The following is a 57,671-nucleotide window of genomic DNA, read 5'->3' on the forward strand; positions in this document are numbered from 1 at the left end:
ACAAAATTCGGTGATTGAATATATACCGCAAAATTTTTGAGATAAATTCCAAAAAAAATTAACAATCAATCATCGCACATCAATTATCAATTATCATTAATACAAAAAAGCACCGGAAAAAACCGATGCTTTTGAATATTTTAAAGAAAACTTCTTATGAATTTTTCAAGGCTTCTGCACCTGAAACGATCTCGAGGATTTCGTTGGTGATGGCTGCCTGTCTTGCTTTGTTGTAGAAAATAACAAGGTCATTTTTCAGTTCCTGTGCGTTGTCGGTTGCCTTGTGCATTGCCGTCATTCTCGCACCGTGCTCTGATGCTACAGAATCTAAAACTGCTTTGAACATTTGAGTTTTAATTGATTTAGGAATCAGATTATCCAAAATCTCAGCTCTGTTCGGTTCAAAGATATAATCTGTTTCTGCAGGAGCTTCTTCGTTTTCCGGCATTGAGATCGGTAACAGTTTTTCTGTAGTTACTTCCTGAGTGGCAGCGTTTACAAATTTATTGTAGATCACATACACTTCGTCAAAAGTACCTTCTCTGAAGCTTTTCATTACACCTTCAGTTACGTTGGCAACAGAATCAAAATTCAGATTATCAAAAACAGCACTGTCGTTTGAATATACTTTACGGCTTCTTCTTACGGCATCGAAAGCTTTTTTACCAATAGTAAGCACCTCAATTTCGTGGTGAGCATTATTCTGAAACTGAATATTCAGTTCCTTTACAATAGATGAGTTGAAAGCACCTGCCAAACCTCTGTTTGAAGTAACAGCGATGTAAAGCACTTTTTTCACTTCTCTTTTCTGAGCGTAAACAGAAACCTGATCAGGATCAGAGCTTGCATTCACATTCTGAATAATCTCCTGAAGTTTTTCAGAATACGGTCTCAGCATTACAATTGCGTCCTGTGCTTTCTTCAGTTTCGCTGCCGAAACCATTTTCATTGCACGGGTAATCTGCATTGTAGATGAGATTGACGTAATTCTGCCTCGTATTTCTTTTAAGTTTGCCATTCTACGGATTCAAGATTTAATATTCCTGATTCAAAGTTTAAATTTGAATCAGGAATTTTGAATTGATTTTAGTTATATTTTGAAGCTAAATCATTAGCTGCCTGCTTAAGAACTCCTGTGATATCGTTGTCGATTTTCCCAGCTTTCAGAGCAGCCATTGTTTCAGGGTGCTTAGATCTTAGGAAAGCGATATATTCTACCTGGAATTCTTTAACTTTCTTAATAGGAACGTTTCTCATTAAGTTCTCAGTACCTGCGTAAATCATTGCAACCTGACTGTCTACAGGAAGCGGAGAGTTTACCGGCTGCTTCAACAATTCCACGTTTCTTTCTCCTTTAGAGATTACCGCTAATGTAGAAGCATCAAGGTCTGAACCGAATTTAGCAAACGCTTCAAGTTCTTTATACTGAGCCTGGTCTAATTTAAGAGTACCAGACACTTTTTTCATTGATTTGATCTGAGCATTACCTCCTACTCTAGATACAGAGATACCTACGTTGATCGCAGGACGAACCCCTGAGTTGAACAGGTCAGACTCTAAGAAGATCTGTCCGTCTGTAATTGAGATTACGTTGGTTGGGATATATGCAGAAACGTCACCCGCCTGAGTTTCGATAATCGGAAGTGCAGTTAATGAACCACCACCTTTTACGATTGGCTTCAATGACTCTGGTAAGTCATTCATCTGGCTTGCAATAGTATCGTCAGCGATTACTTTTGCAGCTCTTTCCAATAACCTTGAGTGAAGATAGAAAACGTCTCCAGGATAAGCTTCACGGCCCGGTGGTCTTCTCAAAAGTAGAGAAAGCTCACGGTATGCAACAGCCTGTTTAGATAAATCATCATAAATGATCAAAGCAGGTCTACCGGTGTCTCTGAAGAACTCACCAATAGAAGCACCAGCCATAGCAGAATAAACCTGCATTGGAACCGGATCTGAAGCGTTAGCTGCAACAATTACTGTATAAGCCAAAGCTCCTTTATCAGATAAAGTTTTTACAATCTGAGCTACTGTAGAAGCTTTCTGCCCGATGGCAACATATATACAATATACAGGATTTCCTGCATCAAAAAATTCTCTCTGGTTGATGATTGTATCAATAGCAACAGTAGTTTTACCTGTCTGTCTGTCACCAATGATTAATTCTCTCTGACCTCTTCCTACAGGGATCATCGAGTCAATTGCAACGATACCTGTCTGCAGAGGCTCAGTTACCGGCTGTCTGTAAATAACACCAGGAGCTTTTCTTTCCAAAGGCATTTCGTACAATTCACCTGTGATAGGACCTTTACCGTCGATCGGGTTACCAAGAGTATCAACTACTCTACCCAACATACCTTCTCCTACTTTGATAGAAGAGATTCTGTTTGTTCTTCTTACGGTGTCTCCTTCTTTTACCAATTTACTTTCACCTAAAAGGGCAACACCTACGTTGTCTTCTTCTAAGTTTAGTACAATACCTTCTACATCGCTAGCAAATTTTACCAACTCTCCGTATTGTACATTTTCTAACCCGTAAACACGGGCAATACCATCACCGATGGTAAGAACTGTACCTACTTCCTCAACGTTTGATTGAGTATCGAAGTTGGCCAATTGCTGTTTTAAGATCGCAGATACTTCTGCTGGATTTATTTCTGCCATTGTATGGTTGTTTTTTCTTTTTTAAAATATTTAGTATGAATGCCTTACTATGCTTTTTTCAAAATTTTGATTATATCTTTTAACATAATCTTTAATTCTGTCAGGATTGAATTTACAATTTTCAATTACACCCATTTCAATTAGTTGTAAGATAATAGCCTTTCTTGAATATTCATTTCTGGTTGTAGAAATTTCTTCAGAATCTGCAAAACTTACTTTTTCATAAGATCCGTCAACTCCTAATTTACTATCTACAATTATAACATCTATATAAAAAACTGGTTTACCATCAAGAGTGAAAAAACTATTTCTAACACTTACTTTTGACTTATAACTTAAGCATTCTTTATCGTCAACGTAAACCTTATCATCTTTAAGCTTAATCTTTTGTCCAAAAGCCAAACAAGAAACGATAAGCATGGAACTCAATAAAATTTTCTTCATCTTAATGTGTTTTAATTTAAATGAAAATCTTTCTTGATATTATTAAGTTTAGATTTCACAGAGGCATCTACCTGCTGATCTCCCACTCTCAAAATGTAACCTCCCAAAATTTCCGGCTTTACAATTACATTGATATCGAAATTTGAGTTTGGTTTTACCAGATTTGATGATTTCAAAATCTCATTCAGATTATCATTGGAAAGCTGAGTGGCCGTTGTAAGAGTAACTCTCTGTACACCGTTGATGTCTTCCACTTTATTGATAAATTCCTGAGCGATATGTTTCAAATGATTTTCACGACCGTGTTTGATCACCAAAGTAATTAAATTCTGGGAAACCGGTGACAAACCTTTAAAAATCTCTTTAGCAACCTCTACTTTCTTTTTTGCATCGATGTAAGGTGTTTTGAAAAATTTGTTTAAATCGTCAGATTCAGACATCAGTTTCTTCACATCTTTCATTTCAGAAAATACAGTAGCCGTCTGCCCCGATTCATTGGTGAACTCGAGCAATCCCTGTGCGTATCTTTTAGCTACTTTAGATGTAAGCATTCTTAGTTAAGGTTTGATTTGTTTAAATAATTTTGAACAAGTTCGTTTTGCGCTTCGCTGTTATCCAGTTTTTGCTTAAGGATAGATTCTGCAATGTTTACAGACAAAGTACCGATTTGAGATTTGATATCTGCCATAGCAGCATTTTTCTCAGAAGTAATAGTCTGTTTCGCAGCTTCGATCATTTTTTCACCTTCAGCTTTAGCGATATCTTTAGCTTCAGCAACGATTCTTTCTTTGATTTCTCTTGCTTCTTTTAAGATACCGTCTCTTTCGATTTTAGCCTCACGAAGAATTCTTTCGTTGTCAGCTTTAAGATCTTCCATTTCCTTTTTCGCAAGTTTAGCCTGATTCAATGCATCAACAATAGATGTTTCTCTGTCGTTTACTGCATTTACAATTGGTTTCCAAGCGAATTTCCCAAGGAGAAATAAAAGGATCACAAAAGTAAGCGTCATCCAAAACAAAAGGCCAATTCCAGGTTCTATAATTCCCATATCTGTAAGTTCTTTTTAAAATGTTATTTTATGGATCATTTTTTTAAAAATTCTCAGCAGCTGCCAACCGCATTACTGCTGAGAATATTTTTTTGAGGATAGATTACTTGATGAAAGCACCAAAGATAATCGCGATAAGACCAGCACCTTCGATAAGACCAGCAGCAATAAGCATTGCTCCCTGAATTTTACCTGCTTGCTCTGGCTGTCTTGCGATAGCATCCATAGCGTGACCACCGATTTTACCGATACCTAGACCTACGCCTAATACTGCTAAACCGATACCTACGTAAATTAATCCTGCTCCAGTTGATAAATCCATAATAAATAAATTATATTAGTTAAAATTATTTTAAATTCTTTTTAATTAGTGAGCGTGCTCTTCGTGGTGATCCTGAACTGCGATACCGATAAACAATGCCGATAATACAGTAAAGATGTAAGCCTGTAAAGCTGCTACCAATAATTCAAGTACCGATACAAACAATGCCAATGGTACAGATGCAAATCCTAATAAAGGAGATTTGAAAATGAAGATCAAAGAGATGATCGCCAAAATCATAATGTGACCAGCCGTTACGTTGGCAAAAAGTCGCATCATCAATGCAAAAGGCTTTGTAAAGATCCCGATGATTTCAATAGGAACCATGATCGGGTATAATAATAAAGGTACCGGCGGCATAAAGATGTGTTTCCAGTAATCTTTATTGGCACTGAACAATGTGATTAATAAAGTAATGATTGCCAATACTGCTGTAATTGCGATATTTCCTGTAAGGTTAGCTCCGAACGGAAAGAAAGGAATCAGTCCGAAAAGGTTATTGAACCAGATAAAGAAAAATGCAGTCAGTAAATAAGGCATATATCTCTTATACTTCACAGACCCGATGTTTGGAATAGCTACTTCATCTCTGATGAATACGATAACCGGCTCCAAAAGTCTCCCCGCTCCTTTCGGTAACTGAGATTTTTTATAGTTTCTTGCCATTCCGATGAAAATTACAGCCATAAAAATAACTGAAAGAAGCATCGCTGCAGTATTTTTAGTGATAGAAAGATCAAAGTAAGAATCAGCTGCAGATTGTTTTCCTGAGATCATTCCGAAAAGTCTTGCTTCCTGAATTCCTTTTGTAGAAACTACTTTACCGTGTTGTAAAGTATAACCATCGTGCTCATGACCGTGTGCAATGTCACTGGAAAGGAAAGTATGCCATCCTGCGTTGTCCTTAATAATAACAGGAAGAGGAACAGAAACGTGATGCTCTACACCGTTATCATCTTTAGTAGTCCATAAATGCCATTCGTTTGAATCACCGATGTGCTCCATGATCATTTCTGTAGCATTGAAGCCTTTTTCGCCCTCTTTGTGCTCTACTTTTTCAGCAGATTTTTCACCTTCAGATTCGTGCTGTGCAGAAGCAAAACTACCGACCAGTACAAATAAAAATGCGAAAAATAATGAAGAAATCTTTCTGTTCATATCTCTTTTTTAATCGTGTGCAAATATATCGAATTTATTACAGTCTGCAAATATTAAAAATTGATTTTTATCATCAAAAAAATCACGATTTGTTAATCAGTTTTATCACGCTCAAATATATAAGAAAAGACGATATTATAAAACATACCACAAGAAAGAGAAAATTCCCTTTTGATTTCTCCATCAATACTAAAGAAATCGCAAGCCAAACCACATCTTTACCTATATTTAACACCAAAAATTTCATCGCCGAATTCTCTTTTCCGTACATATATTTTTTAAAAATAATGTAGACAGCAGAATTAAAAATCAGTATTAAAAGAATTACAATAAAACAATCGAAAAAATACATTTTGCAAAAATAAAATTATAATTGAAAAACAGCGACATAAGGATGTTTTAAATTCTTAAAAAAAAGCTTATTTTTGCAAACCTTATATATTATTTTTTATGTTTAATAGTTTACAGGATAAATTAGATAAAGCACTGCACAATATTTCCGGAAGAGGAAAAATCACCGAGATTAACGTTGCAGAAACAGTAAAAGAAATCAGAAGAGCGTTGGTGGATGCCGACGTTAACTATAAAGTTGCTAAAGACCTTACCAAAAGAGTTCAGGACAAAGCTTTGGGACAAAACGTTTTGACATCGCTTACTCCGGGACAGCTGATGACCAAAATCGTTCACGACGAATTGGTAGATTTGATGGGAGGATCTCAGGAAGGCATCAACCTTTCAGGGAAACCGTCTGTAATTCTTATCGCCGGTCTTCAGGGTTCAGGTAAAACTACTTTCTCAGGAAAGCTTGCCAATTATTTAAAAACAAAAAGAAGCAAAAAACCTTTATTGGTTGCGTGTGACGTTTACCGTCCTGCTGCAATCGACCAGCTGAAAGTTCTGGGCGGACAGATCGGAGTTCCTGTTTTCACGGAAGAAGGTTCTGTTGATCCTGTTTTTATTGCCAACAATGCAATTGCATTTGCCAAAGCGAACGGACACGATATTGTAATCGTCGATACTGCCGGTCGTTTAGCAATTGACGAGCAGATGATGAACGAGATAAAATCTGTACATCAAAATATCAAGCCTAACGAAACGCTATTCGTGGTTGACTCGATGACAGGTCAGGATGCTGTTAATACTGCAAAAGCATTTAACGATACATTAAATTTTGACGGGGTTGTTTTAACGAAATTAGACGGTGATACGCGTGGTGGAGCTGCCTTGACGATCCGTTCGGTTGTTGAAAAGCCAATCAAATTTATATCTACCGGAGAAAAAATGGAAGCCTTGGATCTTTTCTACCCTGAAAGGATGGCCGACAGAATTTTAGGAATGGGAGACGTTGTTTCCCTTGTAGAAAGAGCTCAGGAGCAGTTTGACGAAGAGGAAGCGAAAAAACTTCACAAGAAAATTGCTAAAAATGAGTTTGGTTTTGATGATTTCTTAAAGCAGATTAACCAGATCAAAAAAATGGGTAACATGAAAGACTTAATGGGAATGATCCCGGGGGTTGGAAAAGCCATTAAAGATGTTGAGATCAGCGATGATGCATTTAAACATATCGAAGCGATTATTCATTCTATGACGCCGGATGAAAGAAGAAGACCTTCAATTATCAATACTCAGAGAAAAAACAGAATTGCCAAAGGTGCAGGAAGAAAAATCGAAGACATCAACGCTCTGATGAAACAGTTTGACCAGATGGGAAAAATGATGAAAATGATGCAGGGGCCACAGGGAAAACAAATGATGCAGATGATGAGCAAAATGCCGAATATGCCGGGAATGGGCGGAATGTTCGGGAAATAGGTTGGCTTATGGCTTATGGCTTATGGCTTATGGCTTAAAAATACAAACTCTCAGATTTTTTCTGAGAGTTTTTTTTGTTTAAATTTAAAAGACAAATCATCTTTATTATTGTTTATTTTTAATGAAGAAATTTTTCAAAATTTTAAAGAATGAAAGTCAGAGAAGAAAAGTTGGAAGCCATCATTGAATGGGCAAAAAAGAATGAAGATGTGCGTGCGCTGCTTCTCACAAGTTCGCTCGCAAATCCTTGGGCACCCGTTGATGACTTCAGCGATTTGGATATTGAACTTGTTTTCGATAATAATTCAAAATACATCTTAGAAAAAGATTGGGTTATGAACTTCGGAAATCCGATTGCAATAATTGAAGAAGATGAAACCTTTTTCGAAGGGATACATGCAATGAAGATGGTGTTGTTTGAAGATGGAGTAAAGATAGATTTTAAACTTTACAACAAATCAAATTTTCTGAGAGAAACTAAACACGAAAGATTACCGGAAGATTGGGATATTGGCTACAGAATTCTGATGGATAAAGATGGTATTATAAAGCAAATGCAACAGCCGACCTATCAGGTTTCTCTCATCAGAAGACCTTTTGAAAAAGATTTTCTAAAAATAATAAATGATTTCTGGTGGGACACGACTTATGTGGCAAAATGCCTTGCGAGAAACGAAATATTTTATGCAAAATACATGTCGGAAACTGTGATCCGCACAGAATATCTGGTTTCGCTGATAGAATGGTATATTGCAGCTGATCACGATTGGAATATCACCACAAACAAACACGGAAGACTTTTCAAAAAGTATCTGAATCAGGAAATTTGGAATAAAATAGAACTAACATTTTCTGGCAGTAATATTGAAGATAATTGGAACGCATTGTTTGCAATGGCTGATTTGGTTTCAGAAACCGGAAACAATTTGGCTGAAAAATCAGGATACATTTACCCAAAGAAACTGGAGGATGATATTTTAAAGTACCTGAACAGTTTAAGATTCAAATGAATAAAATTTTATCCTGTGCACCGAAAAATTTTAATACATGATTTGTGCGTGATTTATAATCTGTAATTTAGTTAAAAGTTTCGGCATTGACTTAAAGACGATCTCTGCAAACATAAAATCATCAATATGAAAAAACTGCTTTTACTTTTAATAATCCTGACATTCAATTTTTCAGCGCAAGCTGAATGTAGCTTTTCAGGTATTAATGTTTGGCCGACTCAACAAAACATTGCACCCAATTCAATTTTTATCATAGAAGGATATGCGGAGTCTCAAGAATTGATCTTACAGCTTAATAAGAAGAATAAAATTTATTTAAATGGAAATTCAGAAAGAGTTCCCATAAAGGTTTTGCGAATTTTAAAAGGTCAGTATGGGCTTACACAGGCAATTTTACAGCCGGAAAGAGAACTACAAACCGGAAAAACGTATGAGCTTCAAATTGACGGTCTTGGAGAGTTTGAGAAACAGGACTATACAGTTGCAAAATGGACAGTCAGTTCAAAAAAAGATCTCGACAAACCTGTTTGGGACTGTTTACCGTCTTACAAAAACAGAACTTTCAGAGCGTTGGGATGTGGCCCAGAAAGGTTCATAAACTTTTGTGGCATATTGAAAGACAACTCCCCCACTTTAATTTACGCCAAAGTTTTCAACAGAAAAAACAAAACACAGTCTGACTATTTTTTAACAGTTGAAGGTCAAAATATTTCAATTGGACATGATATGTGCAGCGGAGCATTCGCTTTTCATGAAGACACTGAGTACGAAGTTCAGTTTGGTTTGATGGATGCCAGTGGGAATGAAAATATGGAATTAACTGAACCAGTTAAATTTACAGGTCCGACAGAAAAAGATGAATCTGACAGTGAACCCGTCTGCAACTGCACTACAAAGTCAGCAGTAAGTGCAAAAGCAGACAGCAAATCAAACCTTTTAATTTACTCAATTTTGGGAGGAGTGATAGCTGCTATTGGTATAATAATATATCTGAAACAAAAAAGGGCTGTCAGCTAAAAAGGGTTTTCAGAGTCAGAGCTGACTTACTTATATTAATACAGAAATGAATTGCTCATGAAAACCAAATCACAAAACTTTAATTACAGCGATTTTGAAGCAGTAAAAAATATTGCGCTCACTTTCCCGGGAACTGAAGAAAGCACGTCGCACGAGGGCACGCCTTCAGTAAAAGTACGTGGTAAACTGATGTGCAGACTTCACGACAGCGGAGAATTTATTCCGATACGGCTTGATTTTGAATTCAGAGACAGGTATTTGGAAACCTATCCTGAAATTTTTCATGTACCTGATCATTTTAAAAATTACCCTTACATCTGTATGTGGATTAGTAATCACAATCAAAAATTAATCACTGAAGTTCTTGAACTGAGCTGGAGAGGTCTTGCCACTAAAAGACAAATAAAGGAATATGATGAAAATAAATTGGCAAATGGATCGTAAAGTGACCAAACATTATCCAAACTTATATTTACTAATTTTATCTCAATGCTTTTCAGTGAAAATCATTGTTAGTCAGAATTTTTAAAAAATCTGTCATTAAGTTCAGAACAAACAAATCCTGAGAAAAAAATCTCAGGATCAATTTAATAAAGATATTTAATGGCTATTTATCTGTTTTCTCAGCTTTTGATTTAATGAAATAAGAAAACCCTACATTGACGCCAAAGTTGTTTGTTGATGTTTTGTATTCAACATTTGAGTAGGTGTCTTTAGTGTAAAACTGATCAAATCCAAGACCTAAATTCAGCCCTAAAGATTGTGTTGCCATGTAAGTAACTCCACCTTTCACCTTCCAAGCCAGACCATCTGTAACTGTTTCAGTTTCAAATAAAAGTAAGGGATCAATTGATGAACTATCAAAATCATATTTTAATTTATTGGTCGAGTAACCAATACCGGCACCTAAAAAAGGGATAAACTTACTGCCTGTTTTGAAATAATAGGTTGCTGTAGGCATCACAGAAAATGAAGAGACGGTGGTTTTATTTGAATTCTCTTTTGTTGAAATACTGTTAAAACCCAAATCGATACCGACTGCCAAGCCATCAGTAACAAAATACCCAACCGACGGCGTTACTGAAAATGAACTTGTTTTAACTTCACCATATTTAACTCCCTGTACCTTTGTAAAAGAATTGGTATTGTTGAAACCCAAACCAGTATTTCCACTGATCACCCAGTCTCCTTTTGTCATTTGTGCATCAGCAAATCCTAGAATAAGCATTGCGCTTACTGTTAATAATTTTTTCATAGTTTATTGATTTAAAACAGCGAAAGTAAAAAAAAATCCTGAGAAAAAATCTCAGGATCTATAATTTATAAAAGGTTTGCTAATTAGTTAGCTTTACCGAATACATATTTAACACCGATTGTTACAGCAGTTAAATCTAAACCGAAGTTATAGTTGTTTGTAGCAACACCACCTTTTGGTTTGATATTGCTGTATCCAAACTCACCGATTGTAGCTTCGATAGTCCAGTTTTTGTTTAAGAAATAATCTAAGCCTGGCTTAATGTTTACACCGATACCTGTAGCTTTGCCTTCAGAAGAAGTAGAAACAGTAGTTACTGTGCTTGCAGTAGTAGTAACAGTAGTAGTTTCATCTTCAGCTTTTGCAAAAGCCATCGGTACAGCTAACTGACCGAAGAAATATAATTTGTCAGATAAAGTCCAGTATTTTCTTGCGAAAGGCTCGATAACGAAAGCAGGAGTTCTTACTTCGTTAGTTGTAACAATAGTTGCAGGACCAAAAGTTGCAGTAGAAATGTTAGTATCCTTAGTTGTAACAAAACCAGCACCTAAACCTACAGCAAAGTTATCAGCAACAAAGAAGCCAGCTGTTGGAAGCACGTTGAAAGACTCAAATTTATCGTTTCCGTTGTTTTCTTCTGTTTGAGAATAACCAACTGAACCTGATAAATATACCGTTCCTTTAGCGATTGGAGCAGGAGTTGTCTGAGCGTTTCCTAAACCGAAAAGTGCGATTGCACTAGCCATTAATAATTTTTTCATTTTGAATAATTTTATACTTTCTTGGTGCAAATGTATAGTGACAATTTTCAAAATTAAAATTTGTTAATATGATTGATATCACCCGTTAACATTGAGTTTTTATAACAAAAATTCGCACCGCGAGGAGATAAGTTTAATATCGGCAAGTATATCAAAAAAAAATTCCGATTTTGCAACCGGAAAAAAAATATTGTTGATTTTTTATCAATTTACTTTAGGAAGAAATTTACACCAAGATTAATGGCTCCGAAATTAGAGTCTATTCTTCTGTCTCTTCTCTCCCAGTCTCCCCTTTCGCTTCCAATATTCTGGTATCCCAAATACAGTTCTGCTTTAGGAAGCTGGAAACCTACTTTAGGATAAACATACAGACCGCTGTTGATACCATCTTTTGTTGAAATAGCACCACCCAGATCCAATCCCACAAAAAGCGGAAGTCCGTTGAATCTGTATTTTCCTGAGGCTGCCAACGGAATAAATCCGAAATCATCCCATCTGTCTTTCCCGAAAAAATGAGAATATCCTGAAGCAATACCTACATCCAGACCTTTCATAACGGTCCACATATAAGCCGCATCAACTCCCAGTGTAAAAGCTGCAACTTCAGAAGCGTCCCCTACCGGAGCACCGATGTGACCTCCAAGTTTAAAACCTGCCTGAGCGTTTGCAAAATTTCCAAATAAGGCAAAAGCACCTAATAGAATTAACTTTTTCATTTTTCTTTAGTTTAAATTATTTAATAATGCCTACCACACAGCAAATCCGATGCCGCACAAAAAAAGCAGAGCATAAAAAATGCTCTGCCATATTCTACAAATTTGTAGTTAATTACTTAAAATTTGATTGCGTAACCAATGTTAACTGAACTTAACTCTGTACCTTCTTTACTGATACCTTTGTAACTTGCGTAAACTGTATGTTTTTCTGCAAAAGTGTATCCTATTTTCGGCTGATAGTAAAAGCCTCCACCATCAGCATCTCCTGTAAGGAATGCATAGCCTAAATCTGCTCCAAGATTAAAACCTCCGTCAAAGTTGTACTGTGCCGTTGCAGCTACCGGAATAGATCCGATATTAAATTTATAAGACTGAGCAGGAATAGAAATTGGTCCCATAGAAATTCCTGGAACAGTAAATTCTTTACCAAAATAATAAGAATATCCGGTTGTTGCACCCAATTCAAAATTATCAGACAGTGCCCAGGTATAAGCTACATCTACTCCTGCATTGAATGAATATCCGTCATTGAAAGGTAAGCCCGCATGAACACCGACTTTAAATCCATTCTCTTGTGCATTGGCAGCTGTAGTTCCCAGGATCACAAATGATGCGATAAGTAATAGTTTTTTCATTTTTATAGTTTAATTAAGTCTGCTCAAATATATCACAATTTCAAGAACTGACAAATGATTTTTTGGGGGACTTCAGGTCTGACTTGTATCACTCTTTTTATACTTACGAATTCTTCTTTTAAAACAAAAAAGAATCGCCTTTTCAGACGATTCTTTTTGTGTAATTTTTGATAAATATTACTTACCTCCAAACTTAAATCCAACACCTATCTGGAAGAAGCTGTTTTTCAAAGTTTCGTTTCCTTCTGGATTTTTGATCATGTTTGAAACTCCGAGATTGTATCTTGCGTCGAAGAACAATCCGTTGTTCAGTGTATATTCTGCTCCGATGAAAGGTGCAAGGTTAAGAGAATTTACTTCATCCTTGATATCTTCAGTTCCGCTTTCTGAAGCAGACTGTCCCATTCCTGAAGCTGTTACAGAATATTCTGCTTCAGCCATTGTTACGATACCAACATTTAAACCTAATCCGAATGCAAGATTTTCTGTAGCGAAATATTTTGCACTTACAGGAATCTGTACCATTCCGAATTTAATTTCAGACTTTGCAGTGGCGTTTACAGTTACTCCCATTTCTGTTACAGTGAAAGATTCTTCCTGCTTACCTCCAAGCGGTGAATACAAAACTTCCCCCTGAATACCAAATTTGTCGTTGAACTTATATTCAACAAATGCACCTGCATAGAAAGTAGATTTTGCGTCAAATTTTTCAGACTGTCCCTCACCTTTTAATTTCAGTGTAGATAACGAGTAACCTGCTTTTGGCCCGAATTTCACCGACTGTGCGTTTGCAGCTGTAGTTCCCAAGATCGCAAATGATGCGATAAGTAATAGTTTTTTCATTTTTTATAGTTAAATAATTGCGGTTCAAATATATCACAATTTAAAGAACTGCCAAATGTTTTTTCAGTCATAAGATTCTGATTTTTATCACCTTTCATTTTATGATACCCGAGATTTCGTATAGAGCCCATTATCACAATGTTTATAGCCAAAAAAAGAACCGTCTTGCGGGACGGTTCTTTTAATATTGTATCAGGCGACTTTTAGTTTCCTCCAAATTTGAAACCTACACCAACCTGTAAAAAGCTGTTTGTAACTTTTCCTTCACTTTTAGAAAGATCTGAAACACCGTAATTGTATCTTGCATCAAAGAACAATCCGTTTTCAAGCATATATTCAACACCTAAGAAAGGAGCGATGTTTAATGTATTCACTTCATCCTTGATATCCACATCATCATCACCAGCTATTTCAAGACCTGGAATTCCAATACCTGCATCGATTACAGTTTTTTGCTTCGCTGATAAGATCAGGCCGAAACTAGCTCCCAAACCAACAGATAAATTTTCAGTGATGAAATACTTTGCTGAAACAGGGATGATTAAAGTACCAAAAGTAAGTTTAGATTTCTCTCTGAAATAAAGCTGACCTTCACTTACGTTGTAGTCTTCTTTACCCCCAAGCGGCGAGTACAGCAATTCTCCCTGGATACCAAAAGTATCACTGAATTTGTGTTCCACTAAACCTCCAACATAAAATGTATGCGAAGGATCTGTGCTTCTCGCTTCCAGATCATCCTGAGCTTCATCCACCTTAATGGTTGACAAAGAGTAACCGGCTTTCACACCAAATCTCGTTTCCTGTCCGTTTAACGCTGTAGTTCCCAGCAACCCAACGGCTGCAATCAGTAATAGTTTTTTCATCTTTTAATAAATTTTTAACAAATTTTAAGACTCCAAATATATCACATTTTCAGGAACTGCCAAATATTTTTAATTATTTTTCAAAATTATTGTTCACTCTGCTTTTTGTCTTCCTCGTTATAAGCTAAAATAATCTTTTTAACTACAGGATGCCTCACTACATCTTCCTCTGTAAGATGCACAAAACCAATCTCTTTCACGTCTTTTAGAATTCTCATAGCTTCACGCAGACCGGACTGTTGTTTTGGCGGCAAGTCAACCTGGCTGGGATCTCCGGTGATGATGAATTTAGCATTCATACCCATCCTCGTAAGGAACATTTTCATTTGGGAACGCGTTGTGTTCTGAGCTTCATCCAGAATAACAAAGGCATCATCCAGTGTTCTCCCTCTCATAAAGGCAAGCGGTGCAACTTCTATAACTCTCTTTTCCATGAAACCTTCCAGCTTCTCGTGTGGAATCATATCACGGAGTGCGTCATAAAGCGGCTGCATATAAGGATCGAGCTTTTCTTTCAGGTCACCAGGCAAAAATCCAAGGCTTTCGCCAGCTTCCACTGCGGGTCTCGTTAAAATAATTCTTTTAACCTCCTTATTTCTCAACGCTCTCGCCGCCAATGCAACACTGGTGTAAGTTTTACCGGTTCCTGCAGGCCCGATGGCAAAAACCATATCTTTTTTATCAGTTTCCTTTACCAGTTTTTTAAGGTTGGTGGTTTTAGCCTTAATGATTTTACCGTTAACACCTTTTACAATGATATCCTGATCGAAAACAAGTTGTTTTTCATTCTCATCTTTTAGATTAAGAATACTTTCAAGATCTTTCAGGCCGATAGAATTATTATTGGAAATAAATTTGACGATATCGTCCAGTTTTTGTTTAAATATATCTAAAGCTTCCTGATTTCCCATGGCAAAAACAGAATGGTCTCTGCCGGTAATTTTAAGAGTAGGAAAGCTTGATTTTATCAAATTGAAATATTGGTTATTCACCCCGTAGAAGATTTTCACATCGACATCTTCCAGATCATAGGTCAGTTCAAACATGCAAATAGTTTATTTTATAATTTTTAAAGTTAAATTATTTTTTCTAAAATTATCCAAATACTTTTCCACAATTTGGGCATCTGTTTTTTAATTTTTAAATATCTTTGCGTTTCGCATTTCTACGCTTTTCTCATGTCTATTATTACGCTTACCTCAGATTTCGGAACTTTAGATTACAGGGTTGCAGCCATCAAAGGCAGCATTCTTTCGCTGAACCGTGAAGTAAATATTACAGACATTACGCACGGCATACAGGCATTTAATCTGGTGCAGACTTCCCATATTGTAAGAAATGCCTACAAATTTTTCCCGAAAGGCAGCATTCATATTATAGCTACTGACAGCTTTTATCACAAATCCAGGAGAAATATCCTGTACAAAGCCGACGGATCATACTTTATTGCTGCTGACAATGGTGTTTTAAGCCTGATTTTTTTCGACATTAAACCGGAAGCAATCTACGAAATCACCCTCAACAACAGATTTGATGATGTTGTAAGCTTTACTTCCACTGATGTTTTCGTTCCTGTAGCTGTACATTTGGCGAACGGCGGACTCCCGGAAGTGATCGGCAGAAAAATAGATTCCGCAAAACAACTTTCATTTCCTAAGCCTGTTTATAATGAATCTGAAAAAATAATGGTCGGTGAAGTGACTTATATTGATAATTTCGGAAATATAATCTCAAATATCAACAGAGAGTTTTTTGAAACAATAGGTCGTGGTCAGGAGAATTTTACCATCAAATTCAGAAATCTGAGCCTGTCCAAAATATTTTCAACCCATACCGAACTGGTTTCCGACTGGGAGCGCGAAACAGAGTACCACGGGCAGTCTGCAGCTATTTTCAATGACAGTGATCTGTTGGAACTTACCATTTACAAAGGCAGTAAAAAGAACGGGGCAAAAAGTCTCTTCGGATTGAATGTGGGAGAAAAAATATTCATTCAGTTTTCATAAAATTATACATTTCGTAAAAAAACCGATTTTTTTTATATATTTGTCAAAATCTAAAATTTAAAAATGGCAGAATACAAATTATTGCTTCCTTCAATGGGTGAAGGCGTTATGGAAGCTACAGTGATCACTTGGTTATTCAATGAAGGTGATCAGGTAAAGGAGGATGATTCGGTAGTAGAAATTGCAACAGATAAGGTAGATTCAGACGTTCCGACACCGGTTTCGGGGAAAATTGTAAAAATCCTGAAGCAGAAAGACGAAGTTGCAAAAGTAGGTGAAGCCATCGCTATTTTAGAAATTGAAGGAGAAGGCGGAAGTACCGCTTCTGAAGAAGCAAAAACCGAAACTCCTACTCCGGATGCAGAAACCATCAAAGCAATTGAAGAACCTTTAAATCCTACAGCAACTTCTCATGTAGAGTTTTCGGGAGATCTTTATTTGTCTCCACTTGTAAAATCTATTGCTCAGGAAGAAAATATTTCTGAATCTGAACTGAAAACCATCAAAGGTAGCGGTCTGGAAGGAAGAATTAACAAAGAAGATATTTTAGCGCACGTTGCCAACAGAGGAAATCAGCCTGCTCAACGGGTGGTTCAGCAACAGGCTGCTCCGGTTCAGTCTACATCTACCCCACCGGCAGCAACTTCAGCTCCGGCTTCAACAATTTCTGTTGGTGCAGGTGATGAAATCATTCCTATGGACAGAATGAGAAAGATCATCGCTGAAAACATGGTAAAAGCAAAACAGATTGCTCCTCACGTAACTTCTTTCATCGAAACCGATGTAACCAACGTTGTAAAATGGAGAGCGAAGAACAAAGATATGTTCGAGAAACGTGAAGGTGAAAAACTGACGTTCATGCCGATCTTCGTAAAAGCTATTGTAAAAGCGATTCAGGATTTCCCAATGATCAATGTTTCGATCAATGGAGATAACATCATTAAGAAGAAAAATATCAATATCGGTATGGCAACTGCTTTACCAGACGGAAATCTTATTGTTCCTGTCATCAAAAATGCAGATCAGTTATCGCTTTCAGGTTTGGCAAAAGCCATCAACGATTTGGCCTACAGAGCAAGAAATAAAAAATTAAGACCAGAAGATACTCAGGGTGCAACATATACTATTTCTAACGTAGGAAGCTTTGGGAATTTAATGGGAACACCTATTATTCCTCAGCCTCAGGTGGCGATTATGGCGATTGGAGCAATCGTTAAAAAACCAGCAGTTCTTGAAACTAAGGATGGTGATGTAATCGCAATCCGTCAGTTGATGTTCATGTCTCACTCATATGATCACAGAGTGGTAGACGGTTCTTTGGGTGGAATGATGCTGAAGCACGTTCACGATTATCTTCAGAACTGGGATCTAAACACGGAAATATAAGTAATGAGTAATTGGTAATGAGTAATTGGCTCAGCACCGATTTCAGATACAAAACCTTCAGAAATTTTTCCGGAGGTTTTTTTTATTATTCTGATTTTATTTGTGAATTTAAGTCATACTTTATCTCCGTATTTAGTTTGAATCGTTTATTATCATCAATCAGATAAATACTTTTTAGACTATCATTTTTATCAATATCAATTACCATATCAAATTTATTTTTTTTGCTTGATTTTAAGATTTCATATAACTGATCCGGATCAAGATTGATTCTCATTTCTAAAATTCGATCATAAGCATAATCTACTGTTTCTTTTTTCGCTATATTCTTTTTGTGTAATGTAAGATTTAATTCATCCATCAGATTTGCTTCCAAAAGTTTACTTTTGTTTAAAAGATTTCCATTCACTAGTGAATCAGCATAATCATTTTTACGTCGGGAAAAATTATAGAAAGATACCGGTTCAGACGAAAGACCGGAAAATTCGGAATCACTTTTCAAATTTAAATAAGGAATTATTTTCTTATCACTACGGGCAAAAAACACCATTTTTTCTCTGGTGAAATAATTATTAAACCATGGTTTTAACACTTCTTTAGCTTTGAAATTTTGTATAATTTTTTCATTCATAATAAGCTGAAACATATTATGTTTTCCAAATTTTATTTCAATATTATTATCTTCACTTATGTTTTGTAGAAGAACCTCTGAAGGTAGATAACCATTAAATTCATAAAATTTATCATCTACATAATTAAACCATAGCAAATACAATTTTTCAGGAACAAATTCTTTTTTAATCGATTCATTATATTGTATATCTGAAATAGATACAGAATCTTCTTTAATATAAAATCGATTCTCAAGTTTTGCAATTATAATATTATCACTTTGATTTAAACTTAGATCATAATCGAATTTTGAAATACGATTATAAGAAATCTCATTATAAATCATTCCTATAATCAGTCCAAAAGTGAAAAATGTTAATATACTGTTCCAAATTTTATTAACCATTGTTAAAAGCTTTAGCCATTCCTTTCAGCCACAATACAAAGAAAGTTAAGACGATCAAAAATATTATAAGAAAAATTAAAAATATTACATAAATAATTCTGACAATTTTATTGTCGGTAATCAGAACAGTCGTAAAAACCAAAGAAATGTTTGCTATAAGAAGAAACTTATAATCCTGAAAAGAAAGATCATCAAATAGTATAGAACGCTGTAAGAAGAATAAATGCGAGAATATAAAAACCATGGGAACCAGTATAGTGGTTGCAGATGTTTTTTGCAAAATTCCAAAAATCTTCTTATTGATTTCAGACATTTAAATAAAATTTTAAAATAGAAAACAAACATAAATAAAAAGCTGGATTAAACTTCATAATGATTTAAATTTTACTAAAAATTTAAGAAGTAGATTTTCTTTTTCATAATTTTTGACATAAATTTGAAGTATGCGTAAAATTTTCATTTATCTCCGCAGAAGCCTCAAAAAATCCTTTGACAACATCCGAAACGAACAACTGAAAAATAATCTTCTTCAGGCAATTCCGTTTTGGATAGGCTCGGTGATTACAGGTTTTTTTGCCGTGATGTATGCGAAAATATTTGCGTGGGGTGAAAATCTGCTGCATTTTATTCTCAACTGGCACGACTGGATGATTTTCCTCATCGCTCCGGTTGGTTTTGTGCTTTCGTGGTGGCTGGTAAAAGAATTTGCTCCCAATGCCAAAGGAAGTGGAATTCCGCAGGTAATGGCAGCTGTAGAGCTGGCGAATCCGAAAGAGCATAAAAAAATACGAAGTCTTTTAAGTTTAAAAATTATTGTATTTAAAATTATCTCATCTGTCGTTTTGGTGATCGGTGGTGGTGCTGTAGGTCGTGAAGGTCCGACAATTCAGATTTCAGGGTCTGTCTTCAGGAAAGTAAACGAATATCTTCCGGAATGGTGGCCGAAAATTTCCAAGAAAAATATGATTATGACCGGAGCTGCAGCAGGACTGGCAGCGGCATTTAATACTCCTCTCGGCGGAATTGTTTTTGCAGTTGAGGAACTTTCAAAAACACATATTAATTACTTTAAAACTGCTCTTTTTACGGCTGTAATTATTGCAGGATTAACGGCTCAGACTTTAGCGGGTTCTTATTTATATTTAGGGTATCCAAAAACCGGTGATGTTTCATTGATGGTGATGTTTCCGATCATTTTAGTGGCTGGAACTGCAGGAATTCTGGCAAGTCAGCTTTCTGTCATCATGCTGAAAATGAGTGACTGGAAAAAAAGAAAACTCAAAACCGACAGAGCCAATGTGTTATTTCTTGTTGGCTGTGCTTTACTGATTGCCTGCATCTCATTTTTCATCAGCCGTGAAATTTTAGGCTCAGGTAAAGAAATCATGGAACGCGTACTTTTCACAAAAGATAAACACGAAGACTGGTACGTTCCCATCCTGAGAATGCTGGGTCCTGCCCTTTCTTTCACTTCGGGTGGCGCGGGTGGAATTTTTGCTCCGGCTTTAACGGCTGGTGCAAGTATCGGATCTGTGATTTCGGGAGTAATCCATTTAACTCCAAATGAAACCAACGTTGTCATTCTTGCCGGAATGGTTGCTTTCTTAACAGGAATTACGAGAGCTCCGTTTACCTCTGCGATTATTGTTCTGGAAATGACCGACAGACATTCATTAATTTTCCACCTGATGCTTGCAGGAATGGTTTCTTCCCTGTTTTCTATTTTGGTAAGCCGACATTCTTTATATGATGTTTTGAAAATGAATTTTCTGGAAGAAATTCGGAAATAATTCTTGATGATTTGATTTTTTTTAGTATTTTTAGTTAACTAAAAATAATTATTATGAAAAAAATTCTATTTTCGGGCTTTCTAGCTCTTTCATTAGGTTTATCTGCACAGACTTATTGTGGCCCTTTAACTTTTGGATATATCGATCCAGATGACCCTTTCTGGAATGAGAATGGTGATGAACCAATTACATTAGTCAACTTTGCTGGTATCAATAACACGACAGATGACGAGGAATATGTGGGAACATTTCATCAAATGTTTCTGTCGCAGACAGCAAATGTAGCCCGGGAAGGCTCATACAACATCACCCTAAAAGGAAATACCGCTGGAAATTACACCAATCTTTTTGTTGTTTTTATAGACTGGAATCAAAATGGAGTTCTTAATGATGCAGGAGAAGTTTATGAAATAGCACAAACTATCACCAACTCGACAGGTCTGGACTCTGAACAGGCAGTACATTCCATTACAGTTCCCGCAACAGCCGCTTTGGGAAATACACGGATGAGAGTAAAAAAATTATATGATGACGATGATGCTATTGACGATCTCCTGAACCCATGTATCGGAGGAATGTTTGGGCAGGCGGAAGATTATACAGTCTCAGTGTCGGCTGCGGCACTTTCTGTGACTGATATTGCAAAGAGTAAGTCAGATTTTAAGTTATATCCTAATCCGGTATCTCAATATCTAAATTATGAATTTAGCGTAAAAATAAAATCTATAACTGTTAGTGATCAAAATGGTAGAATTGTTTTGAGACAACTGCCAGACGGACAAAAAGGAAGTATTGATCTATCAACACTTACAGCAGGCGTCTATATTGTTCAGGCACAAACTGAAAATGGTATTGTAACGGAGAAAATTATCAAAAAATAGATAAAATTCAATTAGCTATTGAAAGACCTTTTTTATCAAGGTCTTTTTTTGTTGGATTATGCATGACATCTTGTGTATTAGAAAAATAATGTATATTTTTGCACCTCGAAATAATTAACAAATTCATTTAACATTATGAACAATTACGAAACTGTTTTCATTTTAACTCCCGTTCTATCTGAGTCTCAGGTGGAGGAAGCAGTGAACAAGTATGTAGATCTTTTGAAAGAAAAGAACTGTGAAATTGTCACTAGAGAAAATTGGGGATTAAAAAAATTAGCTTATCCGATTCAATTGAAGAAGAACGGATTCTACACTTTAATCGAATTTAAAGGAGAAGGTTCTGTAGTAGCTGATCTTGAATTGGCATTTAAGCGTGACGAGAGAGTAATCCGTTACCTTACTACAAAATTAGACAAGCACGCTGTAGAGTACGCTGTTACAAGAAGAGCAAAAGTAAAAGCAGCTAAAGCTTAATCATTAACCAATTATTTAAAAAAGACAAGACATGGCAATAGACGATATGGCTAAACAAGCCTCAGCTGGTGGAGAATCTGAAGTAAAATTCCTTACACCACTTGATATCAATACTAAAACTGATAAAAAGTACTGTAGATTCAAAAAATTTGGAATTAAGCACGTTGATTACAAAGATGCTGATTTCTTATTACAGTTCGTAAACGAGCAAGGTAAAATCTTACCAAGAAGATACACTGGTACTTCTTTGAAATACCAGAGAAAAGTTTCTTCTGCTATCAAAAGAGCAAGACACTTATCTTTACTACCTTACGTAGCTGATTTATTGAAATAAAAAATTTGCAATTAGCCATTAGCTCTTTCGCTTTTGGCTTTTTGTTGCTGAATTAATATTAAATTCTAACGATGTGACGAGAAAATCCGAATTAAACCGGAACTCTGAACACTTAAACGGACAACAACAATGGATATTATCTTAAAAAAAGACGTAGAAAATTTAGGTCTTGAATTCGACACAGTAAGCGTAAAGCCAGGATATGCAAGAAACTTCCTGTTACCTCAGGGTTTCGCTCTTTTGGCTACTCCTAAAAACAAAGCTGCTTTAGAAGCTACTTTGGAATCTAGAAAAGAAGAAGAGGCAAAATTAGTTGCTACTGCAACTGCTATCGTTGACCAATTGAAGAAAACTTCTGTTACAATCCCTGCAAAAGTAGGTTCTGGTGACAAATTATTCGGATCTATCAACAATGCAGATCTTGCTGCCGCTCTTGCTAAAGCAGGTGTACAGGTAGACAAGAAATACATCAAGATTCCTGGTAACACAATCAAGAGAACTGGTAAAGTAACTGCTAACATCAGACTACACAGAAACGTTGAATACAACTTCGAATTCGATATTGTTTCTGATGCTCCGGTAGAAGCTCCTAAACCAGCTGCTCCTAAAGCTAAAGTTGAAGAAACTCCTTCTTCAGAAGAAGCATAAGCTCAAAGAGATTTTCTCAAATATACAAACCACTTCGCAAGAGGTGGTTTTTTTGTGGATAACGGTTATTTAGATCATTCAGTTTAATGGAATGGTGGAGATAAAACATTAAGTTGAGTACAAATAAAAAACCGGAAAAATATTCCGGTTTTTTATTTATGATTTTGGTTTCCAGCTATTAAAAAAAGTTTTTACTTTTTCTAAACCGTAACCTTTTCCATCTTCCAAAACAGCACTGTCCTGCGTATGAATCTGTTTTCCGTTTTTATCTAAAACAATAAATACAGGATAGCCCAACTTGTCTCCAGGATTGCCATATTTAGCGAAAATCTTTTCATTTTTATTATCCGGCGACCAATTCAAATGATAGTAAACATAATTATCATCTACCAGTTTCTTCAATTCTGGTGTAGTCTGAACGTACTGATTAAATCTAAGGCACCAAATACACCAGTTCCCACCAGCCTGAATCATTATGTTCTTATTTTCTTTTTTAGCCTTCGCAATCAATGCCTGAATATCTTTTTCAGCATTTGCTTTAGCATCATAAGGTTTGGGAAGTTTGGCTTTCTCCTCAGCCGCAACTTTCTTCTTCGCTTCGGCATCCAATTCTTTATGATCTGTCTTTACCAGTAACGATTTATCATTTTCAGGTTTTTCCACCTTGGTTTCCGTCTGAGCAAAAACCAGGTTTCCTGCAAGCAAAAAACCGAGTGCTCCAATTATTTTTATATTTCGTTTCATTTATATTAAATTAAAAAACAGTAGCTAAGTTAAATAATTATGTTAATATTTCAGCGATTTCAATCCAAAAACCTTAGAATTTTAAAGTTATAAAACAGCCGTTTTAATATAATAAGATTAATCTCCAGATATAAACAGTTTCCAAAACTAAGAAATCTGCATTTTTCAGGTTTACTTTTATCAAACATAACGCCGTCATTTTTTTAATCATTATATTTGTGTACTCTATGAATATTCTCATTAAAATACTTTATCTCATTTCCAGGCTACCTCTGAAAGTACTATATGTTTTTTCAGATTTGTTTTTCTACATGAATTATTATTTTATTGGTTACAGAAAAAAAGTAATTACAGAAAATCTGGTAAAATCGTTCCCACAAAAAAGTGTGCAGGAAATTGCCGCAATCAGAAAGAAATTTTACCGTAATTTCTTCGATTATCTTGCCGAGACAGTGAAATCTTTCACGATGTCTGAAACTGAAGCAAGAGTGAGAATGCAGCATATCAATCAACATCATTTTCACGATACCAAAGCCGAAGGTAAGAATGTAATTCTGATGGCAGGACACGTTTTCAACTGGGAATGGATGAACGCTCTGGCAAGTTTAACACCCCAAAGTCATACCCATCCCGTATACAGAAAAGTAAACAGCAACTTCTGGGAAAATGAGATGAAAAAAGTGAGAAACAATTTCGGAAACGAAGCCATTGAAGCCAAAGAAGTGATCATGAAAATCTTCAGAACACCAAACGATGGCGATTCTGTATTTCTCTTTGTTGCAGATCAGACGCCGCATGTTGCTCATGTGAATTATGGATTGGAATTTCTGAACCAAAGAACGCCTGCATTCATAGGTTACGACAAGCTGGCTACACGTCTGGATATGGCAGTGATCTATTGCGAAATGAAGAAAGTAAAACGCGGATATTATCAGGTAAATTACTATAGAATTTATCCAGACGGAGAAAAATTTGTAGAAAATGAAGTGGTTAGAAAATTTCACAAACATCTTGAAAACACGATCAATAAATATCCCGACAATTATCTGTGGTCTCACAGAAAATGGAAATATCAGTCTGCAATTAAAAATTTTGATGCTGTAAAAACCAATGTATGAAGTCGAAAATTGCAGTAGTTATTCTCAACTGGAACGGAAAAAGCTGGCTTGAAAAATTTTTGCCGTCAGTTCTTAAATATTCAGATGATGCTGAAATCTACGTCATCGACAATGCTTCAACTGACGAATCTGTAGAGATTTTAAGAAAGTATTTCCCATCAGTAAAGATTATTATTAACGATAAAAATTATGGCTTCGCCGGTGGTTATAATGAAGGATTGAAGCACGTTGACGCTGAAATATACTGTATTCTAAACTCTGATGTGGAAGTTACCGACAACTGGATTCTTCCGGTTTTAAATTTATTTGAAACCAATTCTTCAATTGCCGCGATTCAGCCAAAAATTCTGTCTTACAACAATCGTGAGTACTTCGAATTTGCCGGTGCTGCAGGTGGTTTAATCGACAATCTGGGCTATCCTTACTGCAGAGGCAGAATCTTCGATGATGTTGAAAAAGATCTGGGTCAGTACAACGACGAAACTGAGATTTTCTGGGCTTCAGGATGCTGTCTTTTTATCCGTTCTGAAGATTTTTGGGAACAGAAGGGTTTTGATGAAAGATTTTTTGCCCATCAGGAAGAGATCGATTTGTGCTGGAGATTAATCAATTCTGGTAAGAAAATATTTTACACAGGAAAGTCAGAAGTTTATCACGTTGGAGGCGGAACTTTAAATAAACAAAGTGCTCAGAAAACCTTTTTAAATATCAGGAATAACCTTTCTATGATGCTTAAAAACTTACCGTTTCCAAAGCTGATCGGAATTTTATTTTTAAGAATGTTGCTGGATGGAATTGCATCAGTTTATTTCGGTTTAAAGAACGGATTTCCCCACTTCTGGGCTGTTGCGCGAGGACATTACGGCTTTTATACCCATATTCCGGGAACCCTGAAACGGCGGCAGAAATTTCAGAAGGAAAATTATTATCAGTCTAAATGGTTAATTTTTAAACATTTTTTAAAATAATGAATCTCGTTTTCGATACTTTTTATTTTAATGAAAATAAAGCCAATACGATTTGTCTAGCCTTCGAAAACTGGGATGCAATTGCTCCAGATTTCGAATTTTCTGAGATCAAATCCGGTATTTCAGAATACATTCCAGGTGAATTTTACAAAAGAGAATTGCCATGTATTCTGAGCCTTTTAGATCAAATTAAAACACAGATTAATGATATTTCCTGTATCATTATCGACGGTTTTGTTTTTTTAGATGATGAATATAAACCGGGTTTAGGTAAACATTTATTTGACAGCTTAAACAGAGAAATTCCTGTTATCGGAGTTGCTAAAACCAATTTTGCAACGGTTGAAAAACTCAAATCAGAATTGTACAGAGGCGAAAGTAAAACTCCGTTATATATTTCAAGTGTTGGAATTGAGATGGAAGACGCTTTAAATTTAGTAAAAAACATGCACGGTAATTACAGAATCCCGACACTTCTGAAAAAAGTTGATACGATGACCAGAGAATTTGAAATTTGAGATTCGAGATTTGAGATTTGAAATTTGAGCGTGAAGTGATTTATAACAAAAGCTCCAGACTGAAATCGTAATTTTGTAAACTTTAAACCTTATACCCTAAATAAAAGAATGGATTTTTGTGCGATAGATTTTGAAACCGCAACCTTTGACCGAAGCTCAGCCTGTGAGGTTGGAATCTGTGTTGTTCAGAATTCTGAAGTTGTTGAAAAAAAAACGTGGCTGATAAAACCGCCGAGTTATCCTTATTTCAGTCCGAGAAATATCGATGTGCACGGAATTTATCCTGAAGATGTAAAGGATGCGCCTACGTTTGATGAAATCTGGTACGAGATGAATGATCTGATGTACGGAACGCTGATGATTGCTCATAATGCAGCTTTCGATGCTGGAGTTCTTCGCGGATGTCTCAATCATTACGGAATTTTTGCCCCAAATCTGAACTACCTTTGCAGCATACAGATCGCTAAAAAATCATGGAATTATCTTCCGAGATATGGCCTGAAACATTTGGCAGAGCATCACAATTTAAGTTTCAATCATCACAGAGCCGGTGATGACGCGGAAGTTTGTGCCAAAATATCTCTTCTGGCGTTTGAGAAGCTTTTCATTACAAGCAATGATGAAATTGCCGATGTAATGAAAGCTAAAATTAAAAAGCTTTAGCCAGTTTAATTCTTCAGAATTTCAGACAAAAGATTAAATTTCGGAATATCAATTTCAAAATTCTCTTCTGTATCAAGGTTTCTCACCAGGTATTTGCCACTCATATTTCCGACTCCTGATCTGAGCATAACATTTGAAAAATAAGTGAATGTTTCGCCTGACTGCAGCTCCGGAGTGAGACCAATGACCCCATCTCCCACCACTTCGGTAAAACCAAATCCTACATCAAATATCAGCCATTTTCTTTTCATGATTTTCACCGGAAAATCGCTGCTGTTCTCAATCACGATGTTGTACTTAAAAACGTATCTGTTTTCAGACGGATACGAGTTTTTGCTATCGTATTCGGGGACGACGGAAACTTTTATGTTGGAAGTAATTTTAGAAAACATCGTAGTAATTTGATTTTTAAGATACAAAAACCCCGCCTTTTTTGAAGACGGGGTTCTGTAGATTTATTTAAATTTGATTTAATTAAAGCCCAAGACCTTTTCTTTCGTCTCCACCCAATAGAATTTCTACCGGATTGTCAATCCCTTCTTTTACCGCAACAAGGAATCCTACAGACTCTTTACCGTCGATAATTCTGTGATCGTAAGACATTGCAACATACATCATTGGTCTGATTACTACCTGTCCGTCAACCGCAACCGGTCTCTGGATGATATTGTGCATTCCAAGGATAGCAGACTGAGGTGGGTTGATGATCGGTGTGGACAACATTGATCCGAAAGTACCACCGTTTGTAATGGTGAAAGTTCCGCCAGTCATTTCGTCAACAGTGATTTTACCGTCTCTTACTTTGATTGCCAAATCTTTGATGTTTCCTTCAACGTTCGCGAAAGACATATTTTCTGCATTTCTCAAAACGGGAACCATCAAACCTTTAGGACCTGAAACAGCGATTGAAATATCACAGAAATCATAGTTTACTTTGAAATCTCCGTCGATTGACGCATTCACGTCAGGATACATCTGTAATGCTCTTGTAACCGCTTTTGTGAAGAAAGACATGAAACCAAGTCCTACCCCGTGTTTCTGTCCGAATTCTTCTTTGTACTGTTTTCTTAATCTGAAAATTTCAGACATATCGACTTCGTTAAAAGTCGTCAACATCGCAGTTTCGTTCTTTACAGAAACCAGTCTCTGAGCGATTTTTCTTCTTAGAACTGAAAGTTTGGTCGTTGTGGTAGATCTTGCACCTGTAGCAGAAAGAGAACTTCCGCCCATTGCTGGTACAGCAGCTAATTCAGCATCAGATTTAGAGATTCTTCCGTCTCTTCCAGAACCTGAAACCTGAGCAGCATCAATTCCTTTTTCGTCAAGAATTTTCTTTGCAGCAGGAGATGGAGAACCCGTAGCGTAAGACTGTGCAGCAGGAGCTGCTTTTGGAGCTTCCTGTTTTGGAGCTTCAGTCTTAGCCGGTTCAGCAGCTTTAGGCGCTTCTTCCTGTTTTGGTGCTTCGGCAGCAGGAGCAGCATCACCCGCAGGTTTTGCAGCATCTCTATCAATTAAACAAACAACCTGACCAACCTGTACTACATCACCTTCTTCAGCTTTTAAAGTAATCACACCGCTCTCTTCTGCAGGTAATTCTAACGTTGCCTTGTCTGAATCTACTTCAGCGATTGGTTGATCTTTTTCTACATAATCACCATCTTTTACAAGCCAAGTTGCAATTTCAACTTCTGTAATTGATTCTCCCGGTGAAGGAACTTTCATTTCTAAAATTGACATATCGTATTTTTTATTTTTTTAATTGATATTAATTTAATTAAGCTGTAACAGGTCTTTTAACCGGAGCATCATCTCTGTCGAAAACTCTGTTGATTACAGCATTTTGGTTTTTCTCAAACATTTTGTGACTTCCCGGAGCCGGAGCACCACTCTGTACCGGAGAAACTACCTGAATTCCTGTATCTCTGAAATTTCTCAGGATATAAGACCACGCACCCATGTTTTCTGGTTCTTCCTGTGCCCACACCAATGAAGTTCTGTTTGAATATTTTGCAAATACAGCTTCGATCGCATCAGTCTGAAGCGGATATAACTGCTCAAATCTTACCAAAGCAACATTTTCGCAATTCAATTCTTCTTTTTTAGCCAATAATTCGAAGTATAATTTACCTGAACAAAGAACTAATTTTTCGATTTTTGCCGGATCTGCAGTTGGATCGTCAAGAATAGGCTGGAATCCTTTGTTTGAGAAATCTTCAAGCGGAGAAACCACTTTTGGATGTCTTAACAATGATTTTGGACTCATTACAATTAATGGTTTTCTGAATGACCATTTCAACTGTCTTCTTAACAGGTGGAAATAGTTTGCAGGTGAAGTAATATTCGCCACAACCATATTTTCGTTGGCACAAAGTGTCAAGAATCTTTCAAGTCTTGCTGAAGAGTGCTCTGCACCCTGACCTTCAGAACCGTGAGGCAGTAACATCACCAAACCGTCCTGAATTTTCCATTTCTCTTCTGCTGCAGCCAGATACTGGTCAACAATAATCTGAGCTCCGTTTACGAAGTCACCAAACTGTGCTTCCCAGATTGTTAAAGTATTTGGAGATGCCATTGCATAACCGTAATCAAATCCTAAAACTCCGTACTCAGAAAGGTGAGAGTTGAATACATCAAATCTGCTTTCTGAAACTTCTTTTAAAGGAATATATTCTTCTTCATTATCTTCAGTTTTTACAACGGCGTGTCTGTGAGAGAATGTTCCTCTTTCCACATCTTCACCGGAAATTCTGATGTTGTGACCTTCCACCAAAAGTGTAGCATAGGCCAGCCACTCTCCAAGCGCCCAGTCAAGATTGTTTGCTTCGATCGCTTTGATTCTGTTTTCGAAGAGTCTTGTAATTTTATTTAAAAACTTTTTATCAGCCGGAAGTGTTGACATTTTAATGGCCAGTTCCTTCAGCTTTTCAAGATCGTATTTTGTATCGACAGCTTCCTGCACAGCACCTCTTTTTCCGATTGGGAATTTAGTCCAGTCATCTGCCATGAAAATATCCATTACGTTTTTCTCAATCTCTTTGGAGGCATCAAAATCTTTATCTAAAAGTTCTTTGAAATCAGCTTCCATTTTAGCAATCAAATCATTAGAAACCACATTTTCTTTCAGTAAAAGATCTTTATAGATTTCTCTTGGATTTGGGTGTTTCGAAATTTTCTTGTATAAATTAGGTTGTGTGAATCTTGGCTCATCCCCTTCATTATGACCATATTTTCTGTATCCTAATAAATCAATATAAACATCTTTACCAAATTTAGCTCTGAAATCAGCAGCAAAATGAATCGCGTGAACCACCGCTTCTGCATCATCTGCATTCACGTGCATCACAGGAGATTCTGTTACTTTAGCAATATCTGTACAGTATGTAGAAGATCTCGCATCCATGTAATTGGTAGTAAACGAAACCTGATTATTCACAACAATATGAACTGTACCACCCGTTCTGTAACCTTCCAGATTCATCATCTGGGCAACTTCGTAAGCAATACCCTGACCTGCAAGAGCACCATCACCGTGAATGATGATTGGTAAAATTTTAGAATAATCCTTGTACTTGTCATCCACTTTCGCACGGCAGATACCTTCCACCAAAGCGGCAACAGTCTCAAGGTGAGACGGGTTTGGAGTTAAATTGATTGAAACTTCTTCTCCAGACGCAGTTTTAATTTTTTTAGAAGAACCTAAGTGATACTTCACGTCACCGGAAAATACATCTTCTTCAAACTCCTTTCCTTCAAATTCAGAGAAAATCTGCTTGTAAGATTTGCCGAAAATGTTCGTTAAAACATTCAGTCTTCCTCTGTGAGCCATACCCAAAACAACCTCATCAACTCCCAACTGCGAAGATCTTGAGATCAGCTGATCCAAAGCAGGAATTAAAGTTTCACCACCTTCCAGTGAGAATCTTTTTTGTCCTACGAATTTTGTGTGAAGATAATTTTCGAATGCAACAGCCTGATTTAATTTAAGTAAAATCTCAGTTTTTTCGTTGGCATTCAGAACAGGATGATTTTCGTTTACCTGAATCCACTGCTTGATAAAATCTTTTTCTTTCACATTATTGATGTGCATGTACTCGATTCCAATAGAATCACAGTAGATGTTTTCAAGGTGTGTGATGATTTCCTGTAGCGATGCAGGACCTTTCATTCCCGTTTCAACCGCACAGTTGAATTTTGTATTTAAATCTGACTTTTCAAGACCGAAATTTTCGATATCCAAAGTCGGAGAGTGATGTCTTCTTTCACGTACAGGATTGGTTTTGGTGAAAAGATGACCTCTCGTTCTGTACGCTTCAATAAGATTTACCACCTTAAATTCTTTCTTGATGTGCTCCGGAACTTCACCGTTTGAAGCTGCCTGTGAGATTTGCTGAACCGCAGGAGAAGAATTTCCTGAGTTTTTAATTTCGCGGATATCTTCCTCGTCAGAATAGTTCTCCAATGCAAAATCAAAGCCTTGAAAAAAGGCTTTCCATGATGGTTCTAAAGAGTCCGGGAATTTCAGGTATTGTTGGTATAAATCCTCAATTAACTGAGAATGAGCTGCGTTTAGGAATGAAAATCTGTCCATTAGTACAGTATATCTGTTATTAAAATTTATTTTTCGAATTAATCTTCAAATTTAACAAAAAAAAGTGAGGTAAAATGTTAGAAAAACATTAAAAAATGAAAAGAAGAATATGATTTTTGACATTTTATTTAAAAACTGTCAATGAAATCTTCACATTGATGTTCTGATTCTCAATCGGAGGTTCTATGAATGTATGAGAAACATCACCATACCTGAACTCATCCTTTTTAGCCTTCTGCATCAACTGCTGAACGGCCTTTACAGACCCTTCAAAACTTCCTCTGTAGTAGATGATGTATTTTTCTGCTGCATTTACAGTACGGAAGCTGAAATTATTATCACTCACGCCTTCTTTTTTGCTCAATGGTATCCCGATGTAATACGAAATTTCTTTGTCTTTAAAATTATCAGGGTCGGCAATCATCATCGGGTAACCAAATTCGTCGTCCTTTTTGCCCAGATCAATCGTCACAAAATTGTAAACTTTATTATAGTTCATCAGCAAATTTCTGTACAGTGCGTCTTTCTTGTTGGAAGCACTCACATTGATTCCTAGAAGCATCTGGCTGTCTTCTTTTTCAACTATGATGCTGTCATATTTTATGGCGGCAAGCTGATTGTCTTTTTCCACTTTGTTGCCTAAAACATTTTTAAGATTCACCATGCTTTTATTGATGTTCTCAGTAAAGCGGTCTTCGGTCCAGAAGTTTTGTACACGCGTCCACACGGGAAGTTTAGGAGTATGAACCACCCATTTTATATGTGTTTTATTCTCTGAAACTTTTTTAAATTTAACTTCGATGACAGTCGGATTTTCATTGTCATCTTCAAAAAGCTGATACCTTAAACCCTTATCCTTACTCGCAAACCGAATAAACATTTCACCATCATTCTCTTTCACCGGATCTTTGTAACTGATGGCACTTCCCTCACCTTCATACGGAGAATAATAATCGATTTTAATGGTTTTTGAACTTGAAAAATAATTATTCCAACGGGTAAAACTCTGAAAGTTTTCAAACTGAGAATATACTTTCTCTAAAGGATAATCTATCTGCCTTTCGATGGTAAAATCTTTGTCTTCATCCACAAAAAAGTACATGGAAGCAGTGTAAGCTCCCAGCAAAAACAAAATTATAAGTGCTAAAAATTTCAGTAAACGCATGTCGCAAAAATAGGATAATTAAAAAGAGTGACCAATATGTTGATCACTCTGTTTTTTTGTTGTGGGGTGAGGGATGTTCGGTGATGGATGTTGGAAGATAGATACTGGATTTCAATATTTTTATTAATTCACTTCCAAAGCAATTCAAAAATTAAATTTCTAAATTACTCATAACTCATTACCAATCACTCATCCTCCTACCCAATGTGCGTTCCGGAATGAAGCACAGCTCCTTTTTTCACCACTACAATTCCGTCCTGAACTGAGTGTGTGCCGTAGTCTCCATCAGGAATATGTCTTCCACCTATAATCCTTACATTGTCACCGATGTAACAGTTTTTATCAATAATAGTTCTTTCGATGTAGCAATATTTTCCGATTCCCATGTTTGGATATCCGTTTTTATCATTTTCTACGATTTCTGCTGTATTCTGATAGAAATCTGAACCCATCACGTAAGAATTTACGATCGTACTTCCTTTATCGATTCTCGTACGGTTTCCGATAAGGGAATTCTCAATTTTATCTGCCATGATAATACATCCGTCACCAAAAACGGCTTTGCTTACATAAGAACCGTTAATTTTTGACGGCGGAAGCATTCTCGCTCTTGTAAAGATTGGCGAACTGGAAAAAAGATTGAACTGAGGGAAATCCTGACACAAATCTAAATTGGCCTCGTAAAAAGATTCTATAGTTCCGATATCCGTCCAGTATCCTTCATATTGATAACTTAACGTCGTATACTTTCCAATAGCGTTCGGGATAATATCTTTTCCAAAATCATCTCCTGCCCCATCCTCGAACATTTTTTTAAGCATCGATTTGGTGAAAATATAAATACCCATTGAGGCCAGATATTCTTTCCCTTTACTTTTATTGTCTTCAGAAACTTCAGACTGTAAACCATTGAGCATATCGTAGCTTGGTTTCTCAACGAAAGAAGTGATGTTTCCGTCATCATCAGAACTCAGAATTCCAAAGCCTGTAGCATCTTTTGCATTTACCGGAATCGTAGCAATGGTTACGTCACCACCTTTTTCAATATGAAAATCAAGCATTTCCTGAAAATCCATCTGATAAAGCTGATCTCCTGATAAAATGAGAATATATTCGTAATCATATTTCTCAAGATGCTTCATAGACTGTCTCACCGCATCTGCAGTTCCCTGATACCAGTTTTCGTTTTCCACATTTTGTTCAGCAGCCAGAATATCTACAAAACCTTTGCTGAAGATATCAAAATGAAAAGAATTTTTGATGTGTGAGTTAAGCGATGCTGAATTAAACTGGGTTAAGACAAGAATCTTGTTCATCCCCGAATTCAGACAGTTTGAAATCGGAATATCTACCAATCTGTATTTCCCTGCGATAGGAACAGCCGGCTTTGATCTTGAATAAGTAAGTGGAAACAATCTTGTTCCTCTGCCACCTCCTAAAACGATCGATATTACATTTTGATTCATAAATTAGTTGTGATTTTTTATATTATATTATTTTTACAGTTCGTTTTCTGATATCGACTTCCGCTTTAAAGCATATCTTATCCTGATTTTGAGGATCAAAGATGTCTACGGTAAAAATTTCGGAATTTCCTCTTTGCCTCACCATTTTTACAATTTCATCAATCGGAAATTTACACTTTCCCAATTGTTGCCTGAAAGCTTCAGATGAAATTAAGATATCCATTATATCAATTTCTTTCTGCTGAAAATTCCGTAAGTCTTCTTCATATCTGTTTTTCCAATCCTTACCATATTTTTGTTCAAGCGAAAGTTCAGTTTTATTATTTTCGGTTCTGACGCTATCTATCAATTCTTCTGTGACAACACATCCTGCGACAGCAATTCTTCTTATATTCCACTTTTCATCTACACTTTCTACAATATGCCTATTACTGATGTCAGGTAATCCATACGATAAAAATACGAACCCGCTATTTTTTGACGGATTTACATCTTTATCTTTTTTACCGCATGAAAACAGTACAAAGAACAACAGTAGGATTGAAAATATTTTCAAAGTTTATTGATTATATAAAGCTATGTATTTCTCAGCAGATTTTTCCCAGGCAAAATCGAAACTCATATTTGCCTTGATCAGACCCTGCATTATATCTTTTTTGTAGTACATGCTCACCGCTCTGTTTATTGCATGAAGTATATCATCAACTCCGGGATAAGTAAAATTAATTCCTGCACCTCCTGTAGAAATATCCTTTACAGTATCACGTAATCCACCTGTATAACTTACCACCGGAATCGTTCCGTAACGCATCGCATACATCTGATTAAGCCCGCAAGGCTCTACTCTGGATGGCATCAACAAAAAATCTGCCGAAGCATAGATTTTATGGGAAAGATATTCCTTATAACCAAGATCCAGTGCGAAATTGCTGAACGAGTAGCTCAGTTCTGAAAGCCTGTCTTCAAGATAGGTATTTCCTGAACCCAAAATAATAATGTTAAGACCGCCATAGTTTTGCTGAATGCTTCGCCAAACGGTATCTGGAAGCAGATCTGCTCCTTTTTCTGTGGCAAATCTTCCGATAAAGCCGAAAAGAGGCAAATCCGGATTCAGGCCATATTCTTTGCAGAGCTTTTCCTTGCTCATTTTTTTCTTCTTAAAGACATCTTTTTTGGTGAAATTGAAATCCAACATCGGGTCTGTTGCGGGATTCCAGACTTCTGTATCAATTCCGTTGATGATGCCGTGGGCTTTGTAGTGTTCGTCTCGTACCAAAGTTTCGAGCCCTTTGAAACTTTCAAACAGCTCCTGCAGATAACCTTCTGAAACCGTTGTAAAAGCATGGGCACATTTAATCATTGATGCCAAAGGATTGATCATCCCATTCCAATCCAAAAGTCCCCATTTGTATTGATCAAAGGCAGGAAAGTAATTCGCCATTCCCCAACTCATCCAGCCTTGGTATTCTCCGTTGTGAATCGTTGCAATTGTTTTTACCCCTTTCAGAAAGCCAAATTCCGGACAGTTTTCTATCATAAAAGGAACCAATCCTGTGTGATAATCGTGACAGTGAAGTACATCCGGACGAATCTGCATTGCAGTCAACCAGTGAAGCAATCCGTGTTGAAAAGCCAGAAACTGAAAACTTTCGTCCTGATAGCCATAAGGATTATCACGGTCTAAAAGTCCCGGAATTCTCACCATATATAATTCAAACCCCAAGACATCTGTTTTTTCCTTTAAAACCTGTACCTGAAGCATGTTGCCGCCCTGATGAATCCAGCCGTCAAAAACAATTTCAAAATCGTGGTCAAAAACAAATGGTTTATTGTAAAAAGGCATCACCACTTTGGCGTTAATCCCTTTTATTTTATTCTGATATTTTGGCAATGCACCGACGACATCGGCAAGTCCGCCCACTTTGGCAACAGGATAACATTCTGTACTGAGGTGATATATATTCATTTATTATTTTTTGTTTTTTAGTTTAGATTTAGTTTTTTTCGGAACAGTTATTTTAGATTGTCTCAAAACCACTCCCGAAAGTGCCGGAAGATTGATGCTTATTGTGTTTGTTTTATTTTTCCATTCTTCCTGATCTTCACTGAAGATATTGGCGATCACGCCGCTTCCTCCATATTTTTCATCGTCAGAATTAAAAATAACTTCCCATTTTGAATTTTTATCTACTCCAACTTTATAATCAATAACTCTTGGTGTAAGATTCAGAATTGTCATTAAAATATCATCCTCTTTTTTGCCCTTCCGTAAATAAATCAGAACAGAATTATCGGTATCATCGGCTTCCACCCATTCAAAACCATAAGGATTAAATTGATTTTCATAAAGTGCCGTTTCATTTTTGTAAAGATGATTCAAATCTTTTACAGCTTCCTTCAAACCGGCATGCACAGGATATTCCAGAAGATGCCAGTCTAAACTCTGTTTAAAATTCCACTCGCTCGTCTGCCCGAATTCATCGCCCATGAAGAGTAATTTTGCTCCTGGATGTGTAAACATGTAGACATACAAAGCTCTGAGATTGGCAAATTTTTGCCATTCATCGCCAAACATTTTATAAATAAGACTGGCCTTACCATGTACCACTTCGTCGTGGGACAAAGGCATCATATAATTTTCGTTGTACATGTACATCGAAGCAAAAGTCAGTTTGTGATGTAAATGTTTCCGGTTGATAGGATCTTCTTTAAAATATTTCAGCGTGTCATGCATCCAGCCCATCATCCATTTCATTCCAAAACCTACTCCACCATCGTGTACAGGCTTCGTCAGCATCGGAAAATCTGAACTTTCTTCAGCAATGGTTATGATTGAATCACCAAATTCCTTATAAACAGCAGTATTAAACTCCTGCAGGAAAGTTTTAGCTTCAAGATTTACATTAGTTCCATAAATATTGGGTTCCCATTCGCCTTCATTTCTTGAATAATCGAGATGAAGCATCGATGTTACAGCATCTACACGCAATCCGTCAGCATGATAACGGTCGAGCCAAAACATGGCATTGGAAATCAGAAAAGATTTAACTTCATTTCGTCCGTAATTAAAAATATAGGATTTCCAGTCCGGATGAAATCCCTTCCTTGGGTCTTCGTGTTCATACAAGTAAGAGCCGTCGAATTTGTGCAAACCATTGGCATCGCCGGGAAAATGGGACGGAACCCAATCGAGGATGACACCAATATTATTTTTGTGAAGTTCATTGATTAAAAACATCAGATCCTGCGGAGAGCCAAAACGTGATGTTGCAGCAAAAAATCCTGTAATCTGATAGCCCCAGCTTGGATCATAAGGATATTCCATCACGGGCATAAATTCTACGTGGGTAAAACCCATTTCAAGGATATATGGAACTAATTTTTGGGCAATATCCCTGTAGTTTAAAAACTGTTTTGGATTTTCTCCGTCACGAAGCCACGAACCGATGTGCATTTCGTAGACGGAAAGAGGAGCATTAAGGCTGTTGTTTTTCCAGCGGTTCTGCATCCAGTCTGTATCATCCCAGTCGTAATAAGTTGTAGAAATAAGCGATGCAGCCTGAAGATTCTGTTCCCAGCTGAGTGCGTAAGGATCGCTTTTCTCCAAAATTTCCCCTTCTTTAGTTTCAATGGCGTATTTATAAAGAGTTCCCCACGGCAAATCAGGAATAAACCCTTCCCAAATACCGGATTCATCCCATCTTGGCGAAAGGACGGCCTGAGCGGGATTCCAGTTACTAAAATTACCAATTACTGAAACTTTGGCAGCAAAAGGAGCCCAAACTGAAAAATAAACGCCTTCCACGCCATCTTTATTTACTGAATGAGCGCCGAATTTATCATACAGTTTATAGTGTTTACCTTCTTTAAAAAGATAAATATCATGCTCGGTAAAAAGTGAATAGTTTTGTACAGACTTCATCGTTTATGTTTTTCTCCTGAACTGAGTTGTAAAACTCTATTGCAAGAGTTATACCCCATATCAACTAATTTTTGGGATTTACGTAAATATATAAAATTTTATTATGCAAAACACAGTTGTAACAAAATTTTAATATTGATTTTAATTAATTTTTAATTTAAATAAGGCTGAGAAATGTTTAATCTCCGTTAAAAGAAACGGTTGCGATTTTTAATATTGAAAATACGCTGAACATAATTTAGTTTAAAAAAAGTTTTTATAAATTTAAACAAACAAAAAATATTTCAGAACGTACATGATATTTAATTTAAAGACACAGGAAAATGATGACAGACCGATTTACATTACTGGTAACTTCAACAGCTGGAATCCTAAAGATCCAAAATTCAGGCTTTGGAAAAAAGAGCCACAGCATTCAACAATAGAGATTAACGACAGTCTTTTACCCGACATTATAGAATACAAATTTACAAAAGGCGGATGGGAAAATGTGGAACTGGACGAATACGCCAACATCACTCCAAACCGGAGAATTGAAAAAAGCAGACAAAACAGTGAAGACGTGGTAAGCAAGTGGCGTTACAACTGGGGACCTTTTAAAAAAGAACTTTATCCCATTGCCGAAATCATCTCTGAAGAATTTTACATCCCACAGCTCGACAGACACCGAAAAGTCTGGGCTTTGCTTCCGCACGACTATTATTCTACAGAAAAAAGCTACCCTGTACTCTACCTTCAGGATGCCCAAAATCTCTTTAACGAAGGGAGTGCCTACGGAAACTGGGAAATCGACAAAAAACTTTCTGTACTCTCGGAATACGGCAGAGGCGATGTGATTGTTGTTGCCATTGAACATGGCAGTGAAGACCGCATCAAAGAATATATTTTTGATAATGACAGTGTTGCCAATGGCTCGGAAGGGAAAAAATACATCCGTTTTATAACCGACACCTTAAAACCTTATGTCGATGCTCATTACCGCACAAAAAAAGACCGTGACAATACAGGAATCGGCGGAAGTTCACTGGGCGGACTCATCAGTATTTACAGTGGGTTTCTGTATCCCGAAGTTTACTCCAAACTTTTGATCTTTTCTCCAAGTCTTTGGATTGAACCTAATAATAATTTTCCGATGATGAATTTCAGGGTTCCTTTTAAAACTAAAATTTATCTGTACGGCGGCGAAAAAGAAGGTTCAAAAATGGTCAACAGAATCAATGTTTTTGAGCAGTATCTGAAACTTTGGGAGAAGAAAAATCTTTTTGACTTTGAATTTAAAACCAACATCAATCCGGACGGCGAGCACAAAGAATTTTACTGGTCGCAGGAATTTCCGCGTGCGATAGAATGGTTATTTTACAACAATACAGAAAATCCGGTGGAAGTAACTCCACATCAGGATTAAAAATCTAAATAAAATGAAACTGATTAACAAAAAAAATAAAAAATACACACAGATTCTTCAGCTATTCAATGAAGATCAGTGGCAGGAGAGCTCAAAAAATTTTAATAAAAATATCAGTCTGCTGTTTTCAGGGAAAAAGAATGAAGTTCACATTCAGACTGATGATGAGAGCATTATTTTTTTCATCGGTTTGGGCAAGACGGATTCAGCCAATTTTGAATTCCAACAGGTCGGACAAAAATTTTCTCAGACTCAAAAAGAGAAAATACAGCCTGTTCCCACACAGATTATTTGCGAAAGTATCACTGAAAAACAATTTGAAGAGTTTTTCAAAGGGCTTTACTTAGGTACGTACACCTATAATTTCGACAAATCTCACACGTTTTGGAATGAAAGCACTGAGATTCATTTTGAAAACTTCAGTCAGAAGAAACTGGATCAGATCAAAAAGAATACAAATGCCCTCTGCGAAGGCCAGTTCGCCTGTATGGAATGGTTAAATAAACCGGCCAATCATAAAAAAACAGACATTTTAAGTTCTTCTTTAAAAGATCTTTCTAAAAAATATGATTTTAAATACACCGTTTTTAACAGAAAGAAATGCGAAGAGCTTGGTCTGGGAGCATATCTGGCAGTCAACCAGGGAAGTGAGCAGGACGCTGCGTTTACCATTTTAGAATATAAAACTAAGGTGAAAAATGCCAAAACCATCGGTCTTGTCGGCAAATGTGTAACCTTTGATACGGGCGGAATTTCAATTAAAGCTTCAGATAACATGCATTATATGAAATCTGATATGGGTGGCGCTACAGCCGTTATCGGAGCATTGATTTACGCCGCAGAAAAAGAAATTCCTGTTAACATCATTGCTGTTTTGCCAATCACGGATAACGCTGTATCTGAAAATGCCTATTTACCAAGTGATGTCATCAAAGCCTACAACGGAAAAACAATCGAAGTTCTCAATACAGATGCGGAAGGCAGGATGATTCTGGCTGATTCACTCTCCTACCTCGCAAAAAATTATAAAACTGATGTGCTGATTGACCTTGCGACGCTTACCGGAAGCAGCGTGAGAATGTTTGGAGATACCTGTGGAGCGATGTTTTCAAACAATGATAGATTAAAGGATTTACTTCTGAAAACCGGTGATCAGACCAACCAGAGGCTTTGGAATTTACCACTATGGGATGTATGGAAAGATGATTTCAAATCTGATGTTGCTGATGTGAAAAACATTTCAATGAAGCCCATCGGAGACTGTATTGTTGCCGCAAAATTTCTGGAAGAATTTATTGAAGGTCATCCCAATTGGGCTCATCTGGATATTGCCGGCGTAGCCTTTGGAAATACGGGATATTCAAAAGAAAAGGCAGCAACTGGATATGGTGTTCAGTTATTAGCCCAATTAATTGAAAATTATCACTAAAAATTAGTTTTTTAGAAAAAATATCCCTATACTTGATAAGAAATTTACAAAATCATATCAGTTGGGGATTTTTATTAAAACATCCTGAATAATTATTTGGTTTTGCTTTTAATAATTAACCTAAAACTCAAAAACACTATATGGAGCAGAAAACTATTGTTTGTATTTCCTGTTACTACAAAGGCTATGATTTTATGGAGGAGATGCAGAATCTTGGAAACAGGGTCATCCTCATTACCTCAGAAAATCTCAAAGAAAAAAACTGGCCCTGGCATGCGATAAACGAAGTTTTCTATATGCCCGAAATTAAGCCTTCGGTCTGGGATCTCGAGCATTTGGTACAGGGATTTTCTCACCTAATGAAAACCCGAAAAGTAGATGCAGTAATTGCTCTCGATGATTACGATGTTGAAAAAGCTGCCTTGGTACGTGAAACCTTCAGAATTCCCGGAATGGGACAGACCACGCACCGCTATTTCAGAGATAAACTTGCGATGAGACAAAAGGCAAAAAATTCAGGGATCAATGTTCCCGAGTTCACTGCTGTTTTCAATGATGCTGAAGTCGCTGAATTTGCTAAGAATGTTCCTGCCCCATGGGTTTTAAAACCAAGATCTGAAGCTTCAGCAAGTGGAATAAAAAAATTGAAATCTCAAGAAGAACTCTGGCAGGCTCTCGAAAATTTAGGCGACGAGAGGCATCTTTTCCTTTTGGAGAGCTTTAAGCCTGGTGATGTTTATCACGTAGACAGCCTTACCTTCAATGCCAAAACTATTTTTACATCATCATCCAAATATCTGGCCCCACCAATGCAGGTTTCGCATGAAGGCGGAGTCTTCAGAACGCGTACTTTAGGACGTTCTACTGCAGAGTTTAAAGCTCTGGAGAAAGCCAATGTACAGGTTCTTTCCAATTTCGGACTTCAAAACGGGGCAACGCATACAGAATTTATCCGTGGAAAAGAGGATGGAAAGTGGTATTTTCTTGAAACCTCATCACGTGTTGGCGGAGCACACATTCCTGATCTTGTGGAAGCATCCAGCGGAATCAATATCTGGAGAGAATGGGCAAAGATTGAAGATGCACTTTTGAAAGGTTTAGATTATTCCATTTCAAAACCTACAGGATATTACGCCGGCCTCATCATCGCATTAATCAAAGAAAAACATCCGGATTACAAATATTTCGAGTCGGAAGAAACCGTGAAATTTTTACCAATAGATTATCACATCGGTATTGTTTACAAGTCTTCAAAATCTGATCTTGTACAGACGAGGCTGGACGAAACGGCAGTGAAGATTCACGAAGATATGCTGAGTATTATTCCGCCAAAAGACAAACCGACTTCTTAGATTTTATTTAATTTTCAAACATTAAAACTTATGCCGCAAATCACGCATACAGATTACTATTCACATATATTAGGAACAAGCCTTAAATTAGAAATTACAGGACATTTTGGTTACCCAATCATTATGTTTCCCACATCACAGGGGCAATACACTCAAAACCATGATTTCCATCTTAACGGAAGTATTAACTGGTTTATAGAACAGGGAAAAGTAAAACTTTATAACATCCAGACCATTGACGGGTGGAGTTTTTATGACAACAATATTTCGCCACGCCAGAGAATCAAAAATTACGAATTGTATGTACAGTTTCTTTTAAAAGAATTTGTGCCTTATGTTCAGAAAATTCATCAAACGCATCGTGTAGCCGTTGCCGGAGCAAGTTTTGGAGGTTATCACGCCGCTAATTTTGCATTCAGATTTCCGGATCTGGTTTCGCATCTTTTCTGTCTGTCAGGAGCTTTCAGCATCAGAAACTTTATGGACGGATACAGTGATGATTTGGTATTCTACAACTGTCCTAGAGAATTTGTCCGCACAGATGAAGCTTGGAAATACAAACACATGCACATTGTCTTAAGCACTTCAGATGAAGACATTTGCAAAGACAAAAACATAGAAATGGCAGAAATATTAAGTTCAAAAGGCATCGATTTCTGGTATGATGAAAGAAAATGGATCAATCACGACTGGCCGCTTTGGCGAATGGTTTTCCCTACATTTATAGGGCGTTTCTTCTCTTAAAATTTAATTTAAATCTAAACAATAAACACTCATTAAAACTATTATTATGGCAAAAAAAGTAGGAATTCTTTTCGGTATGGAAGACACATTTCCGTGGGCATTCATCGATAAGGTAAACGAATTGGGAAAAGGAGACATCGTTGCAGAACCCGTAATGATCGATAAGCTTGAGCAGGGCGTCGATTACGGATACGCTGTTATCATCGACAGAATTTCTCAGGATGTTCCTTTCTACAGAGCTTATCTGAAAAACGCAGCTCTAAACGGAACGTATGTAATGAACAATCCTTTCTGGTGGAGCGCTGACGAAAAGTTTTTCAACAATGCACTGATGTCAAAATTGGGTATTCCGCTTCCTAAAACGGTTTTGCTTCCTTCTCATGAAAGACCGAGCAACACTTCTGAAACTTCATTCAGAAACCTGAAATTTCCTCATGACTGGGATTATATTTTTGATTACGTAGGATTTCCTGCCTACATGAAACCTCACGACGGTGGCGGATGGAAAAGCGTGTACAGAGTTGAAAGTCCGGAAGATCTTTGGGATAAATTATCAGAAACTGAGCAACTGGTGATGATGGTACAGGAAGAAATTGTATTTGACGATTACTACAGAGTATACTGTCTTGGTAAAAAGCACGTACACATCATGCCTTACGAGCCAAGAAATGAGCATCATTTAAGATATGCAACCACTCATCAGACTTCAGGGGCAAAACTTAAAAAGCTTTTGAAAACGATTCACGATTACACTATTAAAATGAATGAAGCTTTAGGTTACGATTTCAACACTGTAGAATTTGCAGTGAGAGACGGAATTCCTTATGCTATTGATTTCTGTAACCCTGCACCGGATGCTGACAAAAATTCAGTTGGAGAAGAAAACTTCAAATGGATTGTGGAGAATGCAGCAAAATTTGCGATTGAAAAAGCCAAAGAATATGTTCCCGGAAAAGCAAATATTTCATGGGGAACTTTTGTGAAGGACTCTGCGAAATAACTAACCTGAAAAAACACAAAGTATGCACACATTCACCATAGGAATTGAAGAGGAATATCAAATCATAGACGTAGAAAGCAGAGATCTTATTTCTCACGTATCCAAAATTATTGAGGGCGGCAAGGCAGTTTTAAGTGAAAATTTAAAACATGAAATGCACGAATCCATGATTGAAATGGAGACAGGAATCTGCCAGAATATACAGCAGGCAAGAGAAGAGCTCACGAACCTCCGTAAACACCTTATTGCAACAGCCCACGAGCAGGGACTCCGTGTCTCGGGAGGAGGAACACATCCTTTTTCAAACTGGGAGCATAACACCATTACCAATGGCGAGCGTTACAATAAGATCGTTGACGATATGGGCGACGTGGCAAGAGGAAACCTCATCTTTGGTCTGCACGTACACATCGGAATTCCCAACCGTGAGGAGGGCGTAAGAATACAGAATGTAATGCGTTATTTTCTGCCCCACGTTTATGCTTTATCCACCAATTCACCTTTCTGGATTGGGAGAAATACCGGATTTAAATCTTACAGACAGGAAATTTTTGTAAAGTTTCCGAGAACGGGAATTCCAAGTTATTTTAATTCACTTTCTGAATTTGACAGCTACGTTGATCTTCTGGTAAAAACCGGAACGATTGACAATGCCAAAAAAATATGGTGGGATCTCCGTGTGCATCCTTTTTACCCGACTATTGAGTTCAGAATTTGCGATATGCCGATGAGAATAGACGAGACCGTCTGTCTTGCGGCAATTATGCAGTGTCTCGTGGCAAAAATCTATAAACTTCATCAGCAGAATTTAAGTTTCAGAAGCTACAGAAGATTACTTTTAAATGAAAACAAATGGCGTGCTTCCAAAGACGGAATTGATGCCCATCTAATTGACTTCGGAAAGGAAGAATCTGTTCCATACCGTGATCTTTTGAAAGAACTTCTGGAGTTTATTGACGATGTTGTGGATGAATTAGGTTGCCGAAAAGAAGTAGAATATGCATGGCAGATTATTGAAAACGGAACCGGTGCAGACCGCCAGCTGAAAGTACTTCAGGAAACCGGAGATTTGAAGAAAGTAGTTGATTACATGATATCTGAAACAGAATTTGGTATTACCCACAGCGAGGCTGCTTTATAAAAATTTTATAACTTTGTTCAAATTATGAAGTTATGAAAGAGATAAGAATTGCGCTGCTGGATATGAATAACAACAAGAAAAATCAGGGTTTTAAGAACATCCGTGAGATTTCTGAAAGTTTTAAAGCAAATTCTGAAGAACAAATAAGCATTACCACTTTTGATATAAGACATCTGAACGAGATGCCTAAACTGGAAGATTTCGATATTTTCATTTCCTCCGGAGGTCCCGGTAATCCGCACAGAGAAGGTCATGAATGGGAAGAAAAATTCGCCAATCTTTTAGATGGGGTTTTTAATCACAATCAAAATTCAGCAGATAAAAAATATATGTTTTTAATCTGTCATTCGTTTCAGATTGCGAGCATTCATTGGGAACTTGGGAATATTTGTGAGAGAAAATCATACTCGTTTGGTGTAATGCCAGTTCACAAATCTGAGGAAGGAGAGCATGATTTTTTACTTAAAAATCTACCGGATCCTTTCTATGCAGTGGATTCCAGAGCATACCAATTTATAGAACCTAATCAGCAAAGATTTGATGAGTTGGGAATGAAAATCATGGCGCTGGAAAAGTTCCGTCCGCACATCAATCTGGAAAGAGCTGTAATGGCAATTCGCTTTTCAGAGGAGATTTTCGGGACACAGTTTCATCCTGAAGCCAATCCTGAAGGAATGCTTGAAAATCTGAAAGATGAAGAGAACAAACTGGCGATGATTGAAAATTACGGCATCGAAAAATATCTTGAAACGCTGGACAGAATGGACGATGAGGATAAAATAAAACTGACTCAGGCACAGATTCTGCCAAGGTTTCTGGAAGATGCAAAACAAAAAATTCTACAGCCGGAAACTGTTTAGAAATACAGCATGAATCGGGCAAAACGCCCGATTTTTTAATTTTAAAAAAAATCAGGGATGATTCCAAAATACAGACAAAAATTTAATTCAGAATTCTCTGAGGAGAAGTATTTAAAAATAAATTCCATCTTAGCAGAAAAAAGCGGAATTAAAACAGGATTTAAACTTTCTGAAAGTCCGATTTTTCTGACTGCAGATTTCAAAACAAAACTTACAGACGCCAGCGAAAGTATTTTAGACCAAATTATCGCCATGTCTCCGGAAGCTCTACAGAAAGCCATTCCTGAAAACTGTAAAGTTCCGAATGATACTTTAAAACCTCATTTTTTCACCATCGATTTCGGAATCTGTAAAAATTCAGATGGTGAAGTTGAACCTCAGCTGATTGAGCTTCAGGCATTTCCATCTCTGTATGCTTTTCAAAAGGTGTATGAGGAAGCATTCTGTGAAGTCTACCCTTTTCTCAATGATCTGAAAAGTAAGATGAGCGATGAAGAATTTTTGTCGCAGATGAAAAACCTGATTGTAGGAAACGAAAATCCTGAAAATGTAATTTTACTCGAAATTTATCCCGAAAGACAGAAAACAGAAGTTGATTTTAGGCTGACAGAAAATTTTCTGGGAATAAAAACAGTTTGTCTAACCAAAATTAAAAAAGAAGGCAAAAAACTTTTTTATGATAACGACGGTCAGTTGACAGAAATCAAAAGAATTTACAACCGCGTCATTTTTGACGAACTCGACAGAATTCCGGATCTGAAAACTGAATTTGATTTCAGAGAAGAGGTTGATGTAACCTGGGTGACGCATCCCAACTGGTTTTTTAAGATTTCAAAATATCTTTTGCCTTTATTAAAGCATAAATTTGTTCCGAAGAGTTATTTTTTAAATGAATTTCCTGAGGATGAAAATCTGAATGATTTTGTTTTGAAACCACTTTTCTCCTTTGCAGGAAGCGGTGTCAATCTTTATCCAACAACGGAAATTACAGATAAAATCGAAGATAAGGAAAACTATATTTTACAGAGAAAAGTAGAATACGCTCCGGTTTTTGAAGATATCAACGGAGATTTTTCACGTGCTGAAATCCGGCTTTTGTATGTTTGGCAGGAAGATGATGAGCGTCCGGTTTTGGTTCAGTACCTTGTAAGAATGACCAAAGCAGAAATGGTGAATGTAGATTTCAATAAAAAAGACGCCATCTGGATTGGCAGTTCACATGCGTTTTTTGGCGAGGAATAAATAAAAATCGGGTGAACCACTGGCTCACCCGATTTTTTTATAAACTTTAATCTAAATTAAAGTCCTTTATTTTCTTCAAGCAATTCTCTCGCCTGATATTCCTGTACAAGATCAATTGCATTAGAAATAACGTCGCTCAAAGCTGTGATGAATGTGCCGTCTTCAGCCATTCCCATCGCATGTTTCAAAGCCTCAATTTCTTTTGGAATCGTTTCATAACTCACATCTCTGCCCGATTCCTGCATTCCTTCAATGATTAAATTGTTGATTTCCTCTTCAGTTCGGCCACGCAGATGTTTTTCGTTGCGGATGATGATGTGGTCAAACATTCTGCCGGCAATTTTTCCGCAAAGCTTGATATCTGCATCTCTCCTGTCGCCAACTCCTGAAATAATTCCTATTTTCTTGGTAGCTTCGACATTTTTAAGGTAATCTTCAATCGCCTCGTAACCCGCCGGGTTGTGTGCAAAATCGATTAAGACCTTAAAGTTTTTAAAATTAAATACATTCAGTCTTCCCGGAGTAAGCTGAGCACTTGGAATAAAAGTTCTGAGGGAATTGGAAATATCTTCAATCGCAAATCCGTAGAGATAGCACGCCAAACTCGCAGCAAGTACGTTTTCAATCATAAATTTAGCTTTACCTTCCATCGTAATCGGGAAATCTTTAGCTTTACCAATCCTGATTTTCCAGTCGCCTTTTTTGATGGTAACGAAGCCTTCTTCATAAACGCAGGTCGTTTTTCCTTCCTTCGCATATTTTTTAATGAACGGATTGTTTTCGTCCATACTGAAAAGTGCAATATTGCTGTCGAGATCGTTGATGATTCTCATAGAATATTCGTCGTCGGCATTCATGACGCTCCAACCGTTCTTCTTTACACTGTCGAGAATCACGCGTTTTACTTTCGTAAGATCTTTAAGATTATGAATATCGTTGATGCCTAAATGATCTTCCTTAATGTTGGTTAAAACCCCAATATCACAGTTGGAAAAACCTAAACCTGATCTTAAAATTCCGCCTCTGGCAGTTTCAAGAACAGCAAATTCTACCGTTGGATCTTTTAAGATAAATTCTGCGGAAATCGGACCTGTAGTATCGCCTTTCGTCAGCATCGTATTTTGAATGTAAATACCGTCCGATGTGGTAAATCCTACTCTGTAACCGTTATTTTTTACAATATGAGAAATCAATCTGGTGGTTGTAGTTTTCCCGTTGGTTCCTGTTACGGCAATAATTGGAATGGTAAATGGTTTTCCTGGAGGATAAAGCATATCAACCACTGGCGCAGCAACGTTTCTCGGCAAACCTTCGCTCGGTGCAAGGTGCATTCTGAAGCCCGGAGCAGCGTTTACTTCAATGATAGCAGCACCACTTTCCTTCAAAGGTTGGGTAAGGTTTTCAGCCATAATATCAATTCCGCAAACATCAAGACCTATGATTTTCGAAATTCTTTCAGCCATGGTTATATTTTCCGGATGCACCATATCGGTAACATCAATAGAGGTTCCGCCGGTTGAAAGATTGGCAGTTGATTTAAGGTAAACCACTTCACCTTTTTGAGGAACTGTATCTAAAGTATAATTGAGTTTATCTAAAAGCTCGGTCGTATCTTTGTCCACTGTGATTTCAGTCAGTACATTTTCGTGACCGTAGCCTCTTCTCGGATCCTCATTTTCCTTATCAATCAGTTGCTGAAGATTTAATTCTCCGTCACCAATCACGTGAGCGGGAACTCTTCTTGCCGCAGCAATCATTTTGTTGTTGATTACCAAAACTCTGAAATCATATCCGGTAATATATTTTTCAACAATTACTTTTTTTGAATAGGTCTGGGCGTGTTCCAAACCGATTTTGGCAGCTTCCCAATCATTGACATTAATTGAAGAGCCTTTACCGTGATTTCCATCCAAAGGTTTGATTACGATAGGATAACCGATTTTTCTTACCACCTCATCCAATCCTTCTTCATCAACGATCAGTTCGCCGATCGGCACCGGAATTGCGGCGTCGTGAAGCATTCTCTTGGTCAGATCTTTATTACAGGCAATGTCTACACCAATACAGCTTGTATTTCCGGTAATCGTTGCCTGAAACCGCTGCTGATTTACACCATATCCTAACTGAACCAAAGAATTTGTACCCAATCTGATCCATGGAATTTTTCTTGAAACCGCTTCTTCTACAATACTTCCTGTGGAAGGACCTAGACGTACCTTTTCACGGATTTCCTTCAGTTTCTGAATGCATCCTGCAATATCATACTCTCTTCCTTCAACGAGTGCTTCCACGATTTTTACAGACTCTTCTGCTGCAAAAATTCCTGCGTTCTCTTCGAGATAATTAAAAACTACATTGTAAACTCCGGGCGTTCTGGTTTCTCTGGTTCTTCCAAAACCAACATCCATACCTGCTAAAGTCTGAATTTCGAGTGCGATATGTTCGATAACATGACCCAACCAGGTTCCTTCCTGTACTCTGTGAAAAAAACCGCCTTCTACGCCTTCAGAACACCGGTGAGATAAAAGTGAAGGCAGCAATTTCTCGATACGCTCTCTGAATCCATCAATCTTATTGGTAGGATAATTTTCCATTTCCTGAAGATCCAATCTCATCTGGATAAGCTTTTTTCTTCTTATGCTCCAAATGTTTGGACCTCTTAGCGCCTGTATTTTTTCAATGTTCATATAATGATGTAGAATTAATTGTCAATTTTTCGTTTTACACTCAAAGATAATGCAAAACATTAAAAGAATGCAAAATCAAATTAAATATTTCTTAATGTCTTTTTAAAATCGGTGAGCAATCTCCAATGGAAATCAATTCGTTAAATGTAGGTTTACATTTTATTAACCCACCAAATTTTTTTAATTTTGCAAACTATGAAACCTGTGGGAAAACTAATTATTATCGGAGGAGCTGTAAATAAAGGCAGTTTCGCAGAAACGGAGTACGACCAGAATGTTGAAAAAAACCTTAATTTTTTTGAAAGAGGAATTTTAAGAAAAATCATTACAGAATCCAAACACAAGGAAAATTCTGTGATCGAAGTCATTACGACCGCTTCACAGATTCCAAAAATCGTAGGTGCAGAGTACAAAAAAGCGTTCGAATATCTCGGTGCAAAAAATGTAAATATTTTAGACATTCACAACCGTGAAGAAGCAAACTCGGATGCATTGGTAGCCAGAGCAAACGCTGCCGACGTGGTAATGTTTACAGGTGGAGATCAGCTTAGACTGACTTCAATTCTTGGCGGAACAAGATTTCATGATACTATTTTACTGAAATATCAGGAGCAGGATTTTATCTATTCCGGAACTTCGGCAGGTGCTGCGGCGGCTTCTGAAAACATGATTTATCAGGGAAGCAGTTCTGAAGCTTTGCTGAAAGGTGAAATTAAAACAACCCAAGGCTTAGGCTTAATCGACAATGTGATTGTTGACACCCATTTTGTTCAGAGAGGCAGAATCGGACGGCTTTTTCAGGCCGTAGTCAACAATCCGAGAACTTTGGGGATCGGTTTGGGTGAAGACACTGGACTTTTTATTCACAACGACGTGATGACAGCTGTGGGATCCGGACTTGTAATTTTAGTAGACGGCCGATTTATAAAAGATACCAATTTAACTAATATCAACCTAGGAGAACCTATTTCAATCGAAAATCTGACGGTTCATGTGATGTCGATGAATGACCACTATAATCTTACGACAAAGGAAATGACGATTGAGAATTCTCAGTTTAATCCTATTCCGCAAACGTAATTTATGAGCAATAGGTAATGAGCAATGGGTAGTCAGCAATAATCTGTGATTATTAATATACTTATTAACTCTGCTATTTATTCGGCGAATCGCTCGCAGCCCGGCCTGAGTGGAGCTCTTTTTGTTATTGCGTTTCTGTAAAAGTTCAATTCAGAAACCCAACCGAACGCAATAACAAAAAAGCGGGAACGGAGGACGGAAACAGCTGCCCAAATAAAAAATCTCAGACTAAAATCCAAAAAATTTATATATTGTTATGAAAATCATCATTCACGGAGGTTTTTTCTCTGAAAGCGACCAAAGTAACGAAGTAAAAGCTGCAAAACAGAATTCCTTAAAAAGCATTGCTGAAAAGGCTTATCAATATTTACTTAAAAATTCGGCGGTGGACACTGTGGCTTACGCAGTTTCTCTTCTCGAAGATGACGAACTTTTTAACGCCGGAATTGGCTCTCAAATTCAGAGTGACGGAATCATCAGAATGAGTGCTGCCCTGATGGATGGCGAAACGCAGAAAATGAGCGGTGTCATCAATATTCAGGATGTAAAAAACCCGATTTTCGTTGCGAAAGAACTGATGAAAGAAGACGACAGAGTTTTAGGCGGAAGTGGTGCGAAAAACTATGCGAATGAACATGGATTTGATGATTTTTCCACTGAAATTCCACAAAGAAGAAAGGAATACGAAGCTAAACTTGCAAACGGCGGAAAAGGAACTGTAGGCTGCGTTGCCATAGACAAAAATGGAAAACTGGCTGTGGCCACTTCAACCGGAGGAAAAGGCTTTGAAATCCCTGGAAGAATTTCAGATTCTGCCACTGTTGCCGGAAATTATGCCAATGAATTTTGCGCTGTCAGCTGTACCGGAGTGGGCGAAGATATTGTAAGCAATGCCACTTCCGCGAAGATTGTGACAAGAGTTACAGACGGGATGACATTGCAGGAAGCGTTCAATAAAACCTTTACTGAACTGAAAACAATTGACGGTTTCGCCGGAGCCATTGCAATTGATAGAGACGGAAATATTTTTCATCAGGATTCTTATCCTAAAATGGTTTTTGCGAGTTTTGATGGAGAAAGTTTTGAGGTTTTTGAATAGTCTGTACCACAACTTTTTTTTGATTGTCTGCAATTTTTAATAATTTAAGACAAAGAGAATAAAAAATCTGCGTTTTAAAATCTGTGCAAATCTGCGGGAAATATAGCTGCCGGCAATCCGATGCGCTTCAACATAATAAAATCATAGAAAAATTTTAACAAAACTTTAATTGTCTTAAAAATTCTTTGGCATAGATTTTACATATTTCATCATATCAATTAATTACAAATTAAAAAATAGAAATTATGGGAAATAAGACAAAAGGATTATTGGCATTGGTAGGTTTAGGTGCATTGGCATATTGGAGATACAATAAAGCAACACCTGAAGAAAAACAGGCAGTAAAAGATAAGATCAACAACGCCAAAGATAATATCAACAAATGGGGAAATGATCTGAAGGATAAAGCAAATGATCTTAAAGAAAAAGCAAACGATGTTGCATCGCAGGCTCAGGGTAAATTTGACGAAGCAAAGTCAACAGTTGAGCAGAAAGTAACTCAAAACTAGTAATTAGTTAACATTCATATATACGGGAGAAAAGGTAAGTTTTTAACAGCTTACCTTTTCTTTGCTTTTATGGCATAGACTAACGGAATTTTATTCCCAAACTTTGTGATCCGCCACTTCCCTTTTTCAAATTCTTCCACGTGTCTGAAACACGCGTACGGCGACCAGTCAAATTCCCTGAAATTTTCCAGGATTAAATCTTTATCCATCAAATTTTGTAGCACATCAGACAAAGGATGATTCCATGAAACATAATCCTGAACGATGTTGGCGGACTGATCGGCGTATGTTCCCTCCGAAGTTTCAACAATCGGTTTTTCATTAAAATAATTGTAGGCAACACCTTCAAAATCATCATCGTACATCCATACCACCGGATGAAATTCTGCCATAATAAAATAGCCATCTGGTTTCACAAAATGGCTGACAACATTTGCCCACCGTTCCAGATCCGGCAGCCAGCCAATGGTTCCGTAACTTGTAAAAACGATGTCGAATTTTTCATTTAAAACATTGGGTAAATTGTAAATGTCGGTACAGATAAACTTTGTATCAGTTATGCATTTTCCAGCCAATTCTCTCGCGGCATCAATCGCTTTATCCGATAAATCAATTCCGGTAACTTTTGCACCCATTCTGGAAAGTGAAATAGAATCCTGCCCGAAATGACACTGCAAATGCAGAATACTTTTTCCTTTTACATCTCCCAGCAAATCCAATTCGATTGAATTAAGGGAATTTCTTCCTTTTAAAAACTCATCCACGAAATAAAAATCTGATCCTAAATGCGGCTCTACCCTTGCATTCCAGGAATTTTTGTTGATGTCTAAATAGTTGTCCATCGTTTATATTTTCTGTAAATATAATTTTTTTGAGGAATTTGTGTGATTTGCTGAACGAAAAATTTCGAATTTATTAAAGTAAGTTTATCGAAATATTAATTTCAGGAATAATTAAATAATTCTTTCGCATTTTTCCCTCTCATTTGATAAAAAAAATTATATTTATAAATATTTAATTTTCAAAAATATCTGATGAAATTAAATTTAAAAATGATACTTAATACTTACAGATAAATATGATTAATTTACAGAAAGGTCAGAAAATTGACATTGGACTCAGCAAAATGACAATCGGTTTAGGATGGGATCCGAGTGAAGGAACAGCCCATGATTTCGATCTGGATGCTTCAGCTTTTATGATTGATGAGAGAAGACAGATCCCGAGCGAACCGTTTTTTATTTTTTATGGAAATACAGATTCCCCAGACGGCGCTTTGAGACACACCGGCGACGACCCTACCGGCGGGAACAGTGCAGACGGCGATGATGAAAGCATCGAAGTTGATTTATCTAAAGTGGACCCCAGAATTAATGAAATTCTAATCGTTGTAACCATTCATGATGCCATCGATCGAAAACAGAATTACGGACAGGTAAGAAATTCATACATCAGAATCGTAGATGACAGCAACGGTCAGGAAGTGGCAAAATATGAGTTGGGAGAAGATTTCTCTATTGAAACAGCTGTGGAATTCGGAAGACTTTACAAAAGAAACGATCAGTGGAAATTTGAGGCATCTGGAATCGGATATCGTGAAGATTTAGCGTTTTTCCTTTCAAAATATTACAGCGGACAAATTATCAAATAATAAATATGGCAATCAATTTACAAAAAGGTCAGACGATCGATTTAAGAAAAAATGACCGTGGAGAAAGTGTTTACGATTTATCACAGGTAACCATTGGTTTGGGATGGGACGTCCGTCAGAAACAAAGTGGTTTTTTCGGAAAAATATTTGGCGGGAAAGAGGAAGAATATGATCTGGATGCTGTAGCTTTTCTTCTCGACAGTAACGGAAAAGTGGCTGACCTCGGGAGAACAGCAGCTGTTGGCGGAAGAAATGTTGCTTTGTACGGCGGTGATGTTATTTATTTCAACTCCATGAGACATCCAAGCGGAAACATTTGGCTGACAGGAGATAACAGAACAGGTGCAGGAGACGGTGATGACGAACAGATCATTGTACAGCTGGATAAACTGGATCAGAAATATCAGAAAATACTATTTGTAGTTACTATTTATCAGGGAAGACAGAACAACCAGCACTTCGGGATGGTAGATAATGCCTTCATTAGAGCTGTCGACGCCCGTGGAAAAGAAATTACAAAATACAGTCTTTCCGGCGACGCATCAATGAACGGAATGTGTTCCATGGTTTTTGCTGAAGCTTATAGACATAACGGCGACTGGAAATTCCGAGCTCTTGGTGAGCCTGGACAAACCGATAATTTCGTAGATATATTAGCAAAATACGCCTACAAATAATCTATAATGAGAAGATTACCCGTTTATTTATTACTAGACACTTCAGGTTCAATGACCGGCGAACCGATTGAAGCTGTAAAAAATGGAGTTCAGATGATGCTGCATTCGCTACGTCAGAATCCTCAGGCTATTGAAACTGCCTATGTAAGCATCATTACATTTGACAGCGAGGCTAAACAAATTGTACCTCTTACCGATTTGGCTTCATTCCAAATGGTGGACATCAAAGCTTCCGGTACCACTTCAATGGGTGCAGCTTTAGGATTATTAGCCGACAAATTAAGCACTGAAATTACCAGAACCACCCTCGAACAAAAAGGTGACTGGAAACCGATGACTTTCATCATGACCGACGGTATACCAACAGACGACTGGCAAAGTGGATTTTCTAAATTGAAAGCTGTAAACAAAGGTTTAATCGTAGGTTGCGCCGTCGGGAGCGGTGCTGATGATAAAATTGTGAAACAAATTACCGAGTCTGTGATCAGACTGGACAATGCGGATTCTGCAAGTATCAGCAAATTTTTCCAATGGGTAACAGATTCTATTTCTACAACTTCTACCAAAGTGGAAGAATCCGGAAAAGAAGTAACAGGATTAGATCAGCTTCCTCCTCCACCGTCTGAGTTGGTAATCGTTGCATAATTATGAACAGACGATTATTAGCCTATTTTTTACTGGACACTTCCGGATCGATGAGAGGTGAGCCCATCGCTGCCTTGAACAACGGTTTCAATGGTTTGGTAAGCATGCTCAGATCAGATCCGCAGGCTATGGATTCTTTGCACATCAGCGTGATTACGTATGACCGGGAGGTGACCAATCTGATTCCGCTTGTTGATCTGGCAAGTTTTCATCCTGTAGAAATTACCTGTCCGGAAAGCGGGCCTACCCACACTGGACAGGCTTTGGAAATGGTATATCACCTGGTGAAAAAAGAAGTTATAAAAGGATCAGCTGACCGAAAGGGCGACTGGAAACCTCTGCTTTTTATTTTTACAGATGGTAAACCTTCAGATTTGCAGAAATACAAAGAGATGACTCCTTTAATCAAAAGTTTAGATTTTGGAGTTATCGTAGGCTGTGCCGCAGGTCCGAAAGCGGAAGTCAGTTTTCTTCAGGAACTTACGGACAACGTTGTGAAGCTTGATACCACAGATTCCAGCACGCTAACAAACTTTTTCCAATGGGTAAGTTCGTCCATCGAAATGGGAAGCAAAACGCAGGGAACCGGAGAAAGCATGACTTTGCCACCACCACCAAGTGAATTGAATATTATAGTTTAAAGACCAAATTATGAGAAGACTACCAATTTATTTCCTCATCGATGTATCAGAATCGATGGTGGGAGAACCTATTGAGCAAGTTCAGGAAGGAATTGCATCCATCATCAAAGAATTAAAAACAGATCCTTATGCACTGGAAACCGTTTGGGTTTCGATCATTGGTTTTGCAGGAAAAAGCAAAATCATCACCCCTTTGCAGGACGTCATCACATTTTATCCTCCAAAAATACCTATCGGAAGCGGAACTTCTCTTTCAAAAGGGCTGGAAGAACTGATGAATTCCATCGACAGAGACGTTGTAAAAACCACTTACGAACGAAAAGGAGACTGGAAACCTGTCATATTCTTATTCACCGACGGAATTCCAACTGATGATACTTCAAGAGCGATTGAGAAATGGAATACCGATTACCGTACGAAATCAAATTTAATTATCGTTTCGATTGGCGATAATACGAATGTAAATCTGCTAGGTAAATTATCTGAACAGGTTTTGATGTTTAACAATACAGACAGCAATTCCTATAAAGAATTTTTCAAATGGGTGACTGCATCAATCAGAGCTACAAGCGAAAATATCAACAACAATAATGGGGATGGAATTAATTTAAGCAAATCCAATCCTGAGATTATTGAGAAGATTGATTTGAGTAAAAACTATTCTGTACCCGACAATAATTTTGTTGTTTTGAATGGAAAATGTTCCACGAATGACAGACTTTATTTATTAAAATTTAAAAAATCACTTCAGGAATCACGCGTTCCAGGCTTTGATACTCGTTTTTATAAAATTGAAGGCGCTTACAAAATTGATGAAAATTCTTACAGAGAATATTCGGAAGGAGGTTCCAGCACCAACAAAATTTCAAGTGAGGAAATCTATGGAAATCCGAGTTGCCCGTCTTGTGGAAACAGTTTTGCACTGGCAACCTGTATTTGTGGAGGTATTCACTGCATCGAAGGTGACGGCGTTGCAAAATGCCCATGGTGCGGAAATGCAGGTCAATATGGAGCTGCAAAAGGTGGGTTTGACATCAACAGAACTTTAGGTTAATATGAAAAGTTTATTGCAGGACGTCTTAAAAGAAAATCAAATTGACAGCAACAAAATAGTGGACATCACTGTTGAAAAGCTTACCGATAATGCCAAAATATACGAATTATCGAAAACCATCAAAGACCTGAAGTCACAAATATTACAAATTTTCACGATGCACAGAGACAGAGAAGAATTCAGGGAAAGTTATATCACGATTCCAAATGCCAATG

59 protein-coding genes (1 of these 59 cut by a window edge) are annotated in these 57,671 nt (G+C 37.2%); 32 read left to right on the forward strand and 27 right to left on the reverse strand.

Annotated features, from left to right (window positions below; translation table 11 throughout):
- Positions 1–154 precede the first annotated feature (154 nt).
- From atpG to atpB, 7 genes are all read right to left on the reverse strand, one after another.
- Positions 155–1,018 carry an ATP synthase F1 subunit gamma gene (gene atpG, locus ASG21_RS12535; RefSeq protein ID WP_056080530.1) on the reverse strand — a complete coding sequence of 288 codons (864 nt, stop codon included), beginning with the start codon at positions 1,016–1,018 and terminating at the stop codon, positions 155–157.
- 68 nt (positions 1,019–1,086) lie between these two features.
- A complete protein-coding gene (gene atpA / locus ASG21_RS12540; protein WP_056080534.1) occupies positions 1,087–2,664 on the reverse strand; it encodes a F0F1 ATP synthase subunit alpha in 1,578 nt (525 codons plus the stop codon).
- Between the two features lie 30 nt (positions 2,665–2,694).
- Positions 2,695–3,108: a hypothetical protein gene (locus ASG21_RS12545; protein ID WP_056080537.1), complete on the reverse strand. Its 414-nt coding sequence runs from the start codon at positions 3,106–3,108 to the stop codon at positions 2,695–2,697.
- Between the two features lie 11 nt (positions 3,109–3,119).
- The gene (gene atpH, locus ASG21_RS12550) at positions 3,120–3,659 is read right to left on the reverse strand and encodes an ATP synthase F1 subunit delta (RefSeq protein WP_056080539.1); all 540 of its coding nucleotides are present in this window, start codon (positions 3,657–3,659) and stop codon (positions 3,120–3,122) included.
- A 2-nt stretch (positions 3,660–3,661) separates the two neighbouring features.
- The gene (locus ASG21_RS12555) at positions 3,662–4,156 is read right to left on the reverse strand and encodes a F0F1 ATP synthase subunit B (RefSeq protein ID WP_056080542.1); all 495 of its coding nucleotides are present in this window, start codon (positions 4,154–4,156) and stop codon (positions 3,662–3,664) included.
- 103 nt (positions 4,157–4,259) lie between these two features.
- Positions 4,260–4,478: an ATP synthase F0 subunit C gene (locus ASG21_RS12560; protein ID WP_007844726.1), complete on the reverse strand. Its 219-nt coding sequence runs from the start codon at positions 4,476–4,478 to the stop codon at positions 4,260–4,262.
- 45 nt (positions 4,479–4,523) lie between these two features.
- Positions 4,524–5,636 (reverse strand): F0F1 ATP synthase subunit A, encoded by a 1,113-nt coding sequence (atpB, locus tag ASG21_RS12565; RefSeq protein ID WP_056080546.1) that lies wholly within the window; start codon positions 5,634–5,636, stop codon positions 4,524–4,526.
- Between the two features lie 450 nt (positions 5,637–6,086).
- Here atpB and ffh point away from each other — a divergent pair, with 450 nt between their 5' ends.
- The 4 genes from ffh (at position 6,087) to ASG21_RS12590 (ending at position 9,919) form a co-directional block, all read left to right on the forward strand.
- Positions 6,087–7,448, forward strand: coding sequence for a signal recognition particle protein (gene ffh / locus ASG21_RS12575; RefSeq protein WP_056080553.1), 1,362 nt, complete (start codon positions 6,087–6,089; stop codon positions 7,446–7,448).
- A 149-nt stretch (positions 7,449–7,597) separates the two neighbouring features.
- Positions 7,598–8,458 (forward strand): AadS family aminoglycoside 6-adenylyltransferase, encoded by an 861-nt coding sequence (locus ASG21_RS12580; protein WP_056080556.1) that lies wholly within the window; start codon positions 7,598–7,600, stop codon positions 8,456–8,458.
- 126 nt (positions 8,459–8,584) lie between these two features.
- The gene (locus ASG21_RS12585; RefSeq protein WP_056080561.1) at positions 8,585–9,475 is read left to right on the forward strand and encodes a hypothetical protein; all 891 of its coding nucleotides are present in this window, start codon (positions 8,585–8,587) and stop codon (positions 9,473–9,475) included.
- A gap of 57 nt (positions 9,476–9,532) precedes the next feature.
- A complete protein-coding gene (locus ASG21_RS12590) occupies positions 9,533–9,919 on the forward strand; it encodes an MmcQ/YjbR family DNA-binding protein (RefSeq protein ID WP_056080565.1) in 387 nt (128 codons plus the stop codon).
- A 163-nt stretch (positions 9,920–10,082) separates the two neighbouring features.
- On the opposite strand, the gene ASG21_RS12595 is transcribed toward ASG21_RS12590, so the two are convergent.
- The 7 genes from ASG21_RS12595 to ASG21_RS12625 form a co-directional block, all read right to left on the reverse strand.
- Entirely contained in the window at positions 10,083–10,730 is a 648-nt protein-coding gene (locus ASG21_RS12595) for an OmpW family outer membrane protein (RefSeq protein WP_056080567.1), read from the reverse strand.
- Positions 10,731–10,813: 83 nt separating this feature from the next.
- Positions 10,814–11,491 (reverse strand): outer membrane beta-barrel protein, encoded by a 678-nt coding sequence (locus tag ASG21_RS12600; protein ID WP_056080570.1) that lies wholly within the window; start codon positions 11,489–11,491, stop codon positions 10,814–10,816.
- Positions 11,492–11,700: 209 nt separating this feature from the next.
- Positions 11,701–12,207 carry a hypothetical protein gene (locus ASG21_RS12605; protein WP_056080573.1) on the reverse strand — a complete coding sequence of 169 codons (507 nt, stop codon included), beginning with the start codon at positions 12,205–12,207 and terminating at the stop codon, positions 11,701–11,703.
- A gap of 116 nt (positions 12,208–12,323) precedes the next feature.
- Positions 12,324–12,842, reverse strand: coding sequence for an outer membrane beta-barrel protein (locus ASG21_RS12610; protein ID WP_056080576.1), 519 nt, complete (start codon positions 12,840–12,842; stop codon positions 12,324–12,326).
- Positions 12,843–13,019: 177 nt separating this feature from the next.
- Positions 13,020–13,685, reverse strand: a complete 666-nt coding sequence (locus ASG21_RS12615; protein ID WP_056080581.1) for a porin family protein — start codon at positions 13,683–13,685, stop codon at positions 13,020–13,022.
- Between the two features lie 203 nt (positions 13,686–13,888).
- Positions 13,889–14,548, reverse strand: coding sequence for a porin family protein (locus ASG21_RS12620; protein WP_056080582.1), 660 nt, complete (start codon positions 14,546–14,548; stop codon positions 13,889–13,891).
- A gap of 86 nt (positions 14,549–14,634) precedes the next feature.
- Positions 14,635–15,594 (reverse strand): PhoH family protein, encoded by a 960-nt coding sequence (locus ASG21_RS12625; RefSeq protein WP_056080585.1) that lies wholly within the window; start codon positions 15,592–15,594, stop codon positions 14,635–14,637.
- A gap of 132 nt (positions 15,595–15,726) precedes the next feature.
- Between ASG21_RS12625 and ASG21_RS12630 the strand changes: the two genes are divergently transcribed.
- Together ASG21_RS12630 and ASG21_RS12635 are read left to right on the forward strand one after the other, a co-directional pair.
- The gene (locus ASG21_RS12630) at positions 15,727–16,554 is read left to right on the forward strand and encodes an SAM-dependent chlorinase/fluorinase (protein WP_056080588.1); all 828 of its coding nucleotides are present in this window, start codon (positions 15,727–15,729) and stop codon (positions 16,552–16,554) included.
- Between the two features lie 63 nt (positions 16,555–16,617).
- On the forward strand, positions 16,618–17,940 hold the full coding sequence (locus tag ASG21_RS12635; RefSeq protein ID WP_056080591.1) for a dihydrolipoamide acetyltransferase family protein: 1,323 nt from the start codon (positions 16,618–16,620) through the stop codon (positions 17,938–17,940).
- A gap of 85 nt (positions 17,941–18,025) precedes the next feature.
- Here ASG21_RS12635 and ASG21_RS12640 read toward each other — a convergent pair whose 3' ends face one another.
- Together ASG21_RS12640 and ASG21_RS12645 are read right to left on the reverse strand one after the other, a co-directional pair.
- Entirely contained in the window at positions 18,026–18,958 is a 933-nt protein-coding gene (locus tag ASG21_RS12640) for a hypothetical protein (protein ID WP_056080594.1), read from the reverse strand.
- A complete protein-coding gene (locus tag ASG21_RS12645; protein ID WP_056080597.1) occupies positions 18,951–19,271 on the reverse strand; it encodes a hypothetical protein in 321 nt (106 codons plus the stop codon). Before ASG21_RS12645 ends, ASG21_RS12640 begins: the two co-directional genes overlap by 8 nt.
- A gap of 130 nt (positions 19,272–19,401) precedes the next feature.
- Between ASG21_RS12645 and ASG21_RS12650 the strand changes: the two genes are divergently transcribed.
- The 5 genes from ASG21_RS12650 (at position 19,402) to rplI (ending at position 23,088) form a co-directional block, all read left to right on the forward strand.
- The gene (locus tag ASG21_RS12650; RefSeq protein ID WP_056080600.1) at positions 19,402–20,748 is read left to right on the forward strand and encodes a chloride channel protein; all 1,347 of its coding nucleotides are present in this window, start codon (positions 19,402–19,404) and stop codon (positions 20,746–20,748) included.
- A 53-nt stretch (positions 20,749–20,801) separates the two neighbouring features.
- Positions 20,802–21,629: a T9SS type A sorting domain-containing protein gene (locus tag ASG21_RS12655; protein ID WP_056080604.1), complete on the forward strand. Its 828-nt coding sequence runs from the start codon at positions 20,802–20,804 to the stop codon at positions 21,627–21,629.
- 135 nt (positions 21,630–21,764) lie between these two features.
- Positions 21,765–22,106, forward strand: a complete 342-nt coding sequence (rpsF, locus tag ASG21_RS12660; protein WP_056080605.1) for a 30S ribosomal protein S6 — start codon at positions 21,765–21,767, stop codon at positions 22,104–22,106.
- Between the two features lie 31 nt (positions 22,107–22,137).
- A complete protein-coding gene (gene rpsR, locus ASG21_RS12665; RefSeq protein WP_056031600.1) occupies positions 22,138–22,440 on the forward strand; it encodes a 30S ribosomal protein S18 in 303 nt (100 codons plus the stop codon).
- 129 nt (positions 22,441–22,569) lie between these two features.
- Positions 22,570–23,088 carry a 50S ribosomal protein L9 gene (gene rplI / locus ASG21_RS12670; RefSeq protein WP_056080608.1) on the forward strand — a complete coding sequence of 173 codons (519 nt, stop codon included), beginning with the start codon at positions 22,570–22,572 and terminating at the stop codon, positions 23,086–23,088.
- A 156-nt stretch (positions 23,089–23,244) separates the two neighbouring features.
- Here the strand turns inward: rplI and ASG21_RS12675 are convergent, their stop codons facing one another.
- Positions 23,245–23,832 carry a thioredoxin family protein gene (locus ASG21_RS12675; RefSeq protein WP_056080611.1) on the reverse strand — a complete coding sequence of 196 codons (588 nt, stop codon included), beginning with the start codon at positions 23,830–23,832 and terminating at the stop codon, positions 23,245–23,247.
- Between the two features lie 227 nt (positions 23,833–24,059).
- Between ASG21_RS12675 and ASG21_RS12680 the strand changes: the two genes are divergently transcribed.
- The 4 genes from ASG21_RS12680 to ASG21_RS12695 all read left to right on the forward strand — a co-directional run bounded on the left by ASG21_RS12680 (position 24,060) and on the right by ASG21_RS12695 (position 27,099).
- Entirely contained in the window at positions 24,060–24,950 is an 891-nt protein-coding gene (locus ASG21_RS12680) for a lysophospholipid acyltransferase family protein (RefSeq protein ID WP_056080613.1), read from the forward strand.
- A complete protein-coding gene (locus ASG21_RS12685) occupies positions 24,947–25,918 on the forward strand; it encodes a glycosyltransferase family 2 protein (RefSeq protein ID WP_056080616.1) in 972 nt (323 codons plus the stop codon). Before ASG21_RS12680 ends, ASG21_RS12685 begins: the two co-directional genes overlap by 4 nt.
- Entirely contained in the window at positions 25,918–26,436 is a 519-nt protein-coding gene (locus ASG21_RS12690; protein ID WP_056080619.1) for an endonuclease V, read from the forward strand. The genes ASG21_RS12685 and ASG21_RS12690 overlap by 1 nt, the downstream gene beginning before the upstream one ends.
- Before the next feature lie 108 nt (positions 26,437–26,544).
- Positions 26,545–27,099: a 3'-5' exonuclease gene (locus tag ASG21_RS12695; RefSeq protein ID WP_056080622.1), complete on the forward strand. Its 555-nt coding sequence runs from the start codon at positions 26,545–26,547 to the stop codon at positions 27,097–27,099.
- A gap of 5 nt (positions 27,100–27,104) precedes the next feature.
- On the opposite strand, the gene apaG is transcribed toward ASG21_RS12695, so the two are convergent.
- The 8 genes from apaG to glgB form a co-directional block, all read right to left on the reverse strand.
- A complete protein-coding gene (apaG, locus tag ASG21_RS12700) occupies positions 27,105–27,491 on the reverse strand; it encodes a Co2+/Mg2+ efflux protein ApaG (protein ID WP_056080626.1) in 387 nt (128 codons plus the stop codon).
- Positions 27,492–27,573: 82 nt separating this feature from the next.
- A complete protein-coding gene (odhB, locus tag ASG21_RS12705) occupies positions 27,574–28,836 on the reverse strand; it encodes a 2-oxoglutarate dehydrogenase complex dihydrolipoyllysine-residue succinyltransferase (protein WP_056080628.1) in 1,263 nt (420 codons plus the stop codon).
- A gap of 37 nt (positions 28,837–28,873) precedes the next feature.
- Positions 28,874–31,687 carry a 2-oxoglutarate dehydrogenase E1 component gene (locus tag ASG21_RS12710; RefSeq protein ID WP_056080631.1) on the reverse strand — a complete coding sequence of 938 codons (2,814 nt, stop codon included), beginning with the start codon at positions 31,685–31,687 and terminating at the stop codon, positions 28,874–28,876.
- 124 nt (positions 31,688–31,811) lie between these two features.
- Positions 31,812–32,852 carry a hypothetical protein gene (locus tag ASG21_RS12715; RefSeq protein WP_056080633.1) on the reverse strand — a complete coding sequence of 347 codons (1,041 nt, stop codon included), beginning with the start codon at positions 32,850–32,852 and terminating at the stop codon, positions 31,812–31,814.
- 197 nt (positions 32,853–33,049) lie between these two features.
- Entirely contained in the window at positions 33,050–34,318 is a 1,269-nt protein-coding gene (locus tag ASG21_RS12720) for a glucose-1-phosphate adenylyltransferase (RefSeq protein WP_056080636.1), read from the reverse strand.
- 22 nt (positions 34,319–34,340) lie between these two features.
- Positions 34,341–34,874, reverse strand: a complete 534-nt coding sequence (locus ASG21_RS12725; protein WP_128414294.1) for a hypothetical protein — start codon at positions 34,872–34,874, stop codon at positions 34,341–34,343.
- Positions 34,875–34,877: 3 nt separating this feature from the next.
- On the reverse strand, positions 34,878–36,284 hold the full coding sequence (locus tag ASG21_RS12730; RefSeq protein WP_056080642.1) for a glycogen/starch synthase: 1,407 nt from the start codon (positions 36,282–36,284) through the stop codon (positions 34,878–34,880).
- A 3-nt stretch (positions 36,285–36,287) separates the two neighbouring features.
- Positions 36,288–38,240, reverse strand: a complete 1,953-nt coding sequence (gene glgB / locus ASG21_RS12735; RefSeq protein ID WP_056080645.1) for a 1,4-alpha-glucan branching protein GlgB — start codon at positions 38,238–38,240, stop codon at positions 36,288–36,290.
- Between the two features lie 295 nt (positions 38,241–38,535).
- Here glgB and ASG21_RS12740 point away from each other — a divergent pair, with 295 nt between their 5' ends.
- The 8 genes from ASG21_RS12740 (at position 38,536) to ASG21_RS12775 (ending at position 47,413) form a co-directional block, all read left to right on the forward strand.
- Complete coding sequence (locus ASG21_RS12740; RefSeq protein ID WP_056080648.1) at positions 38,536–39,645, forward strand: alpha/beta hydrolase-fold protein; 1,110 nt, start codon at positions 38,536–38,538, stop codon at positions 39,643–39,645.
- A gap of 13 nt (positions 39,646–39,658) precedes the next feature.
- Positions 39,659–41,074, forward strand: a complete 1,416-nt coding sequence (locus ASG21_RS12745; protein ID WP_056080652.1) for a leucyl aminopeptidase family protein — start codon at positions 39,659–39,661, stop codon at positions 41,072–41,074.
- 140 nt (positions 41,075–41,214) lie between these two features.
- The gene (locus ASG21_RS12750) at positions 41,215–42,426 is read left to right on the forward strand and encodes an ATP-grasp domain-containing protein (RefSeq protein WP_056080654.1); all 1,212 of its coding nucleotides are present in this window, start codon (positions 41,215–41,217) and stop codon (positions 42,424–42,426) included.
- Between the two features lie 30 nt (positions 42,427–42,456).
- Complete coding sequence (locus ASG21_RS12755) at positions 42,457–43,170, forward strand: alpha/beta hydrolase-fold protein (protein WP_056080658.1); 714 nt, start codon at positions 42,457–42,459, stop codon at positions 43,168–43,170.
- Between the two features lie 46 nt (positions 43,171–43,216).
- Positions 43,217–44,170, forward strand: coding sequence for a glutathione synthase (locus tag ASG21_RS12760; protein WP_056080660.1), 954 nt, complete (start codon positions 43,217–43,219; stop codon positions 44,168–44,170).
- A 22-nt stretch (positions 44,171–44,192) separates the two neighbouring features.
- Positions 44,193–45,311: a carboxylate-amine ligase gene (locus ASG21_RS12765; RefSeq protein ID WP_056080663.1), complete on the forward strand. Its 1,119-nt coding sequence runs from the start codon at positions 44,193–44,195 to the stop codon at positions 45,309–45,311.
- Positions 45,312–45,343: 32 nt separating this feature from the next.
- Entirely contained in the window at positions 45,344–46,171 is an 828-nt protein-coding gene (locus ASG21_RS12770) for a GMP synthase (protein ID WP_056080666.1), read from the forward strand.
- Between the two features lie 57 nt (positions 46,172–46,228).
- On the forward strand, positions 46,229–47,413 hold the full coding sequence (locus ASG21_RS12775; RefSeq protein WP_056080667.1) for a hypothetical protein: 1,185 nt from the start codon (positions 46,229–46,231) through the stop codon (positions 47,411–47,413).
- A 56-nt stretch (positions 47,414–47,469) separates the two neighbouring features.
- On the opposite strand, the gene cphA is transcribed toward ASG21_RS12775, so the two are convergent.
- On the reverse strand, positions 47,470–50,100 hold the full coding sequence (gene cphA, locus ASG21_RS12780; protein ID WP_056080669.1) for a cyanophycin synthetase: 2,631 nt from the start codon (positions 50,098–50,100) through the stop codon (positions 47,470–47,472).
- Positions 50,101–50,295: 195 nt separating this feature from the next.
- Between cphA and ASG21_RS12785 the strand changes: the two genes are divergently transcribed.
- The 3 genes from ASG21_RS12785 (at position 50,296) to ASG21_RS12795 (ending at position 52,788) form a co-directional block, all read left to right on the forward strand.
- Positions 50,296–51,180: a cyanophycinase gene (locus tag ASG21_RS12785; protein ID WP_056080671.1), complete on the forward strand. Its 885-nt coding sequence runs from the start codon at positions 50,296–50,298 to the stop codon at positions 51,178–51,180.
- 256 nt (positions 51,181–51,436) lie between these two features.
- Positions 51,437–52,279 (forward strand): isoaspartyl peptidase/L-asparaginase, encoded by an 843-nt coding sequence (locus ASG21_RS12790; RefSeq protein ID WP_056080673.1) that lies wholly within the window; start codon positions 51,437–51,439, stop codon positions 52,277–52,279.
- A gap of 245 nt (positions 52,280–52,524) precedes the next feature.
- Positions 52,525–52,788, forward strand: coding sequence for a YtxH domain-containing protein (locus ASG21_RS12795; protein WP_056080674.1), 264 nt, complete (start codon positions 52,525–52,527; stop codon positions 52,786–52,788).
- Between the two features lie 50 nt (positions 52,789–52,838).
- Here the strand turns inward: ASG21_RS12795 and ASG21_RS12800 are convergent, their stop codons facing one another.
- Entirely contained in the window at positions 52,839–53,630 is a 792-nt protein-coding gene (locus ASG21_RS12800) for a class I SAM-dependent methyltransferase (protein ID WP_056080679.1), read from the reverse strand.
- A gap of 236 nt (positions 53,631–53,866) precedes the next feature.
- On the opposite strand from ASG21_RS12800, the gene ASG21_RS12805 reads away from it, so the two are divergent.
- The 6 genes in view from ASG21_RS12805 to ASG21_RS12830 are tightly spaced (at most 10 nt apart) and all read left to right on the forward strand, a layout consistent with a single transcriptional unit that may run on beyond the window.
- Complete coding sequence (locus ASG21_RS12805; protein WP_056080682.1) at positions 53,867–54,439, forward strand: TerD family protein; 573 nt, start codon at positions 53,867–53,869, stop codon at positions 54,437–54,439.
- 5 nt (positions 54,440–54,444) lie between these two features.
- A complete protein-coding gene (locus tag ASG21_RS12810) occupies positions 54,445–55,116 on the forward strand; it encodes a TerD family protein (protein ID WP_056080685.1) in 672 nt (223 codons plus the stop codon).
- A gap of 6 nt (positions 55,117–55,122) precedes the next feature.
- Positions 55,123–55,761, forward strand: coding sequence for a VWA domain-containing protein (locus ASG21_RS12815; RefSeq protein ID WP_056080688.1), 639 nt, complete (start codon positions 55,123–55,125; stop codon positions 55,759–55,761).
- Positions 55,762–55,763: 2 nt separating this feature from the next.
- Positions 55,764–56,402 (forward strand): VWA domain-containing protein, encoded by a 639-nt coding sequence (locus ASG21_RS12820; protein ID WP_056080691.1) that lies wholly within the window; start codon positions 55,764–55,766, stop codon positions 56,400–56,402.
- Positions 56,403–56,412: 10 nt separating this feature from the next.
- Entirely contained in the window at positions 56,413–57,456 is a 1,044-nt protein-coding gene (locus ASG21_RS12825) for a TerY-C metal binding domain-containing protein (protein WP_056080694.1), read from the forward strand.
- A 1-nt stretch (position 57,457) separates the two neighbouring features.
- Positions 57,458–57,671: the beginning of a PP2C family serine/threonine-protein phosphatase gene (locus tag ASG21_RS12830; RefSeq protein ID WP_056080697.1), read on the forward strand. It continues 1,244 nt past the right edge of the window; 214 of the gene's 1,458 nt are visible here — the first part of the coding sequence; the start codon lies at positions 57,458–57,460; its stop codon lies beyond the right edge, outside the window.

The sequence above is a fragment of the Chryseobacterium sp. Leaf394 genome, assembly GCF_001424105.1.
Taxonomy (GTDB): Bacteria; Bacteroidota; Bacteroidia; order Flavobacteriales; family Weeksellaceae; genus Chryseobacterium.

Excerpts from the sequence above, each read along its gene's own strand:
- atpG (WP_056080530.1), bottom strand. The coding sequence starts at position 1,018 with ATGGCAAACTTAAAAGAAATACGAGGCAGAATTACGTCAATCTCATCT.
- atpA (WP_056080534.1), bottom strand. The coding sequence starts at position 2,664 with ATGGCAGAAATAAATCCAGCAGAAGTATCTGCGATCTTAAAACAGCAA.
- ASG21_RS12545 (WP_056080537.1), bottom strand. The coding sequence starts at position 3,108 with ATGAAGAAAATTTTATTGAGTTCCATGCTTATCGTTTCTTGTTTGGCT.
- atpH (WP_056080539.1), bottom strand. The coding sequence starts at position 3,659 with ATGCTTACATCTAAAGTAGCTAAAAGATACGCACAGGGATTGCTCGAG.
- ASG21_RS12555 (WP_056080542.1), bottom strand. The coding sequence starts at position 4,156 with ATGGGAATTATAGAACCTGGAATTGGCCTTTTGTTTTGGATGACGCTT.
- ASG21_RS12560 (WP_007844726.1), bottom strand. The coding sequence starts at position 4,478 with ATGGATTTATCAACTGGAGCAGGATTAATTTACGTAGGTATCGGTTTA.
- atpB (WP_056080546.1), bottom strand. The coding sequence starts at position 5,636 with ATGAACAGAAAGATTTCTTCATTATTTTTCGCATTTTTATTTGTACTG.
- ffh (WP_056080553.1), top strand. The coding sequence starts at position 6,087 with ATGTTTAATAGTTTACAGGATAAATTAGATAAAGCACTGCACAATATT.
- ASG21_RS12580 (WP_056080556.1), top strand. The coding sequence starts at position 7,598 with ATGAAAGTCAGAGAAGAAAAGTTGGAAGCCATCATTGAATGGGCAAAA.
- ASG21_RS12585 (WP_056080561.1), top strand. The coding sequence starts at position 8,585 with ATGAAAAAACTGCTTTTACTTTTAATAATCCTGACATTCAATTTTTCA.
- ASG21_RS12590 (WP_056080565.1), top strand. The coding sequence starts at position 9,533 with ATGAAAACCAAATCACAAAACTTTAATTACAGCGATTTTGAAGCAGTA.
- ASG21_RS12595 (WP_056080567.1), bottom strand. The coding sequence starts at position 10,730 with ATGAAAAAATTATTAACAGTAAGCGCAATGCTTATTCTAGGATTTGCT.
- ASG21_RS12600 (WP_056080570.1), bottom strand. The coding sequence starts at position 11,491 with ATGAAAAAATTATTAATGGCTAGTGCAATCGCACTTTTCGGTTTAGGA.
- ASG21_RS12605 (WP_056080573.1), bottom strand. The coding sequence starts at position 12,207 with ATGAAAAAGTTAATTCTATTAGGTGCTTTTGCCTTATTTGGAAATTTT.
- ASG21_RS12610 (WP_056080576.1), bottom strand. The coding sequence starts at position 12,842 with ATGAAAAAACTATTACTTATCGCATCATTTGTGATCCTGGGAACTACA.
- ASG21_RS12615 (WP_056080581.1), bottom strand. The coding sequence starts at position 13,685 with ATGAAAAAACTATTACTTATCGCATCATTTGCGATCTTGGGAACTACA.
- ASG21_RS12620 (WP_056080582.1), bottom strand. The coding sequence starts at position 14,548 with ATGAAAAAACTATTACTGATTGCAGCCGTTGGGTTGCTGGGAACTACA.
- ASG21_RS12625 (WP_056080585.1), bottom strand. The coding sequence starts at position 15,594 with ATGTTTGAACTGACCTATGATCTGGAAGATGTCGATGTGAAAATCTTC.
- ASG21_RS12630 (WP_056080588.1), top strand. The coding sequence starts at position 15,727 with ATGTCTATTATTACGCTTACCTCAGATTTCGGAACTTTAGATTACAGG.
- ASG21_RS12635 (WP_056080591.1), top strand. The coding sequence starts at position 16,618 with ATGGCAGAATACAAATTATTGCTTCCTTCAATGGGTGAAGGCGTTATG.
- ASG21_RS12640 (WP_056080594.1), bottom strand. The coding sequence starts at position 18,958 with ATGGTTAATAAAATTTGGAACAGTATATTAACATTTTTCACTTTTGGA.
- ASG21_RS12645 (WP_056080597.1), bottom strand. The coding sequence starts at position 19,271 with ATGTCTGAAATCAATAAGAAGATTTTTGGAATTTTGCAAAAAACATCT.
- ASG21_RS12650 (WP_056080600.1), top strand. The coding sequence starts at position 19,402 with ATGCGTAAAATTTTCATTTATCTCCGCAGAAGCCTCAAAAAATCCTTT.
- ASG21_RS12655 (WP_056080604.1), top strand. The coding sequence starts at position 20,802 with ATGAAAAAAATTCTATTTTCGGGCTTTCTAGCTCTTTCATTAGGTTTA.
- rpsF (WP_056080605.1), top strand. The coding sequence starts at position 21,765 with ATGAACAATTACGAAACTGTTTTCATTTTAACTCCCGTTCTATCTGAG.
- rpsR (WP_056031600.1), top strand. The coding sequence starts at position 22,138 with ATGGCAATAGACGATATGGCTAAACAAGCCTCAGCTGGTGGAGAATCT.
- rplI (WP_056080608.1), top strand. The coding sequence starts at position 22,570 with ATGGATATTATCTTAAAAAAAGACGTAGAAAATTTAGGTCTTGAATTC.
- ASG21_RS12675 (WP_056080611.1), bottom strand. The coding sequence starts at position 23,832 with ATGAAACGAAATATAAAAATAATTGGAGCACTCGGTTTTTTGCTTGCA.
- ASG21_RS12680 (WP_056080613.1), top strand. The coding sequence starts at position 24,060 with ATGAATATTCTCATTAAAATACTTTATCTCATTTCCAGGCTACCTCTG.
- ASG21_RS12685 (WP_056080616.1), top strand. The coding sequence starts at position 24,947 with ATGAAGTCGAAAATTGCAGTAGTTATTCTCAACTGGAACGGAAAAAGC.
- ASG21_RS12690 (WP_056080619.1), top strand. The coding sequence starts at position 25,918 with ATGAATCTCGTTTTCGATACTTTTTATTTTAATGAAAATAAAGCCAAT.
- ASG21_RS12695 (WP_056080622.1), top strand. The coding sequence starts at position 26,545 with ATGGATTTTTGTGCGATAGATTTTGAAACCGCAACCTTTGACCGAAGC.
- apaG (WP_056080626.1), bottom strand. The coding sequence starts at position 27,491 with ATGTTTTCTAAAATTACTTCCAACATAAAAGTTTCCGTCGTCCCCGAA.
- odhB (WP_056080628.1), bottom strand. The coding sequence starts at position 28,836 with ATGTCAATTTTAGAAATGAAAGTTCCTTCACCGGGAGAATCAATTACA.
- ASG21_RS12710 (WP_056080631.1), bottom strand. The coding sequence starts at position 31,687 with ATGGACAGATTTTCATTCCTAAACGCAGCTCATTCTCAGTTAATTGAG.
- ASG21_RS12715 (WP_056080633.1), bottom strand. The coding sequence starts at position 32,852 with ATGCGTTTACTGAAATTTTTAGCACTTATAATTTTGTTTTTGCTGGGA.
- ASG21_RS12720 (WP_056080636.1), bottom strand. The coding sequence starts at position 34,318 with ATGAATCAAAATGTAATATCGATCGTTTTAGGAGGTGGCAGAGGAACA.
- ASG21_RS12730 (WP_056080642.1), bottom strand. The coding sequence starts at position 36,284 with ATGAATATATATCACCTCAGTACAGAATGTTATCCTGTTGCCAAAGTG.
- glgB (WP_056080645.1), bottom strand. The coding sequence starts at position 38,240 with ATGAAGTCTGTACAAAACTATTCACTTTTTACCGAGCATGATATTTAT.
- ASG21_RS12740 (WP_056080648.1), top strand. The coding sequence starts at position 38,536 with ATGATATTTAATTTAAAGACACAGGAAAATGATGACAGACCGATTTAC.
- ASG21_RS12745 (WP_056080652.1), top strand. The coding sequence starts at position 39,659 with ATGAAACTGATTAACAAAAAAAATAAAAAATACACACAGATTCTTCAG.
- ASG21_RS12750 (WP_056080654.1), top strand. The coding sequence starts at position 41,215 with ATGGAGCAGAAAACTATTGTTTGTATTTCCTGTTACTACAAAGGCTAT.
- ASG21_RS12755 (WP_056080658.1), top strand. The coding sequence starts at position 42,457 with ATGCCGCAAATCACGCATACAGATTACTATTCACATATATTAGGAACA.
- ASG21_RS12760 (WP_056080660.1), top strand. The coding sequence starts at position 43,217 with ATGGCAAAAAAAGTAGGAATTCTTTTCGGTATGGAAGACACATTTCCG.
- ASG21_RS12765 (WP_056080663.1), top strand. The coding sequence starts at position 44,193 with ATGCACACATTCACCATAGGAATTGAAGAGGAATATCAAATCATAGAC.
- ASG21_RS12770 (WP_056080666.1), top strand. The coding sequence starts at position 45,344 with ATGAAAGAGATAAGAATTGCGCTGCTGGATATGAATAACAACAAGAAA.
- ASG21_RS12775 (WP_056080667.1), top strand. The coding sequence starts at position 46,229 with ATGATTCCAAAATACAGACAAAAATTTAATTCAGAATTCTCTGAGGAG.
- cphA (WP_056080669.1), bottom strand. The coding sequence starts at position 50,100 with ATGAACATTGAAAAAATACAGGCGCTAAGAGGTCCAAACATTTGGAGC.
- ASG21_RS12785 (WP_056080671.1), top strand. The coding sequence starts at position 50,296 with ATGAAACCTGTGGGAAAACTAATTATTATCGGAGGAGCTGTAAATAAA.
- ASG21_RS12790 (WP_056080673.1), top strand. The coding sequence starts at position 51,437 with ATGAAAATCATCATTCACGGAGGTTTTTTCTCTGAAAGCGACCAAAGT.
- ASG21_RS12795 (WP_056080674.1), top strand. The coding sequence starts at position 52,525 with ATGGGAAATAAGACAAAAGGATTATTGGCATTGGTAGGTTTAGGTGCA.
- ASG21_RS12800 (WP_056080679.1), bottom strand. The coding sequence starts at position 53,630 with ATGGACAACTATTTAGACATCAACAAAAATTCCTGGAATGCAAGGGTA.
- ASG21_RS12805 (WP_056080682.1), top strand. The coding sequence starts at position 53,867 with ATGATTAATTTACAGAAAGGTCAGAAAATTGACATTGGACTCAGCAAA.
- ASG21_RS12810 (WP_056080685.1), top strand. The coding sequence starts at position 54,445 with ATGGCAATCAATTTACAAAAAGGTCAGACGATCGATTTAAGAAAAAAT.
- ASG21_RS12815 (WP_056080688.1), top strand. The coding sequence starts at position 55,123 with ATGAGAAGATTACCCGTTTATTTATTACTAGACACTTCAGGTTCAATG.
- ASG21_RS12820 (WP_056080691.1), top strand. The coding sequence starts at position 55,764 with ATGAACAGACGATTATTAGCCTATTTTTTACTGGACACTTCCGGATCG.
- ASG21_RS12825 (WP_056080694.1), top strand. The coding sequence starts at position 56,413 with ATGAGAAGACTACCAATTTATTTCCTCATCGATGTATCAGAATCGATG.